Annotated in this window: 53 protein-coding genes and 2 pseudogenes (2 of these 55 cut by a window edge); 18 read left to right on the forward strand and 37 right to left on the reverse strand. The window is 59.0% G+C overall.

Annotated elements, in window-relative coordinates; all coding sequences use genetic code 11:
• The 6 genes from EXW71_RS24755 to EXW71_RS24780 all read right to left on the reverse strand — a co-directional run.
• Positions 1–313, reverse strand: partial view of a hypothetical protein gene (locus tag EXW71_RS24755; protein WP_134660494.1) — the start only. The gene continues 4,283 nt to the left of window position 1, outside the view; the window shows 313 of its 4,596 coding nt (coding positions 1–313); it begins with the start codon at positions 311–313; its stop codon lies off the left edge, out of view.
• 421 nt (positions 314–734) lie between these two features.
• On the reverse strand, positions 735–3,062 hold the full coding sequence (locus EXW71_RS24760) for an AAA family ATPase (protein ID WP_134660495.1): 2,328 nt from the start codon (positions 3,060–3,062) through the stop codon (positions 735–737).
• The gene (locus EXW71_RS24765; protein WP_134660496.1) at positions 3,037–3,711 is read right to left on the reverse strand and encodes an ABC-three component system middle component 1; all 675 of its coding nucleotides are present in this window, start codon (positions 3,709–3,711) and stop codon (positions 3,037–3,039) included. Before EXW71_RS24765 ends, EXW71_RS24760 begins: the two co-directional genes overlap by 26 nt.
• Complete coding sequence (locus EXW71_RS24770) at positions 3,704–4,927, reverse strand: ABC-three component system protein (RefSeq protein ID WP_134660497.1); 1,224 nt, start codon at positions 4,925–4,927, stop codon at positions 3,704–3,706. Before EXW71_RS24770 ends, EXW71_RS24765 begins: the two co-directional genes overlap by 8 nt.
• Positions 4,928–5,474: 547 nt before the next feature.
• Complete coding sequence (locus EXW71_RS24775) at positions 5,475–6,893, reverse strand: hypothetical protein (RefSeq protein ID WP_134660498.1); 1,419 nt, start codon at positions 6,891–6,893, stop codon at positions 5,475–5,477.
• A gap of 387 nt (positions 6,894–7,280) precedes the next feature.
• On the reverse strand, positions 7,281–8,189 hold the full coding sequence (locus tag EXW71_RS24780; RefSeq protein WP_177421606.1) for a LysR family transcriptional regulator: 909 nt from the start codon (positions 8,187–8,189) through the stop codon (positions 7,281–7,283).
• Positions 8,190–8,290: 101 nt separating this feature from the next.
• Here EXW71_RS24780 and tam point away from each other — a divergent pair, with 101 nt between their 5' ends.
• Positions 8,291–9,052, forward strand: coding sequence for a trans-aconitate 2-methyltransferase (tam, locus tag EXW71_RS24785; protein WP_134660500.1), 762 nt, complete (start codon positions 8,291–8,293; stop codon positions 9,050–9,052).
• Between the two features lie 21 nt (positions 9,053–9,073).
• Here tam and EXW71_RS24790 read toward each other — a convergent pair whose 3' ends face one another.
• Positions 9,074–9,637 (reverse strand): cysteine hydrolase family protein, encoded by a 564-nt coding sequence (locus EXW71_RS24790; protein WP_134660501.1) that lies wholly within the window; start codon positions 9,635–9,637, stop codon positions 9,074–9,076.
• A gap of 99 nt (positions 9,638–9,736) precedes the next feature.
• On the opposite strand from EXW71_RS24790, the gene EXW71_RS24795 reads away from it, so the two are divergent.
• From EXW71_RS24795 to EXW71_RS24805, 3 genes are all read left to right on the forward strand, one after another.
• Positions 9,737–10,696, forward strand: a complete 960-nt coding sequence (locus EXW71_RS24795; RefSeq protein ID WP_134660502.1) for a GlxA family transcriptional regulator — start codon at positions 9,737–9,739, stop codon at positions 10,694–10,696.
• Positions 10,697–10,867: 171 nt separating this feature from the next.
• Positions 10,868–11,977 carry a DUF3182 family protein gene (locus EXW71_RS24800; protein WP_134660503.1) on the forward strand — a complete coding sequence of 370 codons (1,110 nt, stop codon included), beginning with the start codon at positions 10,868–10,870 and terminating at the stop codon, positions 11,975–11,977.
• Positions 11,967–12,722 (forward strand): S9 family peptidase, encoded by a 756-nt coding sequence (locus EXW71_RS24805; RefSeq protein WP_123717358.1) that lies wholly within the window; start codon positions 11,967–11,969, stop codon positions 12,720–12,722. Before EXW71_RS24800 ends, EXW71_RS24805 begins: the two co-directional genes overlap by 11 nt.
• 5 nt (positions 12,723–12,727) lie before the next feature.
• Here the strand turns inward: EXW71_RS24805 and EXW71_RS24810 are convergent, their stop codons facing one another.
• The 5 genes from EXW71_RS24810 to EXW71_RS24830 form a co-directional block, all read right to left on the reverse strand.
• A complete protein-coding gene (locus EXW71_RS24810) occupies positions 12,728–13,684 on the reverse strand; it encodes a lysylphosphatidylglycerol synthase domain-containing protein (protein WP_134660504.1) in 957 nt (318 codons plus the stop codon).
• On the reverse strand, positions 13,674–14,936 hold the full coding sequence (gene clsB, locus EXW71_RS24815; protein WP_134660505.1) for a cardiolipin synthase ClsB: 1,263 nt from the start codon (positions 14,934–14,936) through the stop codon (positions 13,674–13,676). The genes EXW71_RS24810 and clsB overlap by 11 nt, the downstream gene beginning before the upstream one ends.
• Positions 14,933–15,709, reverse strand: a complete 777-nt coding sequence (locus EXW71_RS24820) for an endonuclease/exonuclease/phosphatase family protein (RefSeq protein WP_134660506.1) — start codon at positions 15,707–15,709, stop codon at positions 14,933–14,935. The genes clsB and EXW71_RS24820 overlap by 4 nt, the downstream gene beginning before the upstream one ends.
• Positions 15,706–16,632 (reverse strand): DUF72 domain-containing protein, encoded by a 927-nt coding sequence (locus EXW71_RS24825; protein WP_134660507.1) that lies wholly within the window; start codon positions 16,630–16,632, stop codon positions 15,706–15,708. Before EXW71_RS24825 ends, EXW71_RS24820 begins: the two co-directional genes overlap by 4 nt.
• Positions 16,633–16,858: 226 nt before the next feature.
• Positions 16,859–18,061 carry an MFS transporter gene (locus EXW71_RS24830; protein WP_134660508.1) on the reverse strand — a complete coding sequence of 401 codons (1,203 nt, stop codon included), beginning with the start codon at positions 18,059–18,061 and terminating at the stop codon, positions 16,859–16,861.
• A gap of 173 nt (positions 18,062–18,234) precedes the next feature.
• On the opposite strand from EXW71_RS24830, the gene EXW71_RS24835 reads away from it, so the two are divergent.
• Positions 18,235–20,346, forward strand: coding sequence for a mechanosensitive ion channel family protein (locus tag EXW71_RS24835; RefSeq protein ID WP_123717364.1), 2,112 nt, complete (start codon positions 18,235–18,237; stop codon positions 20,344–20,346).
• A 70-nt stretch (positions 20,347–20,416) separates the two neighbouring features.
• Here EXW71_RS24835 and EXW71_RS24840 read toward each other — a convergent pair whose 3' ends face one another.
• On the reverse strand, positions 20,417–24,664 hold the full coding sequence (locus tag EXW71_RS24840) for a DEAD/DEAH box helicase (RefSeq protein ID WP_134660509.1): 4,248 nt from the start codon (positions 24,662–24,664) through the stop codon (positions 20,417–20,419).
• Between the two features lie 142 nt (positions 24,665–24,806).
• Between EXW71_RS24840 and EXW71_RS24845 the strand changes: the two genes are divergently transcribed.
• Positions 24,807–25,691 (forward strand): sugar nucleotide-binding protein, encoded by an 885-nt coding sequence (locus EXW71_RS24845; protein WP_123717366.1) that lies wholly within the window; start codon positions 24,807–24,809, stop codon positions 25,689–25,691.
• 135 nt (positions 25,692–25,826) lie between these two features.
• Here EXW71_RS24845 and EXW71_RS24850 read toward each other — a convergent pair whose 3' ends face one another.
• The 5 genes from EXW71_RS24850 to EXW71_RS24870 all read right to left on the reverse strand — a co-directional run bounded on the left by EXW71_RS24850 (position 25,827) and on the right by EXW71_RS24870 (position 29,940).
• On the reverse strand, positions 25,827–26,525 hold the full coding sequence (locus EXW71_RS24850) for an OmpW family protein (RefSeq protein ID WP_123717367.1): 699 nt from the start codon (positions 26,523–26,525) through the stop codon (positions 25,827–25,829).
• Positions 26,526–26,620: 95 nt separating this feature from the next.
• Positions 26,621–27,142, reverse strand: coding sequence for a DUF3299 domain-containing protein (locus EXW71_RS24855; RefSeq protein ID WP_123717368.1), 522 nt, complete (start codon positions 27,140–27,142; stop codon positions 26,621–26,623).
• Positions 27,143–27,237: 95 nt separating this feature from the next.
• The gene (locus tag EXW71_RS24860) at positions 27,238–28,503 is read right to left on the reverse strand and encodes an ABC transporter permease (RefSeq protein ID WP_123717369.1); all 1,266 of its coding nucleotides are present in this window, start codon (positions 28,501–28,503) and stop codon (positions 27,238–27,240) included.
• Position 28,504: 1 nt separating this feature from the next.
• On the reverse strand, positions 28,505–29,215 hold the full coding sequence (locus tag EXW71_RS24865; protein ID WP_123717479.1) for an ABC transporter ATP-binding protein: 711 nt from the start codon (positions 29,213–29,215) through the stop codon (positions 28,505–28,507).
• 119 nt (positions 29,216–29,334) lie between these two features.
• Positions 29,335–29,940 carry a DUF2796 domain-containing protein gene (locus EXW71_RS24870; protein ID WP_123717370.1) on the reverse strand — a complete coding sequence of 202 codons (606 nt, stop codon included), beginning with the start codon at positions 29,938–29,940 and terminating at the stop codon, positions 29,335–29,337.
• Positions 29,941–30,070: 130 nt separating this feature from the next.
• On the opposite strand from EXW71_RS24870, the gene EXW71_RS24875 reads away from it, so the two are divergent.
• Entirely contained in the window at positions 30,071–30,412 is a 342-nt protein-coding gene (locus EXW71_RS24875) for a hypothetical protein (RefSeq protein ID WP_134660510.1), read from the forward strand.
• Here the strand turns inward: EXW71_RS24875 and trxA are convergent.
• From trxA to EXW71_RS24890, 3 genes are read right to left on the reverse strand one after another with little or no spacing between them, the layout of a single operon-like run.
• Positions 30,409–31,281: a thioredoxin gene (gene trxA / locus EXW71_RS24880; protein WP_123717372.1), complete on the reverse strand. Its 873-nt coding sequence runs from the start codon at positions 31,279–31,281 to the stop codon at positions 30,409–30,411. The genes EXW71_RS24875 and trxA overlap by 4 nt on opposite strands.
• Positions 31,282–31,313: 32 nt before the next feature.
• The gene (locus EXW71_RS24885) at positions 31,314–31,976 is read right to left on the reverse strand and encodes a methyltransferase (protein ID WP_123717373.1); all 663 of its coding nucleotides are present in this window, start codon (positions 31,974–31,976) and stop codon (positions 31,314–31,316) included.
• Positions 31,973–32,428 carry a YbaY family lipoprotein gene (locus tag EXW71_RS24890; RefSeq protein WP_123717374.1) on the reverse strand — a complete coding sequence of 152 codons (456 nt, stop codon included), beginning with the start codon at positions 32,426–32,428 and terminating at the stop codon, positions 31,973–31,975. Before EXW71_RS24890 ends, EXW71_RS24885 begins: the two co-directional genes overlap by 4 nt.
• Before the next feature lie 139 nt (positions 32,429–32,567).
• Here EXW71_RS24890 and nrdR point away from each other — a divergent pair, with 139 nt between their 5' ends.
• From nrdR to EXW71_RS24945, 11 genes are all read left to right on the forward strand, one after another.
• A complete protein-coding gene (gene nrdR / locus EXW71_RS24895) occupies positions 32,568–33,032 on the forward strand; it encodes a transcriptional regulator NrdR (protein ID WP_167659696.1) in 465 nt (154 codons plus the stop codon).
• Positions 33,029–34,165 carry a bifunctional diaminohydroxyphosphoribosylaminopyrimidine deaminase/5-amino-6-(5-phosphoribosylamino)uracil reductase RibD gene (gene ribD, locus EXW71_RS24900; protein ID WP_123717376.1) on the forward strand — a complete coding sequence of 379 codons (1,137 nt, stop codon included), beginning with the start codon at positions 33,029–33,031 and terminating at the stop codon, positions 34,163–34,165. Before nrdR ends, ribD begins: the two co-directional genes overlap by 4 nt.
• Before the next feature lie 45 nt (positions 34,166–34,210).
• Complete coding sequence (locus tag EXW71_RS24905; protein ID WP_123717377.1) at positions 34,211–34,873, forward strand: riboflavin synthase; 663 nt, start codon at positions 34,211–34,213, stop codon at positions 34,871–34,873.
• Positions 34,874–34,888: 15 nt separating this feature from the next.
• Complete coding sequence (gene ribBA, locus EXW71_RS24910; RefSeq protein WP_123717378.1) at positions 34,889–35,980, forward strand: bifunctional 3,4-dihydroxy-2-butanone-4-phosphate synthase/GTP cyclohydrolase II; 1,092 nt, start codon at positions 34,889–34,891, stop codon at positions 35,978–35,980.
• 88 nt (positions 35,981–36,068) lie between these two features.
• Positions 36,069–36,545: a 6,7-dimethyl-8-ribityllumazine synthase gene (gene ribE / locus EXW71_RS24915; RefSeq protein ID WP_034100965.1), complete on the forward strand. Its 477-nt coding sequence runs from the start codon at positions 36,069–36,071 to the stop codon at positions 36,543–36,545.
• On the forward strand, positions 36,542–37,042 hold the full coding sequence (nusB, locus tag EXW71_RS24920) for a transcription antitermination factor NusB (protein WP_123717379.1): 501 nt from the start codon (positions 36,542–36,544) through the stop codon (positions 37,040–37,042). Before ribE ends, nusB begins: the two co-directional genes overlap by 4 nt.
• A gap of 18 nt (positions 37,043–37,060) precedes the next feature.
• Positions 37,061–38,026, forward strand: a complete 966-nt coding sequence (gene thiL, locus EXW71_RS24925; protein WP_134660511.1) for a thiamine-phosphate kinase — start codon at positions 37,061–37,063, stop codon at positions 38,024–38,026.
• Between the two features lie 56 nt (positions 38,027–38,082).
• Entirely contained in the window at positions 38,083–38,808 is a 726-nt protein-coding gene (locus EXW71_RS24930) for an ABC transporter substrate-binding protein (protein WP_134660512.1), read from the forward strand.
• 129 nt (positions 38,809–38,937) lie between these two features.
• On the forward strand, positions 38,938–39,555 hold the full coding sequence (gene ribA / locus EXW71_RS24935; protein WP_123717382.1) for a GTP cyclohydrolase II: 618 nt from the start codon (positions 38,938–38,940) through the stop codon (positions 39,553–39,555).
• Positions 39,552–39,971: an MFS transporter gene (locus EXW71_RS24940; RefSeq protein WP_134660513.1), complete on the forward strand. Its 420-nt coding sequence runs from the start codon at positions 39,552–39,554 to the stop codon at positions 39,969–39,971. Before ribA ends, EXW71_RS24940 begins: the two co-directional genes overlap by 4 nt.
• On the forward strand, positions 39,968–40,762 hold the full coding sequence (locus EXW71_RS24945) for a cobalamin-binding protein (RefSeq protein WP_134660514.1): 795 nt from the start codon (positions 39,968–39,970) through the stop codon (positions 40,760–40,762). Before EXW71_RS24940 ends, EXW71_RS24945 begins: the two co-directional genes overlap by 4 nt.
• On the opposite strand, the gene EXW71_RS24950 is transcribed toward EXW71_RS24945, so the two are convergent.
• The 16 genes and pseudogenes from EXW71_RS24950 to EXW71_RS25035 form a co-directional block, all read right to left on the reverse strand.
• Positions 40,759–42,654 carry a TonB-dependent receptor domain-containing protein gene (locus EXW71_RS24950; RefSeq protein WP_134660515.1) on the reverse strand — a complete coding sequence of 632 codons (1,896 nt, stop codon included), beginning with the start codon at positions 42,652–42,654 and terminating at the stop codon, positions 40,759–40,761. The genes EXW71_RS24945 and EXW71_RS24950 overlap by 4 nt on opposite strands.
• Positions 42,655–42,790: 136 nt before the next feature.
• Positions 42,791–44,689, reverse strand: a complete 1,899-nt coding sequence (gene dxs / locus EXW71_RS24955) for a 1-deoxy-D-xylulose-5-phosphate synthase (RefSeq protein ID WP_123717386.1) — start codon at positions 44,687–44,689, stop codon at positions 42,791–42,793.
• 110 nt (positions 44,690–44,799) lie between these two features.
• A complete protein-coding gene (gene ispA / locus EXW71_RS24960; RefSeq protein WP_134660516.1) occupies positions 44,800–45,687 on the reverse strand; it encodes a (2E,6E)-farnesyl diphosphate synthase in 888 nt (295 codons plus the stop codon).
• A complete protein-coding gene (locus EXW71_RS24965; protein WP_123717388.1) occupies positions 45,684–45,926 on the reverse strand; it encodes an exodeoxyribonuclease VII small subunit in 243 nt (80 codons plus the stop codon). The genes ispA and EXW71_RS24965 overlap by 4 nt, the downstream gene beginning before the upstream one ends.
• Positions 45,927–46,004: 78 nt before the next feature.
• Positions 46,005–46,136: pseudogene (locus EXW71_RS29165) on the reverse strand (DUF4172 domain-containing protein); the annotation flags it as partial.
• 124 nt (positions 46,137–46,260) lie between these two features.
• On the reverse strand, positions 46,261–46,626 hold the full coding sequence (locus tag EXW71_RS24975) for a MerR family transcriptional regulator (protein WP_134660517.1): 366 nt from the start codon (positions 46,624–46,626) through the stop codon (positions 46,261–46,263).
• A complete protein-coding gene (locus EXW71_RS24980) occupies positions 46,565–47,209 on the reverse strand; it encodes an NAD(P)H-dependent oxidoreductase (protein WP_123717390.1) in 645 nt (214 codons plus the stop codon). The genes EXW71_RS24975 and EXW71_RS24980 overlap by 62 nt, the downstream gene beginning before the upstream one ends.
• 268 nt (positions 47,210–47,477) lie before the next feature.
• Entirely contained in the window at positions 47,478–48,110 is a 633-nt protein-coding gene (ycaC, locus tag EXW71_RS24985) for an isochorismate family cysteine hydrolase YcaC (protein ID WP_134660518.1), read from the reverse strand.
• Positions 48,111–48,325: 215 nt separating this feature from the next.
• A complete protein-coding gene (locus tag EXW71_RS24990; RefSeq protein WP_134660519.1) occupies positions 48,326–49,417 on the reverse strand; it encodes a GlxA family transcriptional regulator in 1,092 nt (363 codons plus the stop codon).
• Positions 49,414–50,823, reverse strand: a complete 1,410-nt coding sequence (gabP, locus tag EXW71_RS24995) for a GABA permease (RefSeq protein ID WP_134660520.1) — start codon at positions 50,821–50,823, stop codon at positions 49,414–49,416. The genes EXW71_RS24990 and gabP overlap by 4 nt, the downstream gene beginning before the upstream one ends.
• 706 nt (positions 50,824–51,529) lie before the next feature.
• A complete protein-coding gene (locus EXW71_RS25000) occupies positions 51,530–52,618 on the reverse strand; it encodes a macro domain-containing protein (protein ID WP_134660521.1) in 1,089 nt (362 codons plus the stop codon).
• Complete coding sequence (locus EXW71_RS25005; RefSeq protein WP_134660522.1) at positions 52,615–53,259, reverse strand: DUF4433 domain-containing protein; 645 nt, start codon at positions 53,257–53,259, stop codon at positions 52,615–52,617. The genes EXW71_RS25000 and EXW71_RS25005 overlap by 4 nt, the downstream gene beginning before the upstream one ends.
• Positions 53,260–53,838: a DarT ssDNA thymidine ADP-ribosyltransferase family protein gene (locus EXW71_RS25010; RefSeq protein WP_134660523.1), complete on the reverse strand. Its 579-nt coding sequence runs from the start codon at positions 53,836–53,838 to the stop codon at positions 53,260–53,262.
• A 168-nt stretch (positions 53,839–54,006) separates the two neighbouring features.
• Positions 54,007–54,927, reverse strand: a complete 921-nt coding sequence (locus tag EXW71_RS25020; protein WP_134660524.1) for a restriction endonuclease — start codon at positions 54,925–54,927, stop codon at positions 54,007–54,009.
• A 56-nt stretch (positions 54,928–54,983) separates the two neighbouring features.
• A pseudogene (locus tag EXW71_RS29170) lies at positions 54,984–55,187 on the reverse strand (integrase); the annotation flags it as partial.
• A 963-nt stretch (positions 55,188–56,150) separates the two neighbouring features.
• A protein-coding gene (locus EXW71_RS25035; RefSeq protein WP_134660525.1) for a site-specific integrase crosses the window boundary here: on the reverse strand, positions 56,151–57,218 show its 3' portion. 192 nt of this gene lie beyond the right edge of the window; 1,068 of the gene's 1,260 nt are visible here — the last part of the coding sequence; its start codon lies beyond the right edge, outside the window — the gene reads right to left on this strand; its stop codon occupies positions 56,151–56,153.

Here is a 57,218-nt window from a genome sequence, read left to right on the forward strand (position 1 = left end):
ATGTTGCTCCGAGTATCCAGAGATCCACTACGCCAGTGTCGTCGTTCGCAACGTCGAAAAGCTTTGTCGAAATATCGTTCTTCGAAAGGCCTTCTTTGTAACGTTTACCCTCGAAATATGTGGCCCCTCCATCGAACGCTGAATCGCCGTCTCGTCCTCGCTGAGTACCTGACTTTGCAAGACGGAAGGATTGTCCGGTGATTTCACCCAGTACGACTCCGAGTAACCCTTCAAATCCTTCTGGGCCTGAAGGATCGAGAGCTAGAAGGGCGTCCTGCAGAGCCTTCGCGTGCGTTTTATCTGCTGTGTTCATGCTGGAGTGACGGTTCCACAAGTGTTGCAGCCAATGGGAGTTAGGGGGGCGTAGCCTTGTCAGGTGAACGCTTTGCTTCACTTCTTGGCTAGGTTCCGAAGAATAAAGGTGTCGGTTGCAGAACGACAACTTTCCGGACCTCTCGCTTTTAAAAGCAACGAATGTCTCCTACTGGCCGTAAGCTGCTGCTCACTAACGAATGCTATCGGCCAAAGCAGCCAGTCAAAAGCGTCTAGGAAATCAGGGGCAATTCACCACTCCTGTCTCCAGGTCATTGAAAACCTCTGACATCATACCTTCTGAGGCTGACCATGCGCTTAGAGGCGAGCGCTATGGTCGGGATGGTAAATATTAAATCCATCTGGGCAGGTCGTGAATAGGAACTGCCTGGGACACCATCACTCCCCAGGCAAATATTGTCTTACCCTGCATCTCTAGCGAGAGCTTGCATGTTAAATGTAAGAGGAAGTAAGCCTGCCCTTGTGAATCGATATCTCATATACGAGGAGATGTCATCCTCGTGAGAGGAGACAATTAATTGTCTATCCTTGAGTTCGCAACGTAGAAGATCTGTCAAAGATGCAATGTTTACCTCGTCCAGGGATTGGGACGGGTCGTCGATCATAATTATGGGGACGCCTGAGTAGACTCTATTCAACGAGAGGAAGAAGGCGAGACTCAATGCCGATATCTGGCCAGAGCTCATAGATAACATCGCATCGTGATCTGAAGATTCAGCAGTCGCAAACCTAAGTTGATTGCCGTCTTTGCTTTCAATGAATAGCCCAAGTCCGCGCTGATAGTTCTGAATTAGTCTTCCGCTGTATACGTGGAATACCAGTTCTATTTCAGATATTGTGTGGTCGGAGTAAGCCTTTTCTACTCGTTCCAAGGTTCCGCGCAAGGATGCAACTCGCTCCTTGATTCTGCTTGTCGCTGTATTTTCCTTTCGGATAGTATCCAGTCTTTGAGTGATGCCTATCAGTGTTGCACTCTTTGCTTCGTTTGCTTTAAGTGAAATGTACTTTAGTTTTGTCTCTAGCGCGTCGCGCTCTAATACATAGAAGTCTGCCTCGTCCTTGAAAGCGGTGGATATTACAGAACTCCACTGATCTGGAACGTCTGCAATTTCTTCTTGCTTTTGAGCGCGAAATAAAGCAATCAAATCCGCTAACCGCTTCTCCTCTTCCTCAGGATCTATCGTGTACGTGTCTGGGTAGAGGATCCCTCTTTTGGTAAGCTGGTCGCCGAGATCTTGTATTCGTTGAATTATCTCTTTATGCCGACGAAGCACCTGGTGAAGATCTGGATCATAGTTCGATCTTTCGAATTTTAGATCGCTAGTTACACGCGCAGTCAAAACTAATAAAGCCTTTGCTATCGATTCGATTACCTGTACAAGTTTTTTACCGTCCTCGCTTAGGCTCTCAGATAGCTTTTGGGCTCTTTTCTCTATTGCAGAGAGTAGCTCTTCGTGCGTCTTCCAATCCTGCGAACACAGTGGGCAGGTATTGTCATTAGGATAAATTTTGAAATGCTTTTCGAGGAGTTCGTGTTTTAGCCTGCTAATTTCGGCAATAGCTGCTGCGTTCGCTGCTGAGGAAGAGTTTAATAGGTCGCGACTTTTAATCTGCTCTTCAAGGTCGGGAACCTCGTCAGGTTGCCAGCCAGGAGTTGTACGAATTTCATCAAACCCAATGCTCGCTGCACCCTTTTCCAGAGTCGACAGAGATAATGATAAAGAGTCGATATTGGATTTTGTTACGGATAGCGCGGTGAGCTCTCCTGTGGTTTTGCCAACCTGGATTAGAGCTCGTAATAGATTGTTGTTTTTGGAGATGTAGTTCTCGATTTTTTCATTGGATATTCTAATTTTGATAGCTTGCTTTAAAGGCAGTAAATCGATTATGTTGCGTATCTCTGTGACATAATTGTCGTGAATTTCTTTTGAGTATCCAGAAAATAATACTTCCTTGTCCCAGCTCGGTTGAATGTCGGCAGTGCTAAGCTTCTCGTATGCGGCACCTTCCAGCCCGTTCTCTAGCATTGCGCGGAGTGCTTGGCCTTCTCTATCAAGTCGAGACTCTTCTTCCTGGCGCTCTTTGCTGAGCCTCTGAGTTAATTTCTTTTCCAGGCGCTTGCACTTGCTAATTTCTGCAACTATAGCGCCTGATTGGATTAGGCTTTCAAGCGCCTTCTTTCGGTTATTTAGGCTGGTCGAAAAAAGATACTCATTCTGGCCTTGCTCTAGGTAGTTCAGAAAGGAGTAATTTTCTTGGAAGTTTTGTCCAAAAAGCTCGGCTATTAAATCATCGTTTTTCAGGTTTCCATCAGTAAAGTCGGATGATTCAAAGCTGTCTAACTTATAGAGTTTGAATAGCGAGAAATCGTTCGCCTTATTTTTGTCTTTTGGCCAGAGGCTTTCGCTTGGTGCATGTCTAGCGAGAATTATTTTTTCATCGTTTGACTTGAACTCAATTTTTATGTGGAGATCGTTGCCTTGGGATCGAACATTCCAGAATAAGTTGTCCTCATACTTCTTCTTCGTTCCAATCATTACTTTATCGAAAAGGCGCTCAATTCTCGCTATTTTTCCTGTCAGGAGCAGTTCGATAGCATCAAAAATACTGGTCTTCCCGAAGCCGTTTGGGCCGTCTAAAGTTAAGAGTGAAGCGGACTCTAAATTCAGAGATATATTTTTGAATGCCTTAAAGCTGGCAATCTCAATCCGGGATATTTTCCAGTTCATTTTTAATCAATTCCTTGATTAGGTCGTCTGTGGCAATGTCATCAGTATCGTGTAGATCTTGCACTTTTTTATAAAGCTCTGTTAGGTCTGATTCTGCTACTGCAGCTTCTGCCTGAAGCTTTAATGGAACGAGTTCGCGCTTTTCATGGCTCAGTATGAGGAATGGGATCTTTATGAATATTTTTGCGGCAATACTGTAAGTGGATGAGGAAAGAGGAGAATTCTTGTAAGAGTCAAATTGGCTCTTGTCTGATATGGTGCGTAGGAGGTCGGCGAACTCAAATCCAGTTAAGCAATCCTCCTCCTCTTTGGTATAGTAAAGGACGTACTTTTTGTAGTGGTACGCGTCTTCTTCAATTGCAAAAATTCTATTTTCTAGTTCTTTAAATTCTGAGAGTTTCTCTAGTCGTAGTAGGCAAATTAAGTCGCAGTTTTTCTTGAAAGCGGGGTGCTCGATGAACTCTTTAGGGGCGCCAAGAGAGGCTGCTTCGTTTAGTGATTCTGGAGGCTGCAGTTCTGTCATTTCATGTACAATCGCGAAGCGGGCTGCTTCCCCATGCAGGCGAAGAAAATAAGAAGAGTGCTCCGACTTATGAACTAAAGAGAACTCTTGTTCCATTAATGCACTGCTGATTATTCCTTTAAGCATTTAGCTTTCCTTCTGCCTCCAGTTTTGTTATCACATTGATGCTTAGTTCGCGAGTGATCTTGTTGTCTTGGTCTTTCGATTCGTATTTTGGATCTGAGCCATCATTCTCTGTAATCTTTGTCTCGACGCAGAATGAATTGAGAGCGGAAAAGGCAATCAAGTTGCGGTATTCAAAAAGGAGGGGTTGAAGCCTTCTGTTGTTTTTCATCTCCTCCCTGATCCTATCTACGCATGCGCGGCATTCGCGATCGCTTAACAATGTTAGCGCTGTCGGTAGATAGAAATTTGAGTCAGAGTCCATATAGTGCGGCAGACGCTGGAGAATGGGGGCGATACAAAAGCCCTGAATTAACTCAGAATATCTTCCGATGTCTTCGTGTTGTATCTTTGAAAAGTTTTCGGAAGGCTTCATGACCTGGCAGAGGCGTTGGAGGTCTTCTGAGTTTAAGTTGTGCAGGTGTGAGAATAGATCTTGAGCTCGAAGATACTGCTTATCATTTATTTCTGGTAGCAGGTCATCAAGTGTTTTTTCGAGGTAGTCGAAGAGGTTCTTTCTTAACTCTGTTGCAAAATATTCGACATCATTTTGAAGCCCTTCGGATAAAAGGGCAGCTAGAAGTTTGGAAGCGTGTATGCGGTTCTCGAAAGCCGCCTTGTTCTCAGAAATCCCATCGATCTGATTTATTTTATGGATTTCTATAGCCTTACTACTGATACTTTCCGAAACTAGGCTGTAATTCTGGTCGGTGAGACGTTCGCTCGGTGGAAAGCCCTTGGTGTCATTAAATATGGTTTTTATTAGCTGTTTTGTAAATTCTTCTATTTCACTGAGTCCGCAGTGCCTTTGGCCGTTATACTCATAAAATCTTACTATTTCACCGTTTCCTGGTTTGTAGTCCGACGTATCGTCTATTCTTACGGATAAGTGGAAGTACCGATTGGTTCCGGCTTTTCTATGTTCATCAATCTCTGCGGATTTTTTTAGTGCCTTGGTGTAGCTACCTCTGGTTGACCCAACCTTGGCTTTAACTTGATGGGCGCTAAGAAGTTTTCCGTCTTTATATATTGCAAAGTCATCAGTGCTGTCTAATTGCAGCTCGAAGTCTCCCTCGCCCTCAATTATCAATTTTAAAGAATGATAAAGTGCGACCTTTCCCTGATATACAAACCCACTCCATGAGGAAATTGCGCTATTTGGCTCAGTTAATTCGCTCAACGTGGAATCCCTTCGGTGGCTGCCTGATGTTGCGATGATATCATTATGGGCGTGCGTGCCAATCCCCGCTTTGGTTTTAGATCAGGAAGAGAAGCTTGGTCTTCATGACGGCGAGGACGGCGTCAGGTCAAATCTCGCGCAGCTACGGCCTAAAGCTTTCGAATGGATGTGAGCGCTCGACGAGCTCAGCCATTCGGTGGATGGTAGATACCGCCGCGGGCAGATTGGTGCTGCGGGAGAGCCCCGCCCGACGTATCAATGGCGATAACCTCACTTCGTGGGTTGCGAGCAGAGAGTGAGTGCTCCAAAGATAAGCGCTTCATGGTGATCACCAATCGTTGACGGAGCCGACGAAGTCGGCCTCTCAGCGGGCTGCTTGCCATTGCTCGGGGACTCTGTATCCCGCCCCCTGAAGGGCGTAATGGAGCCATATAGGGGGAGAGGGCTTTATGGTGAGATGGGCTAGTGGTGCGGATACGGTGTCGTGTTGCAGCTGCTACCATGCTGTTTCAAGGTTTTAATAGGTGCTCTGGTATGAAACGTCATCTTAATGGCTCGTATTGGCGGCGTTCCTGATGTCGTTCTCATGTTGCTCCAACTGCTCTTTGGCACTTGTATTGAAGACGCCGCAGGCAATCATTTCCTGCGCTTCTTTGGGTCTGCCGTAATATGAGGCTGAAATACTCTTGAGAAGGATATCTGAGTAACGGGCGTCTTCGACATAATCCCCTACATCTCCAGAGATGGTTATTGATCGAGCGCTCATGGATTTGACTGCTGAGAGTGAAAACGGGCTTTCCGGCTTCACCAGTTCATAGTTATGCCTCTGACTCAGTAACTTGGATAGCTCTCGGGCTTGCATGAGCATAAGTTCGGACACTGACTGATTATTGTTTTGTCGAGCCGCTACCAACACATTTGCCTGCATCGACCTTAGCCCCGGAAGAATGAAGTCTCGAAGCGTGAAATAGAATTGGAGCTGCTGAATTTCTGCTTCCTCTGCCGGAGATCGCAACCCCTTTAGTATTTCCGTCGAGACATCCTGATTCGCGGGTGGGCATAAGGCTCTGTGGCTGCGGATCATTCCGTCTTCAAAGGTCTGCGTCATCATCACAGTGACTAATCCTTGACGGTAATCTTCTTGCAGTAGGCCCAGCAGCTCGTTCAGCTGGTCGAACGCCTGGGCGTTGATCTTGACGCCTGCTTGTTTCACGTGCAGCTCAATAGCCTTCAGCTTTTTCTCCACAGGTACCGTGCAGAACTGCTGGAATTCATACGAAAAGGTAAACACGTTGTTATTCAACGCGCCTAGGCATCGGTCATAAATATCAATCAGCTCTTCATTGAGTGTGATGAATTCGTCGAGCCCCTTATTCGTGGCGTCGCGTTGCTGAGTTACTTTGTTCTCATAGGAAAAGTACTGATGGACGCCGATGACGCTTGTCAGCATCAGCGCAGCGGCGAGTCCAGCACGAAACGCCCAGTGCCGGCTGGATACGTTTGGCTTGAAGTGAGGATAGAAAGCGTCTTGGATGTCTTTGTGTTGACGGATAAGATTTTCGATTGAGTGCCAGCCCCATATCTCGACAGCGCAGTGATTCGTCGCTTGGCGCTGCTCGGTGATTATCAGTGCATGGTCGATCAATTTCCGGTCATGCGGCCCCGTGGTCAGCACCAAGAACAGATCGATTTCGTGGGGAAACGTTGCCGTTTCCGCCACAGCATCATCTAAGCCTTTAGGCGTTAGGGGTTTTCCATAACTACCGCTGCGTCCTTTGCATTGGATAGCGATCAGGCGACCATCATCCAGCCGGCAGTAAGCATCAACGCCGTCTTGTCTTTGGCCACCGCGGCCGTACGAATCGAAACGCTTACCGTATAGCGTGGACATCAATGCCTCACAGAGGCGTTCGAATTGCTGCCAGTCGGCAGGAATGTTGTAGCTGGCTGCGTGAGGAGCGGTCATTGAACAATTGGTCTCGTAGGTTGAGCGCGGTGTTCGGCAGTACAAAGGCTGTAGATGGCCTTTGGCCGGCGCTCAGTGAGTCTACGGCAGGTGATGGATCGCGTTCATCCCAAGTCAGTGTCAATGCTCATAGGGAGTATCGCCTACGGGCGACGGGCGACGGGCGACGCTGAAACGAGCAAAATGTAAACAACCCGCCCCGTTGCAGGGGGCTTATTTACATCTTTTCTGTTCGGAGATCGTTATGTGCGTCCAACTCCTTGATTTTCAAAGGGTATGCGACCTGTTTACGCTCTCCATGTATACAGAACCGTTCTAAGGTCTAAAGACCCGGAACAAGCAAAACCCCCGATGGCTAAACCCTCGGGGGTTTTTTATTGCCGCTGATCACGCATCCATCGACGCCGCCGTCACCACCATCTCTTTGAACCGGCGCAATACCGCCGAACCGTCACCGATTCGCGTCGCCAGATGCAACGGCGCGACTAGGCTCCGGCACTCTGTCAGCTCTCGGTAGACGATGCCGTCGCCCCGCAACCGCTGCATCGACGCCGGCACAATCGACACCCCAAGCCCCGCCGCCACCAGGCTCAATGTTGCGGTCATGCGCGGCGCTTCCTGGACCACCTGTGGGCTGAAGCCAGCCTCACGACAAGCCACCAGGATCGCGTCATATAGCCCCAACCCCACGCGACGGCGATAAAGCACAAAGGACTCGGTCGCCAAGGCCGCCAATGGCAGGGGCGATGCGGAGTCGATTGCCAAGGGGTGGTCCGTCGGCAGCGCCAGCAGCATGGGCTCCACCAGAATCGGTTCGTCCTGCAGCGACGGCGCCCCGCTGAGCGGCGAACGGATAAACGCCGCATCGAGTTTCTCGTGCACCAATGCATCCAGTAGTTCGCCGGTGCCGGCTTCCTCCAGCACGACTGAAACGCCGACAAAGGTTTCGCGAAACAGCCGCAATACGCTGGGTACAAATGGATGCAGGGCAGCAGAGCTGGTGAAACCAATGGCCAGGCGGCCACGTTCACCGCGCGCGGCACGCTGCACCACATCGGCCAACCCCTCAGCCTGGGCCAGTATTTCCCGTGCCTCGTCCAACAAGGCCAGGCCAGCAGTGGTGGGGCGCACACCACGTGGCAGGCGTTCCATCAGGCTCACACCCAGTTCGGCCTCAAGGCTTTGCAACATCCGCGTCAAGGGTGGTTGCTGCATGCCCAGGCGTTCGGCGGCTCGGGTGATATAGCCTTCTTCGGCGATGGCGACAAAGGCTTTAAGCTGGCGCAGTTCCAACATTGGGATACTTTTCAGGTATGGGAGGGCGTCAATCCTGGCATTTGTTCTCATGGCTCACAAGAATTAGGCTGTAGCCAACCTCAAGAAGAAGGAAAGCCGCGATGACCTGGTCAGCCAAGCAGTACACGATGTTCGAACAGCAGCGTACACGTCCGGTGCGTGACCTAGTTGCGGCTATTCCCAATACTGAAGTGCGCAATGCCATCGACCTGGGCTGCGGCCCCGGCAACTCTACTGAGGTCCTGGCCGAGCGCTTTCCGCATGCCCACGTGACCGGCATGGACAGCTCCGATGACATGCTGGCCGATGCGCGTAATCGGCTACCAACGCTGAACTTCGAGCGGTCGGATATCGGCGATTGGAAACCTGCGCAAACCTTTGATGTGATTTTGGCTAACGCATCCCTGCAGTGGCTGCCGGACCACGCCACGCTTTACCCGCATTTGATTCATCAACTGGCGCCCGGCGGCACGTTGGCGGTGCAGACACCGGATAACCTCGACGAACCCGCTCACCGGCTTGCTCGCGAGGTCGCTGCCGATGGCCCGTGGGCGTCGCGGATCGGCACGGTCAAACACAATGAGCGCCATACCGCGAGCTACTACTACGAGCTGCTGAGCAAACACTGCAGCACCGTCGATGTGTGGCGCACCACCTACCAGCATCCGTTGGCGGATCACGCCGCAGTGGTGGAATGGTTCAAGGCTTCAGCCCTGAGGCCCTTCCTCGCACCTTTGACTGAGGGTGAAAGGGCTGACTTCCTACAGCAATACAAGACGCGGATCACTCAGGCTTACCCAGCCCTGGGCGATGGCACCGTACTGCTGCCATTCCCGCGCCTGTTCATTATCGCGACCCGCTGACGTGGCAACGCCAAGTGGCGGTCAGGCCGCCGCCGCTTGCGCCTCCAAGTACTCATCCGCCGACAGCACGCTTGCATAACCAAATGCCAGTGAAGCCATATAGGCCCCATGCACCTGCGCCGCTGGAATCACCTGGCCATTGAACTCCAGGTCCCGCGTCGCACACGCATCATGAATCACCGTGACCTTGTACCCCAGGTCCGCCGCCGCCCGCACCACGCCGTCGATGCACATATGGCTCATGCTGCCGACCACCACCAGATCGGTGATACTGCGCTGCTCCAGCAGGGTGCGCAGGTGGGTCCCGCGAAATGCATTCACAAAATGTTTGAGTACCACGGGCTCGCTGCCCTCGTTCAACACTTTGGTATGCAGGTGGGCACCTTCAGAGCCCGGAGTGAAGAACGGTGCGTCATCGGAGGTGAACTCATGGCGCACATGAATCACCGCATCGCCTTTCTGGCGAAACGCCTGCAGCACGTGTGCGGCCTTGTCTGCGGCGGCATCCACGCCATCAAGCGGCCATTTGCCTTGAGGGAAGTAGTCGTTCTGGATATCGATTAGGATGAGCGCTTGCTTGACCATGTGTGTCGCCTCGCGAGATGGGGTTGATGGGCCCATTATCTTAACTGGCGCCCGCCCCCGGGATTGGCTGCACCGACAATAACAGGGGGAAAACTGACAATGGTGGTGGTTGAGCTCGGCGTGTTGATCTACCCAGGTGCGCAACTGGCGGCTGTGCATGGTCTGACTGACCTGTTCGGTGTGGCCAACCGCATCGCCGCCGACTATCAATCCGCGCAATTGCCACGGCTGCGGGTCAGCCACTGGCAGGTGGATGCGACAGGCACACCGATACGCGTGTTCAGCAGCCATCCCGGTCCCGATCAACCGATGATGGCCGTACTGGTACCCCCGTCGATAGGCGAGTTCACCGAAGACCAGGCGCCCCCGGCATTGCTGGAATGGATTCGTCAGCAACACGCGGCAGGTGCGGTGCTGGGCGGCGTGTGTATCGGCTCGATCATGCTGGCATGCAGTGGGTTGCTGGATGGGCGCAGTGCTACCACCCACTGGTCGTCCGCCAAATCCTTCGCGGCCCGTTACCCCGCCGTACGCCTGGAGGCGGATAAACCCATCGTCGATGATGGCGACCTGATCACGACCGCTGGCTTGATGGCCTGGTCCGAACTCGGCCTGCGCCTGGTCGATCGCCTGATGGGCCCGAGCATCGCAGCCGACACGGCACGTTTTCTGGTGATCGAGCACAGTGACAGTGCCAGCCAGTGCGGCAGCAACTTCGCGCCCATTCTCGGCCACGGTGACGCTGCCATTCTCAAGGCTCAGCACTGGCTGCAGGTCAGCGGGGCGGTGGACGTTTCCGTGGCGGCGATGGCTCAGGAGGCGGGGCTGGAAGAGCGTACGTTCCTGCGGCGTTTTCGCAGCGCCACGGGCTTGAAACCCACCGAATACTGCCAGCACCTGCGTGTGGGCAAGGCGCGGCAGATGCTGGAGTTCACCAACGCGACCGTCGACCATATCGCCTGGACCGTGGGTTATCAGGACCCCAGTGCGTTCCGCGCGCCCTTCAAGAAAATCACCGGTCTGGCACCCAGTGAATACCGCAGCCGCTTTGGCGTTTGAATCGTGCAGAACGCCCCGGCACCCACGCAACGTCGTGCAGAATGAAGCAGGCCAACTGCTATCGTTTTTTCGGCAACTGCTTGATTTAAAAACTGTCCTTCCCGAAAGAGCCTTGGCCTGATCCCTGCAACCTCCCTTGCACACACATGGCGCAATGGCCCAGGGGGACGCATGACCCTGACTCAACGCAAGAATCTGGTAGTCGCTCATTCCGTACGCGAAGGGGCGCCGTTGCATGAGGTGCAAACCAACCGCGTTTTGGCACGCTGGCTGGCGCAGGTTCTGGAGCTGCCATTCGGCGGCAGCTACGACGCCGGGTTGCATGCCGGCCAAGCGCTGTATCTTTTGCCTACGCAGACCCTGGTCGGACAGGCGCAGGCCCGCGCGCTCAACGTCCAAGGCCCGCAGGATTTGTGGGGCGGCTACGTCGACCACGATTTCATCTGCACCAAAGCCATCACTCACGGTGTGCTCGGCCCGCAAGCCAAGGTTCCCGAAGGTTGGTCGGCACAGTTCTGCGAACGTGTGCGAACGGTCGTGCTGGATGGCTTGAGCGTCTTCGCCCTGGAAGATGCCCGAACCGCGGCCACGCGCTTGCTGTACAGCGGGCCTATTCGCATGAAACCGGTGCACGCCTGCGCGGGCCGTGGCCAGGAAGTTATCCACAGCGTGGATGAGTTCGACGCGGTGCTGGCACGACCTGACGCCGCGCAACGCTTCAACGACGGTGTGGTGCTGGAGCAGGACCTGCGCGACGTGGTCACCCATAGCGTCGGCCAGAGCTTTATCGGCGGTCACGTGTTGAGCTACTGCGGCGAGCAATACCTGACAAAAGACGGGCAGGGGGAAGACGTGTACGGCGGCTCCAACCTGCTGGTGGTGCCCGGAGACTACGACGACTTGCTGCAGTTGGAACTGTCCGCCGATGTGCGCGAAGCCATCGAGCAAGCCAGGGTATTCGACGCGGCTGCCGATGAAGCATACCCAAGTTTTTATGCATCACGGCGCAACTACGATATCGCCCAGGGCCTGGACAACGACGGCCAGCGTCGCAGCGGTGTGCTCGAACAATCCTGGCGCATGGGCGGGGCCAGCAGCGCAGAAGTGGCAGCCCTGCAGACGTTTATCAACAGCCCTGGCCTGCGTGCTGTCCGTGTGTCCTCGGTGGAAACCTACGAGGACTTAATGCTGCCCGCCGGTGCCATCGAGGTGTATCGCGGCCCGGCGCAAACCAGCGAATTTCTTCTCAAGTACGTAACGGTTGAAGCTTATGACGGCTAGAAGCGAAAGCATTGTGATCGAGATTGACGACGAACAGATGAGCGGCACGTTCCTGAGCCCCAAGTCCAAAGTGCCGGGGGTGCTGTTTGTGCACGGCTGGGGCGGCAGCCAGGAGCGGGACCTTGAACGGGCCAAAGGCATTGCCGGCCTGGGGTGCGTGTGCCTGACGTTCGATCTGCGCGGCCACGCCGGTACTGGCATCCCCCTGGCCCGCGTTACCCGCGAGGACAACCTGCGCGACCTGCTGGCGGCCTACGACCGGCTACTGTCGCACCCGGCCATCGATACCTCGGCGGTGGCCGTGGTGGGCACCAGCTACGGCGGGTACCTCGCGGCGATACTCACCTCTTTGCGGCCCGTGCGTTGGCTGGCGCTGCGCGTGCCTGCGCTGTACCGCGACCAGGAATGGCTCAAGCCCAAACGCGAACTGGATAAGGCCGACTTGATGGACTACCGCAGTACCCTGGTTCACGCCGAAACCAATCGCGCCCTGCACGCCTGTTCGGTGTTTACCGGAGATGTGCTGATTGTCGAATCGGAAACCGATGACCATGTCCCCCATGCCACGATCATGAGCTACCGCGCGGCGTGTCAGCACACCCATTCCCTGACGCATCGCATCATCGACGGTGCCGACCATTCCCTCAGCGATCCGGTGTCCCAGCAGGCCTACACCTCCATTCTGGTGGACTGGGTGACCGAGATGGTGGTGGGCGAACGGTTGAGCATCATCCAGTCCCGCTGAAGCGTTCACGCGGGTGTTTTCTTGACCCTGAGCGCTTTGGCCTTGGCTTCCACGCCGAGGTACATCATCAGTGCGATCAGCAGCGGCACAATGAAATAGATGGCCCGATAGGCAATCAACCCGGCCAGCAAGCTGCCCCGTGACGCCTCGTGCTGCAACAGCGCGATAAACACTGCCTCCAGTACACCCAGGCCGGCCGGTATATGAGTGAGCACCCCGGCAATTGCACTGATCAGCAGCACGCCCAGTACCAGTGGATAGTCAAGTTTGGCCGGCAGCAAGGTGAAGATCACTGCGGCCATCAGCGACCAGTTCAACGCCCCCAGCATCAGTTGCAAGCACGCCATGCGCAAGGACGGCAGGTTGATTTCCATGCCGCGGATCGTCCAGGCACGCTTTTTTGAATACTGGCAGGCCGCCAGATAACCGATGCTGACCAGCACCAACACCGCACCAATGCCCTGCAATGCACTGCTGCTGACTTTCCAGCCGGGCGGCATCGTCACCAGACCGCTGCTGAAGATCACCCCGGCGATCGCCATGTAGCCGAACCAATTGGTCGCCAGGCTCAGCCCGAGGATCTTGGCGATATTGTGGGTGCTCACCCCCAGGCGCGAATACAGCCGATAGCGCATGGCGATGCCGCCGACCCACGCACTCAGGTTGAGGTTGAAGGCGTAGCTGATGATCCCCACCGGCAGGATCTGCTTCCACCCCAGGGGTTGGCGGATATAGGTGCGGCCGATCAGGTCGAAGCTGGCGTAGACCAGGAAACTGCACAGCGTCAGCGCGCTCGCGATGACCAATGTGCGCACCTTGAAGTCGCTCAGGGTCTGTATCACTTCGTTCCAATCGATACGCCGCGCGAGCAGGGTGAACAGAACGATCAGCAACAGGAAGAAGGCGATGGTCAGCGGTTTTTTCCAGCGCTTGAACCGTGAGCCTTGGGTATCAGGTGTCATGGTGCTGGACCTCAAAAGGCTTGAGTCGGGGTTTGTGCGCCGGCAACCATCCCGTTAGCACGGGAAAATGGCGCATTACATGGAAGACCAGGAAACCGACGGTCAATCGCCAAAGCCACAGGCGCTGCTTGCGGTTCTCCGGCATGGTCCGGCAATGGTTCTTGGCCAGGGTTTCCAGGCGTTCATACAGGTGCTGATTGAAGGCTCGGTCGCGAATCAACACGTTGGCCTCCAGGTTCAACGACAGGCTCAAGGGGTCCAGGTTGCTCGAACCCACGGTGCTCCAATCGTCATCCACCAGCGCCACCTTGCCGTGCAGCGGGCGCTCGCAGTACTCATGAATGACCACGCCGTCCTTGAGCAGGTAACCATAGAGCGTGCGCGCCGCCAGCTTGGCCAACAGCACATCGGGCTGGCCCTGCATGATCAATTCCACTCGCACGCCCCGGCGCGCGGCGTTGCGGATTTCCCGCAGCAAGCGATAGCCGGGGAAAAAGTACGCGTTGGCGATCACCACGCGTTTTTGTGCCTGGCTCAAGGCGTGGATGTAGGCTTCTTCGATGTCATCACGGTGATGCACGTTATCGCGGTAAATCAGGCGCACCTGGCCGTCACCTTTTTCGGTGTGCCATGGGGAAGGCCTCTGCTGGCGCCGCCGCCAGCCGCGTCGCGTGCGTACCTGGCGGCCACTCTGCGCGAGCGCAAAATGATGCAGGTCCGCTACCACCGGACCGGTCACTTGCAACGCATAATCCTGCTTGGCCTCGGGGCCATAATCACCCAGGTGATCGGCGGAGAAATTGATCCCGCCGATGAACGCGACTTCGGCGTCCACCACCACAATCTTGCGGTGCAAGCGGCGAAACCAATTGGTGCGAATGCCCAGCGTCTTGGCGGCCGGGTCGAACATCTGCACCGCCACGCCCGCTTCGGCCAGTTCCCTCAGAAAAGCCGGGCTCAACTCGCCGCAACCAAACCCATCCAGGCTGACCACCACCTTCACTCCACGTTGCGCGGCCTCGATCAGCACCGCCTTGAGCTCAAGGCCCACTTTGTCTTCGAAGAGGATGAAGGTCTCCAGCAGGATCTCCCGCCGCGCCTTACGCAATGCATCGAAGACCTGTGGAAAGTACGTCTCGCCGTTCTCCAGCAACTCGACCCGGTTGCCGCCCTGCCAGCCGTAATCGAGGTCACGGGCCTTGGCTTCGTCCGGCGGCTGATCAGTGGAAATATGCTCTACGGCAACGGTCATAGTTCGATCTCCACCGACAGCGGCACATGGTCCGACAGATGGGACCATGGCCGTGTGGCCAGGACCCGAGGGTTATGCACCTTCACATTACGCACGTAAATCCGGTCCAGTGGCAGCAACGGAAGGCGTGCAGGGAACGTGCGCGCGGGTTTGCCCAGGTTTTGGTTGAATACTTCCTGCAGGCCGCTCAGGCTCAGGTCGGCCTTTTGGCGCCAGTCGTTGAAATCGCCGGCAACCACCAGCGGCGCGGTGGCCGGGATCTCGCTGATGCGCTGTTCCAGCAAGCGCAATTGCTGCTGGCGATGTACTTCACGCAACCCTAAATGAATGCAGATGGCGTGCACCTCCTGGCCGGTGCCCGGCAGCCGCAACACGCAATGCAGCAGGCCACGGTTTTCATGCCCACTCTGGGAGATATCGAGGTTGTCGTAGCGCACGATCTGGAATTTCGACAGCAGCGCATTGCCGTGATCGCCGTGGGGGTAGACCGCATTGCGCCCATAGGCGAACTGCGGCCAGATGCTGTCGGCGAGAAACTCGTACTGCGGCATGTTCGGCCAGTCGCTGTATCGCTGCGGGTGGCGTTCGTGAGTGCCGTGGATTTCCTGCAGGAACACAATGTCAGCGCCCACACTGCGCACCGCCTCACGCAGTTCGGGCAGGATGAAGCGTCGATTCAGCGCGGTGAAGCCCTTGTGGATATTCACCGTCAGCACTGTGAAGTGCGTGATGGCAGCGGTGGGAGGGGCGGGGATCAATTCCGGATGCGTCATGGCAACACCCCCGGCTCCGGCAATACGCCGGGCGTTGTGGCCAGGTGCTTGTCCAGGCCGAAACGTTGCAGCAATTGGCGCGCATCGAAGGGCGCGCGCACCTTGATGTCATTGTCGAAAAAGCAGAATACATCGCGCTGCTTGCAGGCGCGGGGCTTGTGTTGCGGGGCGACCAGATGCGCATCCGCCGGTTGCTTGCCATGCGCCCAGCACTCGATGCGATCACCCCAACGCTTGAGTGCTTCGGCGCTGTAGCCGCTGGCATACAGCTGCTTATCGCCGTGCAGGCGCAGGTAAAGAAAGTTGGCGGTGACGTCTTCGATATACGGCCACTTGCCGGCGGTGTCTGCAACCACCAGCGCCACGCCGTGTTTGGCCAGCATTTGCACGAACTCCGGTACCGCAAAACTTTTATGGCGAATCTCCACCGCATGGCGTAACGCGCGTTTGCCATGGGCCTGCATGCTCGCCTTGCCGTTCAGCCGCGACTCATGCTGGTGGGCGAGGGCGGCGGCTTGTTGAGTGTCGGTGGGTAATTCGGCGAGAAAAGCTTCGAACAGGGGCGGGTCGAATTTAAAGCTGGGCGGGAATTGCCAAAGGATCGGCCCGAGCTTTTCTTTCAGTTCCAGCACGCCTGAGGCGAAGAAATTAGCCATCGGCTTATGCACCTCGCGCAGGCGCAGGATATGGGTGATATAGCGGGGTGCCTTGACGCTGAACTGGAAATCTTCAGGCGTCTGGGCGTACCACTCGGCATAGCGCTTGGGCGTTTGCAGCGCGTAGAACGAGCCATTGATTTCGATGCTGTTGACGGCGCGTGACGCAAACTGCAACTCACGTTTCTGGGTCAGCCCCTCGGGGTAGAAATCCCCGCGCCAGGGCTTGTAGCGCCAGCCGGAAATGCCGATATGTATCGCCGTCATGGTTGCTCCCGTGAATGATCGGTCGGTTGACCTCTGTTCTGGGATGACTGGAATAGTCGACGGAAAGTTTCTGCGTTTCTACAGACGGCATGTAGGACGGCACATGAAACGACATGTGCCAAACCTGTGGGCTCGCTCGCGAATGGGCCGGTTCAGCCGTGAATCTATTGGCTGATGCCCAACGCTTGCGAGCAAGCCCGTTCCCAGAGGGTATGTGGCGACTGACTCAGTGTCCGACTGCCACAGGGTTCGATGACTCGGCATACACCGGCCCCAACCGATCAAGTCGGCCACTCCATGCCGTCAGTGCCAAAGCCACCAGGACCACCAGCCCACCGATCCAGGCCGTGTGGATCAGCCCCATATGCGCCACGATCAAACCACCGCCCCAGGCGCCGCCGGCGATACCCAGGTTAAACGCGGCGATATTCAGTCCCGAAGCCACATCCACGGCTTGCGGGGTGTGATGCTCAGCCTGGCGCACCACATACACTTGCAGGCCAGGCACGTTACCGAAGGCGACCGCGCCCCACACCAGTACGGTGGCCAGGGCCAGCCATGGGCTCGCTGCGGTGAACGTCAGCATGAACAATACCGCTGCGAGCAGGGCGAAGATGATTTTCAGTGCGCTGATGGGGCCACGCTTGTCGGCGAGCTTGCCGCCCCAGATATTCCCGGCGGCTACCGAAACCCCGTACACCAGCAGCACCAGGCTAACGGTGCTGGCGCTGAAGCCGGAGATATCCTGAAGGATCGGCGCCAGGAAGGTAAACGCGATAAATGAGCCGCCGTAGCCGACGGCGGTCATGGCATACACCAGCAGCAAGCGCGGCTGCTTGAGCACTTGCAACTGTTGCAGCAACGACGCGGGTTTGCTGTGGCTGATGTTTTTCGGCACGTAGAGCAAGCTGCCGATAAATGCGATCACGCCCAGGGCCGAGACGGCCAGGAAGGTTTCACGCCAGCCGAAGTGCTGGCCGATGAACGTGCCCAGCGGCACGCCGGTGACCAGGGCGACGGTCAAGCCGGTAAACATGATGGCAATTGCGCTGGCAGCTTTTTCCTTGGGCACAAGGCTGGTGGCGATGGTCGAGCCAATCGAGAAAAACACGCCATGGGCCAGGCCGGTGACAATCCGCGCGAGTACCAGGGACTCATAACTCGGCGCCTGCCAGGCCAGCAGGTTGCCGAGGGTAAACAGCACCATCAACGACAGCAGCAGCCATTTGCGCGGCACTTTGCCGGTGAGCGCCGTGAGCACTGGCGCGCCGATGGCCACGCCCAGGGCGTAGAGGCTGACCAAGAGGCCGGCGGACGGCAAGTCGACACCGAGGTCGTCGCCGATGGTGGGTAACAGGCCAACGATGACGAACTCGGTCGTCCCGATGGCGAAAGCGCTGAGGGTCAGCGCGAGCAAGGCAATGGGCATGGCTGCAACTCCGGTGGGTTGATTCAGGAGCGCAGTGTCTGAGTTTGGCTTGTGCGGAAAAAGCCAGGTATTGGCATTTGATATTTGTCTTGGACGCAAAAGTAAGACGAGGGGGAACGATCGGGGCGTAAACCCGTCAGTTCCTTACAGACCTTGCTGAAGGAGCCGCTGTTTTGCTGAATCTCAAGACTGCATTACTGCTCGGTGCGCTGCTGCTGTTTGGCAACGGCGTACTGCAAGCTGCTACGACGGTGCCGGCTCCAGCGTCTGCTGCACCGGCCAAGCCCGAGTTATTGGTCGAGGGTGGCTTGCTCGGCGCCATCAGTTCCAGCATTGACGATGTGCAGGACAAACTCGACCTCAATGAAAACCTCATCGACGCCTGGCGCCTTCGCGCCGACCGTGCGGCGGACGAGGTCGGGCGGCTGGTGGACCAGACCGCCGAGCGCTCGCCGTGGCGCGTGGCCGGGGATTTCCTGCTGCTGTCGGGGGTATGGGGTGGTGCCTTTGCGGTCTTGATGCTGCTGGGACGATTGGCCGTAAAGCGTCTGAGTCGACAGCGCTTCATTGGGACACGTGGGCGCCTGCAAGCGGTGTTGGGGTACGTGATGCCCTACACCCTGCCTGCATTGATTTGCCTGCCACTGACGCTTTATGTCAGCCACTTTTTACCCTCGTCGGTGGGGCGAGCGCTGGCACTGTGTTTCGCCTACGCCACCAGCAGCGGCATTTTTTCCACGTCGATGTTGTTGTGCGTCATCGTCATGTTCAACGTCGGTCACAAGCGTACGGCCGTGCAGATTATTCGTAGTTACTGCCCGAGGCCGTTGTTTCTGATCGGCTTCCTTGCCGCCCTCAGCGACGCACTGACCAGCCCGCAAATCGCGCGACAACTGGGTGGCAATATCACCAGCAGCATTGCCGTGTTCACCGGGCTGTTTGCGGCGGTGATTTTTGGCGTACTGGTGGTGCGTCTGCGCCGTCCGGTGGCCCATTTGATTCGCAACCGGCCATTGGCCCAGCGCCTGAAACACCCGGCATTGCAGCAATCGCTGCGGGTGTTTTCCGGGCTGTGGTACTGGCCGATCCTGTTGATGGTGCTGGTCTCGGCGATCAACCTGATCGGCGCTGGCGACGATAATCAGAAAGCCCTGCGTTGTGCGTTGTTCACGACGATTTTGCTGATTGGCACCGTGTTCCTCAGTACAGTGCTGCAACACCTGTTCAAGTCCCGCAGCCAAGTGGCGATCCAGCGCAGCAGCGCCTACAAGGAACGCTTCCTCAGCCTGTTACACGCGATCCTGCGTATTGTCATGGCGATCGCTTTTATCGAAATTCTCGGGCGCATCTGGGGCGTATCGTTGTTTGAATTTGCCCAGCGCAACTCGGTAGGCCGGGCGATCAGTGACTCCCTGAGCAGCATCGGCCTGATCCTGCTGATGACCTGGCTCTTCTGGGTGGTGCTCGACACGGCCATTCAGGAAGCTCTGAAGCCGCCGGTGAATAAGCGCTCCAGCCGCCAGCCAAGCACGCGGGTCAAAACCATCCTGCCGCTGCTGCGTAATGCGGTGAAAATCATCCTGGTGGTGATCTGTGCGATCACCACCATGGCCAATCTGGGTATCAACGTCGCGCCGTTGTTGGCGGGTGCCGGTGTGGTCGGCCTGGCCATCGGCTTTGGCTCCCAGCAGTTGGTGCAGGATGTGATCACGGGCCTGTTCATCATCATCGAAGACACTCTGTCTATTGGCGATTGGGTCGTGCTTGACTCCGGCCACGCCGGCACGGTCGAGGGCCTGACCATTCGTACCCTGCGTCTGCGCGACGGCAAAGGTTTTGTGCACTCGGTGCCATTCGGGCAGATCAAGGCGGTCACCAACCAGTCGCGGCAATTCGCCTATGCGTTCTTCTCGGTGCAGTTCACCTACGATACCGATGTGGATAAAGCCGTGGAGCTGATCCGCGAGGCCGGGCAATCGATCCGTGATGACGCGTTCCTCCAATACAACCTGCAAGGGCCGCTGGAGGTATTCGGCGTCGACAAGATGGACCTCAATGGCGTGGTGCTCACCGCGCAGTTCCGCACGGTGTCGGGCGGGCAATATGCTGTCAGCCGCGCGTTCAATCAGCGCCTGAAAAAGCTTGTGGATAACTGTGCGCAGGTGCACTTCGCGCAAACTTACCCACAGCAGGTTTTCTTGCCCAAGCGCAGCGCCCAGGTGGACGAGCCGGATGAAGAGGTACCGGCGTCGTTGGTGCTGACCGAGCAGCCGCGCCCTCAATGAGGGCGCTTGAAACGCATTTCCAGGTGTGGGAGGGCGCTGGCTCCCGATGAGGTCTTCGACGCCCCCGACGTCAGTGCCTGATCAACTTCTCCTGCACCGCTTGCTGATCGCTGTCCACCAGCAGTTGCGGCTTGCCGCTCACCATTACGGCGGCCGGCAACCCGTCCCGGTACACGATCCGATTGCCGCTCACTGCCGGCACCTTGCTGCCCGGCAACAGCGTGCCCACCAGGTTCAACGGGTCGGCGCCACACACCACCACCAAGCTGCCGTCGTGAGGCCTGCGCCGTACTTCGCGCAGTAACGGGATCGCCTCCGGCAACGCAAATTGTTCTCCCGCCAGGCCACTGACAAACCGCCCGCCACGAATTTCCCCGCGCGCTTCGAGCCGATGAAAGGTGCGCAGCAACTCTCGCCAGCTCGGCAGCCACTCCGCCTCGCGCTCCAGCAAGCGCCAGAACACCACGCCATAACGGCGCAGCAGGGTCATCGCCACGTGTTCCAGCGTCTCGGCCGAATGCGCACCAGGGGCCGTTGGCGGTCGGCGCACCAAGGCCCATCGCCCGGCGTCGTCCATTCCGCCGACAAATGCACCCCGCCCACGCCGGCTGCTGCGTGCCTGGTGTTTGCTGGCGGGCGTGGTCAGCGCACGCAGCCCGGCAAAGCTGTCGGCATTCACCAACCCGGCGCCCACCAGTTCCTGCAACGCGGTTTCCAATTCACTGCGCAGCAGATGGGCTTCGTGCACCAGCTCATCGAAAAACAACGCGCCATGATCACGCAGGGCCTGAAGGACTTTCTGCGCCTTGAGCGACAGCGTGGTGCTGTCGGTGAGGTCGGTCAGCCCACTCCACAATGGCACCTGGCTGCGTGGCAACAGCACCACCGGTGTGCTGCGCAATGCACTGGCGCTGGCCTTGTTACTCAAACGCATCCACACCAGCTTGCCGCTGCGGCACAGTTCGTCGAGCCAGGTGGAGGCGTAGTCCTTGAGCCGCGCACTGAGCAAGTCACTGTCCCAGGCGGATGCGGCTGCGCTATAACCTTCGAACTGGGCCATGATCTGCGGCAGCATGGCGCTGCCCTGGCCGCGCGTGGCGTTGGACAAGTGCTGCCAATCGAACAGGAAGCGCATGAAATCCTGCAGCGCCACCGGTTCGATTTCACGGCGCAGGCGCTTGACGGTGTAGCGATGAATGCGCGCGAGCAAATGCCGTTCGCACCATTGCTCTGCGTCGGCGCCGGGGCTGAAGCGACCGCGCAGCACATAACCTTCCTGCTCCAGACGCGCGAGTGGCTGGGTGACATCAGCCATCGGCAGTATCAGGGGCGCGGCGATTTCGATCAGGCTCAGCGGGCCGAACCCTGCGAGGCGTGCGCGCAGCACTTCAACCACCGCATCGTCATAGCTCCATGGTTCATCGAAGCCCGGCATAAGCGGCAAGTTGCCGGGATAGATCGTCTGCAAACAACTCAAGCGCTCCACGGCCACCCACAAGCCGTTGGGCAATTGACAGGCGCGCCCGCCCTTGGCCAAGGCGTGCAGCCACTCGGCCCATTGCGGCGTGACTTCGCCGGCGGCGATACACGCCAGGCTCATCAACGCTTCATGCATTTCGTCCAGGCCGTTGGGCGCCGGCCAGGCCTCTTCACGCACGCCGGCAATGGCGTCAGCGTCCAGCGCGCCGAGGTCGTCGGTGCTCTGCGGGTCGCTCCAGCGCCGGTTGAGCACGGCCTGGGTGCGGCGTTCTTCCAGCGGGGCGTCGTCGAGAAAGGTGTAGGGGCGGGCACTGAGGATTTCGGCGGCCATGGGCGAGGGGGCAGGCAGGTCGCGGCTGACCAGGCGCACTTCGCCGCGCTCCATACGCCGCAGCAGGGCCAGCCAGGCGTCGCTGTCCATGACCTCGTGCAGGCAGTCGTCGAGGGTTTGTTCCACCAGCGGGTGGTCGGGTACTTCGCGCTCCCCGGCCAGGTTTTCCAGGCAGGCGATCTGGTCGGGGAACACGCTGGCGATCAGGTCTTCGCTTTTCATGCGCTGGATCTGCGGCGCCACCTTGCGCCCACCGGCAAACCGCGGCAATGCCAGGGCCACGCCTGCGTTCCAGCGCCAGCGCACGCCGAACAATGGCGCGTCCAGCACGGCCTGGATCAGGATGTGCTCGGCGCTGTGACTGTTCAGATAGCGCCACACTTCATCCAGCTCAAAGCTGTGACTGGTGGACAGCGACAGCACGATGGCATTTTCACTGGCAGCCGCCTGCAATTCGAAATTGAACGTGCGGCAAAACCGCTTGCGCAAGGCCAGGCCCCAGGCGCGGTTGAGGCGGCTGCCGAAGGGCGTATGGATGATCAGCTGGGTGCCGCCGGACTCATCGAAAAACCGCTCCATGATCAGCGTGTCCTGAGACGGCAGGGCGCTCAGGGCCAGGCGCGCACGGGCCAGGTAGTCGAGGATCTGCTCGGCGCTGGCGTGGTTCAGGCCGAGCGTGTGGGTGAGCCACTCCAGCGCGGGTTGCAAGTCACCCGGGCTGGCACCGAGCACAGCGTCCAACTGCCCCTGGAGACGCGCCACCGCCGCCGACAGCTCGTTGCTGCGCCCTGGCGCCTCGCCGAGCCAGAACGGAATGGTCGGTGGCTGCCCGTGGGCGTCCTCGACCCGCACCTTGCCGCTTTCTACGCGCAAAATCCGGTACGACGTATTGCCGAGCTGGAAGATATCCCCGGCGATGCTTTCCACCGCGAAGTCTTCGTTGACGCTGCCGATATTCAGGCTCTGGGGTTCGAGCAATACGCTGTAGTCGGCGTTGTCGGGGATGGTGCCGCCGCTGGTGACGGCCGTCAGCCTGGCGCCCCGGCGGCCGCGCAGGGTGCGGGTCACTGCGTCGCGGTGCAGGTAGGCGCTGCGGATGCCTTGGCGGCCGTTGTAGCCGTCGCTGAGCATATGCAGCAGCGCCTGGTAGTGGCGCTCATCCAGCTCGGCGTAAGGAGCGGCGCGACGCACCAGCTCGAGCAACGCCAGTTCGGGCCATTCCTGGGCGCTGACTTCGGCAATCAGCTGCTGGGCCAGCACGTCCAGTGGCGCGACGGGGATCTGCAGCGTATCCAACTCGCCCCGACGCACACAGTCGAGCAGCGCGGCGCATTCGATCAGGTCGTCGCGGGTAGTGGCAAACAGGCGGCCCTTGGGCGTGCCGCCGACCTGATGCCCGGAGCGTCCCACCCGTTGCAGAAAACCGTTGATCGAACCGGGTGAGCCGATCTGGCACACCAGGTCCACGTCGCCGATATCAATCCCCAGTTCCAGCGATGCAGTGGCAATCAGCACTTGCAGCTCGCCGGCCTTGAGCCGTTGCTCGGCGTCCAGGCGCATCTCCTTGGCCAGGCTGCCATGGTGGGCGGCCACGGCCGTTTTGCCCAGGCGCTCGCTCAGATGCCGCGCGAGGCGTTCGGCCAGGCGTCGAGTGTTGACGAATATCAGTGTGGTGCGGTGTTCGCGCGCCAGTGTGGCGAGGCGGTCGTAGACCAATTCCCAAACGTCGTTGGCCATCACCGCTGAGAGCGGCACGGGCGGCACTTCAATATCCAAGTCACGAGGCCGGGCATGGCCGATATCGACGATGGCGCATTCGCGCGCCGTGCCCACCAGAAAGCGCGAGACCGCCTCGATAGGTTTTTGCGTGGCCGACAGGCCGATACGCGTCAACGCCTGGGTGCACAGCCCTTGCAGGCGTTCCAGGCTTAACGCCAGATGACTGCCGCGCTTGCTGGCGGCGATGGCGTGGATTTCGTCGACGATCACCGTGCGGGTATTGCCCAGCATATGCCGGCCGGAGTCCGAGCCGAGCAGCACATAGAGCGATTCCGGCGTGGTCACCAGGATATGCGGCGCACGCTTGCGCATCAGCGCACGGTCTTTTTGCGGGGTATCGCCAGTGCGCACGGCGGTGCGGATCACCAACGGCGGCAAGCCCAGGCGCTGCAACTGTTCGGTGATGCCCGCCAACGGGTTTTGCAGGTTGATCTGGATATCGTTGGACAGCGCCTTGAGCGGCGACACATACACCACCAGCGTCTCATCCGGCAGTTGCCCGTCGTTAGCCAGGCCCTGATGGACGAGGTCATCCAACACCGCCAGGAACGCGGTCAGCGTCTTGCCGGAGCCCGTGGGCGCGGCAATCAGGGTCGAGCGGCGCTGTTGGATCAGCGGCCATGCCTGGGCCTGGGCGCTGGTCACCGACGGGAAGGTGCTGCGGAACCAGGCGCTGACGGCAGGGTGGAAACCGTCCAGGACCTTGTCCGTGGATTCAGGAAGGTTCATGCATTCAGTTATGGCGTCGGCCCCGACAACTTGCAACCCCACACTTTTATCCGTGACGGTTGCGCGACAAACCCGCAAAATGCAACGATCCTTACAAATATCCAAAAACCTTCGTTCCATACAGACCGGGCCTGCTCAATCTATGCGAATGCGCCTTATGTTACTGGGCGGCGGGAATGCCCTCGGGCAGGCGCTGATTCGCCTCGGTGCAGAGGAAGACATCGGTTTCCTCGCACCCAAACCGCCCCAAGACGGCTGGGATGCCGCGAGCCTTACCCAATTGCTCGACGACACCCGTCCCGATGCGTTGATCAACCTCGCCTACTATTTCGACTGGTTCCAGGCCGAGGCGGTCAGCGAAAGCCGTTTGGCCGCGCAGGAGTTCGCTATCGAACGCCTGGCTGAACTGTGTCAGCACCACGGCATTACGTTGCTGCAACCGTCCAGCTACCGCGTATTCGATGGCTCCCGCGCCACCGCCTACAGCGAAAAAGACGAACCGGTGCCCTTGGGCCTGCGCGGCCAGGCGTTGTGGCGTATTGAACAGAGTGTGCGCGCCACCTGCCCGCAACATGTGCTGCTGCGTTTTGGCTGGCTGCTGGATGACAGCATGGATGGCACCTTGGGACGCTTTCTGGCCCGTGCGGAAAAACCGGATGAGTTGTTGATGGCGGACGACCGTCGCGGTAACCCGACGCCGGTGGATGATGCCGCCCGGGTGATCATTTCCGTGCTCAAGCAGCTCGATTGCGCGGCGCCGCTGTGGGGGACCTATCACTACGCCGGCCAAGAGGCGACCACACCATTGGCCCTGGGCCAGGCGATCCTCACCGAAGCGCGCAACTATCATCCGCTGGCTATCGAATCACCCACCGCCCAGGCCCACGCCGCACGGCCGGATGCAAGCGATGAACCGCAGCATGCGGTGCTGGCCTGCAAGAAAATCCTGCACACCTTCGGCATCAAGCCACGGGCGTGGCGTGCGGGGCTGCCGGCTTTGCTGGACCGGTATTACCGCCACAGCTGACATAACGCAAAAGCAGATGTGAGAGGGGGCTTGCTCCCGATTGCGGAGTACCAGTCACTGATTCACTGACTGATTCACCGTAATCGGGAGCAAGCCCCCTCTCACTTGGGTTATGCGCTGTTGCTTACACCGGGATCAGAATTTGTAGCCGATACCCACCATGTAAACCATCGGGTCCACGTCCACATTCACTTTGGCGCGGGTGCCCTGGCCCAACGCGTTGTTGTCCACGGTCGCCTTGGTGCTGATGTCGATGTAGCGCGCCTGGGCGTTGATCATCCACTTGTCGTTGATCATGTAGTCGGCACCGATTTGCGCGGCCCAGCCCCAGGAGTTGTCTGCCTTGAAGTTGCTGAAACCGGCTTGTTGCGCACGGCTGCCGACGTGCTCGTCATAGATCCAGGTGTAGTTGATACCGGCGCCCACGTAGGGTTGGAACGCCGACTTGCTGTCCAGCGGGTAGTACACGACGCTCAGGGTTGGCGGCAGGTGTTTCAAGGTGCCGAGCTTGCCGTTGGCGGCGCCCAGGGCGGTGTTCTTGATCTTCACGTCATGCTCGAATGGCGTGGCGGCCAGCAGTTCGATACCGACGTGATTGGTCAGCATGTAGGCGAAGTTCAAGCCCAACTGGGTGTCGCTGCTCATGGTCGCCTTGCCGCCCAGGTTGGTGCCCGCCAATGGGCCCTGGTCGACCTTCACGTGGCCGCTGTCAGCTTTCGGGTTCACGGTGATAGCACCGGCACGAACCAGAATGTCGCCAGCTTCGTGAGCGTGGACGGCAGGGGCGGCGAGGGCGAGCGCGAAGAGGGACGCGCCGAGCAGAGACTTGTTCATGGGAGCTCCAAAAGGACGTTTAAAAGTTGTACGTCCAATGGTAAAGATCGTTCCGTTCGATCTTTTGACTCAGCTCAATGAATGGGCAATCAGCGCTAGTCCGGCAGTTCGTAGACGTAAATCTTCTCGGCATCCATCTGGTAACCGGCATCCGCCAACTCGCTGGTAGAGGGTTTGACCTGCATTGAGCCCTCGATCCAATACGGCTGGTACAGCTCATCGAGCTTCACGCCGACTTCGCTTTTTACATGCACGATCTGGTTCGACGGCGGCGGCGGCACGTGAATACACGCGCCGAAATACGGCACCAGCAGAAACTCGGTGGTGCGGCCTTCTTCGCTGACTTCCAGCGGCACGATATAACCCGGCAAGCGGATGTGCTGGCCGTCCAGGCTTTGCACCACCGGCGCGTTGGGCAGCTCCTGCTTGGCCGCAGGCGCCGCCTCGACCGACAAGGCATCGGCCATGTTCGACAGGTCGTGCAACGGTTTCATGTTAGGGATTTCCGGTGGCGCATCCGCTGGGATCATCTCTTGCCACGACAGATCCTTGGGCTGGTCGGCGGACCAGACCGGCACGCTCACCAGCAGCAACAGCGCAAACAGGGCACGACGCATGTGATTCCTCAGTAGGTAGCTATCAGCTGCAAGCTTCAAGTAAAAGCCGAAGCGCTTCCCGCTTGAAGCTTAAAGCTTAAAGCTTGCAGCTGCTCTTAAACCCTAATCGACAGGCCATCGGCCAGTGATTGTCGATAGGCACGCCACGCGGGCACGCTGCCCATCAACAACGCTGCGCACAAGATACCGGCGAGCAGTGTCCATTCATATTCGCTCGGCCACGACATCGGCAAGTCCAGACCATAGTTGGCCTGCAAATACCCGCGCGATGCGGCGATGCATACGTACAGCAAACCCACGCCCACCACCACGCCGGACAACGCCAGGGCGAAGGCTTCGAAGATCAGCAGCGTCGCGATATGCCAAGGCCGTGCGCCCACCGACCGCAATATCGCCATTTCGCGGCGACGTTCGTTGAGGCTGGTGAGGATCGCTGTGAGCATGCCGATCAGACCGGTCAGCACTACAAATAACGAAATCACGAACAGCGCCTTTTCGGCGGTGCCCATCATGCTCCACAACTCTTGCAGGGCCACGCCCGGCAGGATCGCCAGCATCGGCTCACCACGGAAATCGTTGATTTCCCGTTGCAGGGCGAAGGTGGAAATCTTGTTGTTCAGGCCGAGCATGAAGGCCGTGATGGCCTGTGGAGTGAGGTCCATATTGCGCGCCTGCTCGGCACTGATGCGGCCTTTGCCCTGGGCCGGTACGCCGTTGTGCCAGTCGATATGGATCGCTTCCATACCGCCGAGGCTGATGTGCAGCGTGCGGTCCACCGGCGTGCCGGTGCGCTTGAGAATGCCGACCACAGTGAACGGCTTGTCATCGTGTTTCACCAGGCTGACGACCGCCACGCCATGGGCCAGCACCAGCTTGTCGCCGAGTTTGTAATGCAGGGCGTCGGCCACTTCGGCGCCCAGTACCACTTCGAACGGGTCGGTGGCGAAGGCGCGGCCGCTGGCCAGTTCGAGGTTCTGTTTGCGGCCGTACTGGTAATGCTCGAAGTAGGACGCGTTGGTGCCCATCACGCGGTAGCCGCGGTGGGAGTCGCCGAGGGAAATCGGGATCGCCCACTTCACTTGCGGGCTGGCGGCGAAGTGCTCGTAGCTGTCCCAGCGGATGTTGTTGGTGGCATTGCCGATGCGGAACACCGAGTACAGCAGCAGGTTGACCGAGCCGGAGCGGGCGCCGACGATCAAGTCGGTACCGCTGATGGTGCTGGCGAAACTGTTGCGCGCTTCAGTGCGCACCCGCTCCACGGCCAGCAGCAGGCACACCGACAGGGCGATGGCGAAAGCGGTGAGGATCGCGGTAAAGCGGCGGTTAGCCAGGCTGGCCATGGCTAGACGGAACAAATACATCTCAAACCTCTGCGGGCGTGGCGGCGCGATTGAGTTCGGCCAGCGACAGGTTGCGGTCGAACAGCGGTGCCAGGCTCTGGTCATGGCTGACGAACAACAGGCTGGCGCCGGCTTCGCGGCATTCGGCGAACAACAACTGGATGAACGCTTCGCGAGCGTCGTAGTCCAGGGCCGAGGTGGGTTCGTCGGCGATTACCAGTTCCGGCTGGCCAATCAGCGCACGGGCGGCGGCCACCCGTTGCTGCTGGCCGATGGACAGCGAGTCGGCGCGGCGCTCCAGCAGGTCTGGGGCGTTGAGCCCCAAATGCGCCAGCAAAGTGGCGGCGGCCTGATCGACGCTGCCGTGACGCTGGATCGCCCGTTGCGCGCGCAGCTTGGAAAAGTGGCAGGGCAGTTCGACGTTCTCGCGCACCGACAGAAACGGCAGCAGGTTGAACTGCTGGAAGATATAACCGGTGTGATCGACGCGGAAACGGTCGCGGGCACCGGCCGACAGTTCGGTGAGTTCCTGGCCGAGCAGGCGAATGCTGCCGCGGCTGGGTTTCTGCACGCCGCCCAGCAGCCCGAGCAGGGTGGTTTTGCCGCTGCCGCTCGGGCCTTTGAGGAACAGGGTTTCTCCTGCTTCCAGGCGGAACGCAGGGATGTCCAGCAACTGTGGGTGGCCGGGCCAGTTGAAGCCCAGGTCAGACAGTTCGATTAACGCTTGAGTCATGGTTGCAGTTCACGCATTGGGCTTTCTGTAGAAGCGAGCTTGCTCGCGAAAGACGTTAACGATAACGCGGCATTCCGGTGAACGCGGCGCGCTTGAGTTTTTCGTGAGCAAGCTGGTTCCTACAACTTCAGGGTGGCTGCGGTGGCCGTCGCTTCAACACCTTGCTGGCCGCTCGGACCGATCAGTTGTACCTGGATTTTCTGGGTGGCGGGGAAGGTCTTGAACACTTGCGTCAGGTCGAAATTGCTCAGGGCCGTCGGCGTGGCGCACGTGAATTGGTAGTGCGCATGGATCTCGCTGTGGTCGTGATGATGCTCGTGGGCGGCGGCGCCTTTGCCGTCGGTGGCGTGGTCGTCATCGTCGTCGTCATGGTCGGCTTCAGGCTTGTCGCCGAACAGCGGGCTGTTGAGCTCCTGGGTGCTGATCACGCAGCCGGCGGCTTTGGGCAGGTTGAACAGGGCCAGCGGATTTTCCAGCTGTTTGCGCGCGGCGGCGACCTTGGCCTTGTCGGCGGCGGTGCTGGCCTGGTGTTCGAAGCCCACGAGGTTCATCGCCGGGCTGTCGAACTCCACTTCCAGCGCCTGGCCGTCGAGCACGGCGTTTAGGCGACCGACCCCGTGTTCATGGGCGCCCAGGCTGCCGTGTTCATGTTCGTGATCGTCATGAGCGTGGGCGACAGCCAATGGCAGCAGGGCAAACGGCAAAGCGAGCAGCAGACGGCGCATGAGAGGGCTCCAGAACATGAAAGTTTTGTTATGTGATCTTATAACAATGTTGCGAGAGTTTGACCGCCTGCTTGGCGTTGCGCAAGCCGCGTGGGAGCATGCCCGTCAGAAAAGTGCAGGAGTAAGGACGATGTTGCGAATTCGTGGAACTGTCGGCGACCTGCCGGTGGATTTGACCCTGGAGCTGGACGACGGCGACTGGGCCCGGCTGGGCGCGCAGTTGCAGGCGGCTCCGGTGCCGACTGCGCCAACCGTTGCGCCGGTCAAACAGACCGATGACCTGTGGCAGAAAGCCCAGGACCTGTTACGCAAGGCCGGGCAACTCAGCGGGTTGGAGTTACTGGATCAACTGGAAGGTCTGGCCGGCGATGCTGCGTCCGGCAAGCGCCTGTTGGTGCGCTTGCGACACAGTGCCAATGTGAAAGTCGCCAGCGGCGGGGACACGCCGCTGTACCGTTGGGTCGAGGCTTAATACAGCGCGGCGAACAACTTGCGACGGTATACGGTTACCAGCGGATGCTCATTGCCGAGCAATTCGAACACCTGCAGCAGGGTCTTGTGCGGCAAACCCTCGCTGTAGCTGCGATTGCGGATAAACAGCTTCAGCAAGCCTTCCAGCGCCGCGTCGTATTGCTGGCGCGCCAGTTGTTGAATCGCCAGTTGATAGGCCGCTTCATCGTCCTGCGGGTTTTGCGCCAGGCGGCTTTTCAGTTCGGCCGCGTCCGGCAGGTCGGCAGCCTGGCGCAGGAACGTGATCTGTGCCTTCGCCCCGGCGAGTGCGGCCTTGTGCTCATCGCCCTTCACGGCATCCAGCACGGCCTGGGCTTCGCCCAATTCGCCACGTTCGGCCAGGCAGCGCGCGTACAGGATCAGCGCGGCGGCGTTGGTGTTGTCTTCGCCCAACAGTGCGACCAGCACCGCTTCGGCCTCGCTGATACGCCCTTCGGCAAACAGCGCCTGAGCCTGTTCCAGAGGATCGGCCGCGGCCGGTGGTGGCATCTGTACATGTGGCTCCAGCATCGCCCGCACCGCCGACTCCGGCTGTGCACCGGCAAATCCGTCCACCGGTTGGCCATCCTTGAACAACACCACGGTTGGCAGGCTGCGAATGCCAAAACGCGCGACGATATCCTGCTCGGCCTCGCAGTCGACCTTGGCCAGCAGCAACTCGCCCTGATAACTCTCGGCAATCTGCGCCAACAGCGGCATCAGCGCTTTGCACGGCGCACACCACTCGGCCCAGAAATCCACCAGCACGGGCTTGTGGAACGAGTTCTCGATCACCGCCTGGTCGAAGGTGGCGGTGGTGGCATCGAAGATGTACGGCGTGGGCTCACTCATGGGGCGTCTCGAATAAAGCGGGAATGGGGCAACTATAAGGGCTGGCGCCGCGAATGGTACAGGCTCACCTTGCGAAACTCCCAAGGTTCGGCCAGGTCTGGCAACGTCAGCGCATCAAGGATCTCCAACCGCCGATAATCCGGGTGTTGAAAGTCCTTCACCCGCGAATCCGCCACCAGCGCTTCGCGGCCGCGGGTCAGAAACTGGTCCAGCAGCGGCAGGTTGGCACGGTCGTAGAGCACGTCGGCCACCAGGATCAGGTCGAAGCGGTCGGCTTCGGCGAAAAAGTCTGCCGAATAACCCAGTGCCACACCGTTGAGTTCGGCGTTGGCCCGGCAGGCGGCCAACGCCAGTGGGTCAAGGTCGCAGGCCACCACCTCCAGCGCGCCCGCTTTGACGGCGGCAATCCCGGCCACGCCGGAGCCGGCGCCAAAATCCAGTACGCGCTTGCCGGCGACCCATTCGGGGTAGGCCGCCAGGTAACGCGCCAACGCCAGACCGCTGGCCCAGCAGAAACTCCAGTAGGGCGGCTCATGCAGGATGCGCCGGGTTTCCTCCTGGCTGAATTCGCGGTCCATGTTGTCCGCGTCCAGCAACCACAGCGACAGCTCGGTGCCCGGCAGCGGGCAGGGCACCAGTTGCGCGTCGCCGATCAATTCGCTCAGGGCGCGCTGCAGGTGCAGCGGTGGCGTCATGGTGCCTTGACGAGTTGCAGGGGGCCGGTGGTCTGGGTGATCGCCTGGGTGATACGCACCGCGGGCAGGTGCAGGATCAACTGGCCGGACTGGCTGGCGCGGCCGCGTAATTCAACCCGCGCACCGACCGGGAAGGCCTCGGGGTTGAAGCGCAGACGGAAGGCCAGCGGCTTGCCGTTGGCGTTCAACACGCTGCTGGCGAGCAGTTGCTGCGGGCGGTTGCGCTCATCGATCACCAGCAATGCCAGTTCGACCTCGGCGTTGGCCGGCACGCCGTTGAGGACGCCGCTGATTTCCCGTTGATAAGCCGGCAAGGGGCCGAGGTCTTCAATACCGGGCACTTTTTTCTCTTGTGCCGGTGTGGGTTGAGGCGCGGCCGGCTTGGGGGCTTCGCTGCTGCAGGCGACCAGAAAACTGAACAGGGCGAGTAAAACCAGTGGTCGTAGCTGCATGTACGGCTCCAGAAAGGACAAAATCCGTGGTTTGAAAATCAACAAACATAATAGCCCGCCTATATACCGTAAAGGCTATGGCTTGTCTTGCCACGGGGATGCGCTACCATGGCCCTCCCTTTTTTTGTTGCCTGCCACCATGCACTGTCCCTTCTGCGGTGCCAACGACACCAAGGTCATTGACTCGCGTCTGGTCGCCGAGGGCGATCAAGTGCGTCGCCGGCGCGAATGCCTGGCCTGCGGTGAACGTTTCACCACCTTCGAAACCGCCGAACTGGTATTGCCCCGTCTGATCAAGTCCGACGGCAGCCGCCAGCCTTTCGACGAAGACAAACTTCGCGCCGGTATGCAGCGCGCCCTGGAAAAACGCCCGGTGAGTGTCGAGCGGCTGGAGGCGGCGCTGGTGCATATCAAGCACAAGCTGCGCGCGACCGGCGAGCGCGAGGTCAAGAGCCTGGTGGTTGGAGAACTGGTGATGGGCGAGCTGCAAAAGCTCGATGAAGTCGCCTATATCCGTTTCGCCTCGGTGTATCGACGCTTCCAGGACCTCAATGAGTTCCGCGAAGAGATCGACCGCCTGGCCCGTGAGCCGGTTAAACAATGACGACACCTTCCGCTGAGCAGGCCGTGCTCGACGCCCATTACATGGCGCGTGCGCTCGAACTGGCGCGCAAGGGCCTCTACACCACGCACCCTAACCCGCGTGTGGGTTGCGTGATCGTGCGTGATGGGCAGGTTGTCGGCGAAGGCTGGCATGAGCGCGCCGGCGAGCCCCACGCCGAGCCCAACGCCCTGCGCGCCGCCGGTGACAAGGCGCGTGGCGCCACGGTGTATGTGACCCTCGAACCCTGCAGCCATCATGGGCGTACACCGCCGTGCGCGGATGCCTTGGTGAGCGCAGGTGTAGCCCGTGTCGTTGCAGCGATGCAGGACCCCAACCCGGAAGTGGCCGGGCGTGGCATGCAGCGCTTGGCTCAGGCCGGCATCGAGGTCCATGGCGGTGTCCTCGAGGCGCAGGCGCGAGCATTGAACCCGGGGTTCCTCAAACGCATGGAACACGGCCTGCCATTTGTGCGGGTCAAGCTGGCGATGAGCCTGGATGGCCGTACCGCCATGGCCAGCGGCGAAAGCCAATGGATCACCGGCCCGGCTGCCCGCGCCGCCGTGCAACGCCTGCGTGCCGAAGCCAGTGTAGTGCTGACCGGCGCCGACACTGTATTGGCCGATGGTGCGCGCCTGACCGTGCGTGCCGCCGAGCTGGGCCTGGATGAGGCCACCACCGCCTTGGCCATGTCGCGCCCGCCATTGCGCGTGCTGATCGACGGCCGCCTGCGCGTGCCGCTCGATGCGCCGTTCTTCAAGGCCGGGCCAGCGTTGGTCATCACCTGTGTCACGCCGGAGAATCAGTTCCCTCGTGGCCCTGAGTGCCTGGTGGTACCGGGAGTTGCTGGCCAGGTCGACCTGCGCTCGGCGCTGGTTGCCCTGGCCGCCCGTGGCGTCAACGAGGTGTTGGTAGAAGCCGGCCCAAGCCTGGCAGGCGCTTTTGCCCAGCAGGGCCTGGTCGACGAGTACGTGATTTTCGTCGCCGGCAAGTTTCTCGGTTCCGCTGCCCGGCCTTTGTTGGACTGGCCGCTTGAGAAACTGGCGGATGCCCCCCAACTCAAGATCACTGAAATGCGCGCTGTGGGCGACGACTGGCGAGTCACTGCCATTCCTTTGCCAGTAGCGAGCGTATAATTTTCGGCCTGCGCCAGGCGCAGCCCCGTTTTCCAGGAGAAGGCCATGTTCACCGGCATCATCGAATCCATCGGCAGCATCCGCGCCATGACCCCAAAAGGCGGCGATGTGCGCCTGCTGGTTGAAACCGGCAAGCTCGATCTCGGCGACGTCAAGCTGGGCGACAGCATCGCCGTCAACGGCGTGTGCCTGACCGTCATCGAGTTGCCGGGCAACGGCTTTGCCGCTGATGTCAGCCGGGAAACCCTGGACTGCACCGCGATGAATGACCTCAAGGCGGGCAGCCCGGTCAACCTGGAAAAAGCCCTGACCCCCACCACCCGCCTGGGCGGTCACTTGGTCAGCGGCCATGTCGACGGCGTTGGCGAAGTGGTGGCGCGCAGCGAAAACGCACGTGCCGTGGAATTCCGCATCCGTGCCCCCAAAGAGCTGGCCAAGTACATCGCCCACAAAGGCTCGATCACCGTCGACGGCACCAGCCTGACCGTGAATGCGGTGAATGGCGCCGAGTTTGAACTGACCATCATTCCCCACACCCTCAGCGAAACCATCATGGCCTCCTACCAGCCGGGTCGCCGGGTGAACCTGGAAGTGGACTTGCTTGCCCGTTACCTGGAGCGCCTGCTGTTGGGCGATAAGGCCGCAGAGCCTGCGTCCGGGAACATCACTGAAAGTTTTCTGGCCGCTAACGGCTACCTGAAATCCTGACCAAGGGGGTGCCGCGTGGCGCTCAATAGCATCGAAGAACTGGTTGAAGACATCCGCCAAGGCAAGATGGTCATCCTGATGGATGACGAAGACCGCGAAAACGAAGGCGACATCATCATGGCCGCCGAGGCCTGCCAGGCCGAGCACATCAACTTCATGGCCAAGCACGCCCGCGGGCTGATCTGCATGCCCATGAGCCGCGAGCGCTGCGAGTTGCTCAAGCTGCCGTTGATGGCGCCGCGCAATGGGTCGGGTTTCGGCACCAAGTTCACGGTTTCCATTGAGGCCACCACTGGCGTCACCACCGGCATCTCCGCCGCTGACCGCGCGCGCACCGTACAAGCCGCTGCCGCCAAGGACGCCAAGGCTGAGGACATCGTCAGCCCGGGCCACATTTTCCCGTTGATGGCCCAGCCGGGCGGTACTCTGGCGCGTGCCGGCCACACCGAAGCCGCCTGCGACCTGGCGCGCATGGCCGGTTTTGAGCCGAGCGGGGTGATCTGCGAGGTGATGAACGACGACGGCACCATGGCCCGTCGTGCTGAACTGGAAACCTTTGCCGCTGAACACAACATCAAGATCGGCACTATTGCCGACCTGATCCACTACCGCATGATCCACGAACGTACCGTTCAGCGGATTGCCGAGCAGCCGTTGGACAGCGAACTGGGCCAATTCAATTTGGTGACCTACCGTGATTCAGTGGAAGGCGACGTGCACATGGCCCTGACCCTGGGCAACATCTGCGCGGAAGAACCGACCCTGGTGCGGGTGCACAACATGGACCCGCTGCGTGACCTGCTGATGGTCAAGCAACCGGGTCGCTGGAGCCTGCGGGCCGCCATGGCTGCGGTTTCCGAGGCAGGCAGTGGTGTGGTGCTGTTGCTCGGTCACCCGCTGGATGGCGACGTGCTGCTGGCGCATATCCGCGAAACCGCCGACCACGCGCCGGTGAAAAAACCGACCACCTACAGCATTGTCGGTGCCGGTTCGCAGATCCTGCGTGACCTCGGTGTGCGCAAAATGCGCCTGATGAGCGCACCGATGAAATTTAATGCGATATCCGGTTTCGACCTGGAAGTTGTAGAATACGTGCCCTCCGAATAAAGGCCGGCGATTCCTGCCCCTTGTTCGCGGTTAAATCATCACTAAGGGGCGCCTTTTTCGCGTCCCGGCTCTTTAAGAGATTTGTCGAATGACCCTGAAGACCATCGAAGGTACCTTCATCGCCCCCAAAGGCCGCTATGCCCTGGTGGTTGGCCGCTTCAACAGCTTCGTGGTTGAAAGCCTGGTAAGTGGCGCTGTGGACGCCCTGGTTCGCCACGGTGTGAGCGAAAGCGACATCACCATCATCCGTGCCCCTGGCGCCTTCGAGATTCCACTGGTTGCGCAAAAAGTCGCGCAACAGGCCGAATACGCGGCGATCATCGCCCTGGGCGCGGTCATTCGTGGCGGTACCCCGCATTTCGAATACGTGGCTGGCGAATGCACCAAGGGCCTGGCCCAGGTGTCCATGGAGTTCGGCGTACCGGTTGCCTTCGGCGTACTGACCGTTGATTCCATTGAACAAGCCATCGAGCGTTCCGGCACCAAGGCCGGTAACAAAGGCGCCGAGGCTGCCCTGTCCGCCCTGGAAATGGTCAGCCTGCTGTCGCAGTTGGAGGCCAAGTGATTTCCGACGAGAGCGATCGTTTCAACCCACGCGACCCACGCCCAGCGGACGCCGGCAAGCCATCGAAGAACGAGAAGCGCCGCGCTGCTCGTCAATTGGCGACCCAGGCGCTGTATCAGCGTCAACTGGCGGGCGCTTCGTTGAACGAAATCGAAGCGCAGTTTCGCGTCGACAACGATTTCACCTTTGCCGATCTGCCGTACTTCCACGACATTCTGCACGGTGTGCATGCCCACCTGACCGAGATCGATACGGCCCTGGCGCCTTGCCTGGACCTGACCCTCGAAGAGCTGGACCCGGTTGAGCTGTGCGTGATGCGGCTGTCGGCCTGGGAACTGATCTATCGTGTCGACGTACCGTACCGCGTGGTGATCAACGAAGGTATCGAACTGGCGAAAGTCTACGGTTCGACCGACGGCCACAAGTTCGTCAACGGCGTGCTCGACAAACTGGCCCCGCGCCTGCGTGAAGCCGAAGTGAAGGAACATAAGCGCTGATTTGCGCTTGAGTCCCTGATGGGTGAGTTCGAGCTGATCCGCAATTACTTCGCCGCCGCGCCTTGTGCGCAAGGTGGCGAAGGCGTTGCCCTGGGGATCGGCGACGACTGCGCCTTGCTGGCGCTCCCGCCCGGGGAGCAGTTGGCAATCTCTACGGATACATTGGTGGCCGGCGTGCACTTTGCCGACCCCTGCGATCCCTTCCTGCTCGGCCAGCGTTCACTGGCCGTGGCGGTAAGCGACCTGGCCGCCATGGGCGCCAACCCTCTTGCGTTTACGCTTGCCCTGACGACTCCGACGGTCGATGCCGATTGGCTGCAACGCTATGCCCAGGGTTTGAACGCCATGGCGCAACATTGCGGTGTGAGGCTGGTCGGTGGCGACACCACCCGTGGCCCGCTGAGCCTGACCCTGACGGTATTGGGGCGTGTGCCGGCTGGGCAGGCGTTGACGCGCAGCGGGGCGCGGCCGGGTGACCTGCTGTGTGTCGGAGGGGCGTTGGGTAATGCGGCCGGGGCCTTGCCGCTGGTGCTCGGCCAGCGCAGTGCGCAGGCCGCCATTGCCGATCCGTTGCTTGCGCATTACTGGTCGCCACAACCGCAACTGGCCTTGGGGTTGGCGCTGCGGGGCAGGGCCACGTCTGCGATGGATATCTCCGATGGGCTGTTGGCTGATTGCGGGCATATTGCCAAGGCGTCGTCTGTCGGCCTGTTGGTCGAGCGTCAGCAGCTGCCACTGTCCGCGGCCCTGCTGGCATTTGTCGGCGATGACGAGGCGCGTGTGGCCGCCCTGAGCGGCGGTGACGACTACGTACTGGTGTTCACCTTGCCGCCAGCCGAGTTGGCACCGCTGCTGGCCGACGGCTGGCCGATTCATGTGATCGGCCGGGTCGAGGCGGGGCAGGGCGTGACGCTGCTCGATGCGAACGGGCAGGACATCACTCCGGCCGTTCGTGGTTATCAGCATTTTCGCGAGACGCCGTGAACTGGCTACCTGCACTACCCTCTATACGGTTCACACTGTGTCGGAGACCTTTCACCATGCCTATGCGTCATTGGCTGCTGATAGCGCTGTGTACCGTCGCGCCGCTGGTGCAGGCGGATGAGGCGTCGCCTCCAGGCAAAGTCATGCTGGCCAGCGAGGAGTGGAACGACTACACCAACCCGGATGGCACAGGGCTGGCCTGGGACGTGTTGCGAAAGATCTTCGAGCCGGCAGGCATCACCTTAGAAAGCCGCAGCGTGCCTTATACCCGCTCGGTCGGCCTGGCCCAGCGCGGCGAAGTGGATGGCTGGGTCGGTTCTTACCGCAACGAAGCCGAGGGCGTGCTGTACCCCCACTGGAACTTCGACTCCGACCACATCTACGCACTGGGGCTGGCCACTGCGCCGACACCGAGCATCGCAACGCTGGGCAACTACCGTCTGGCCTGGGTGCGCGGCTACAAGTACGAGGAGTACTTGCCCAATGTGCGTCGCTTCAACCCGGTCGAGCGGCGCAGCGGCATCCTGCCGATGCTGCAACACGGGCGCGCCGATTTTTACATCGATGCGCTGTCCGAAGCCAAATACGTCCTCGCTCAGGCCGATGACCCCGCGCAGTTCAAACTCACGCACATCGCCGAGCTGCCGTTGTACATAGGCTTTGCCGATAACGAGCGTGGCCGTGCGTTGATGGCGGTGTATGACCGGCGCATGGCTGCTCTGGTCAAAAGTGGCGAACTGAAGCCGATTTTCGAGCAGTGGAAACAGCCGTATCCGTTCTGACCTGCATAGAACCAGGACGAAGGCCAATCGAACCTATTGATCTTTATCAGCGATAATTCAGCTTAAGCGTCTGTAGGAACCTGCTGTTACAATGACAGCCTCTGTGAAATCTGAAATCAGGAGCACACGGTGCCCGTCGTTTTCGTCGCCGCTTCCAAGCTGCCTACCCCTTTTGCCACCTTCACCATGAACGGCTTTCTCGAAGAGGCCACCGGCCGCGAGCACGTTGTGCTCAGCCTGGGTGACATCGCCGATGGCGCGCCGGTGCTGGGCCGTGTGCATTCTGAGTGCCTGACCGGTGACGCGCTGTTCAGCCAGCGTTGCGACTGTGGTTCGCAGTTGGAAGCCGCATTGCGAGCCATCGCCCGTGAAGGCCGTGGTGTGTTGCTGTACCTGCGCCAGGAAGGCCGTGGTATTGGCCTGATGAACAAGATCCGCGCCTATGAGCTGCAGGACGGCGGGGCCGACACCGTCGAAGCCAACGAGCGCCTGGGTTTTGCCGCCGATCAGCGTGACTACGGCATCTGCCTGCCGATGCTGGAACATCTGGGTGTGAAATCCCTGCGCCTGATGACCAACAACCCGCGCAAGGTCAAGGCCTTGACCGAGATGGGCATCACCGTGGCCGAGCGCGTGCCGCTGCACACTGGGCACAACCCGCACAACAAGCTCTACCTGGCGACCAAGGCGAGCAAACTCGACCACATGATGGGCAACGAGCACCAGGGCGAGGTCGACCGCGCGTGACCCGTGGCCAGGTGAAACGGCGACTGTCCTTCAACTGGTGGCAGTACCTGGCCCTGGCGTTGCTGCCCTTGTTCATGATCAGCCTGCTGTTCGGTCAGGCCGAACCGATGCTGTCGATATTGGCCATGCCGTTTTTTATCGCCGGAGTGGCCTCGATGTTTCTGAGCCTGCGTTACTTCAACGGCTATAAACATGCCCTGATCGCCACCTCTAAAGCCCTCGACACCCAAAATGAACCGGCTGCCTGGATCACCCTCGCGGCCCGTCGACGCACGGCGTTGCTGGTGGCTGCCTTGCCGGCCTGGATCGGTGCGCTGGCGGTATTCGTTGGCCTGGAAGCGGTGCCCTTGTGCTTACTGGCACTGTCGACCCTGGTGTTGTTCTACCTTTACCGCATCCCGCGTCAGCTGGGATGAGGCGCTACTGGCTGGCGGTGCTGCTGCTGGCATTCAGTGTTCAGGGGATGGCCGTTGAACGTGTGGTCAGCCTGGCGCCGTCCCTCTCTGAAATGGTGGTGGAACTGGGTGCCGCCGACCTGCTGGTGGGCGTGCTCGACGGCGGCGAAAGGCCCGCTGCATTGGCCAAGGTGCCCTCGGTCGGGCGTTACGGCCAATTGGACATGGAGCGCCTGCTCAGTCTCAAACCCGACCTGATCCTGCTGTGGCCCGGCAGCGTCGGCCCAGCCCAGCGCGAGCAGTTGCAGCGCCTGAACATTCCGGTGTACGTCGCCGAGCCCCACAGCCTTGAACAACTCACCACGCAGGTTCAGGCGATCGCCGAGCAATTGGGCCGCCCTGATACGGGTCGACAGTTGGCCGCGCAATTGCGCCAACGTCTCGCCGAACTGCGCCGGCGCTATCAGCGTACCGAACCGCTGCGGGTGTTCTACCAGGTGTGGAACCAGCCGCTGTATACCGTCGGCGGTGGGCAGATCATCAGCGATGCGCTGAGTGTGTGCGGTGCACGCAATGTCTTCGACGACCTCAAGCTGCCCGCGCCGCAAGTCAGTATCGAGTCGGTATTGCAGCGTAATCCCGAGGTGATCCTGGCGGGGGATCAGCCTCAGTTGGACGCGTGGAAGGCATGGCCCCAAGTCGCCGCGGTGGCGCAGGGGCGTTTATTGCTGGTGCCGGACAAGGGCCTTGAACGGCCCAGCGGGCAGATGCTGGAGGCGGTGGCGCGATTGTGTGAGGTGATTGCCCGTTAGAGTTCCGGTGTCCAGGTCACGCCAAACATCAGTGCCCGACCTTCTTCCCGATAGCCATATTGCTGGCCTTGATACTGATACAACGCGCGGCTGTAGCGTTTATCCAGCAGGTTATCGACCTTCACGTTCAGCGCGACTTCATGGTTCACGGCCCAGCTGGCGCGTAACCCGAGCAATCCATAACCGGCCAACGGGTGTTGGTTCTGCGGGTCGTCGTAGCTGCTGCTGACGGCTTGCCAACTGGCGCCGACGCCGAGTCGGTCGAATTGCCGATCCAGGTCCAGGCTCACGGTGCGTCGGGCGCGACGCACCAAGGTGCGCCCGGAGTCGCGGTCGCGTGGGTCAATCATCGCCAGCCCCAGGCTGCCTTGCCAGCCGAACAGCTCTTGCCGGAGCGTGGCTTCGAAGCCGTTGATGCGCGCCGAGCTGACGTTTTGCGGGCCTGCGCTGCCGAATACGATGGCGTCCCGAATATCGGTGCGGTACAGCGAAGCCTCCAGGCGGAGGGTGTCGCTGAGCTGGCTGCGCCATTGCACTTCGTAGCTTTTCGAGGTTTCGGGTTTCAGATCCGGGTTGCTGTTTTTAAAACCGTATTCGTCCGGGTAGTACAGGTCATTGAACGTCGGGGCACGAAAACCTTCGCTGTAGCTCAGCAGCAGATCGTTGTCCGGGTTGATGGGCAGGGTCAAGGCGCCGCTCCAGCTGTTGTGAGCGCCGAACTGTTGGTTCTGGTCGCGTCGCAGGCCCAGCTCTGTGGAAAAGTATCGGGCTTGAAAGCGGTGCTGGATAAACGCCGCGCGGTTCCAGCGGCTGTCTTCGGCGAACGCGGTGCTGCTGTTGACCTGGTCTTCGTACCAGTCGGCGCCCAGGATAAGACTGTTCTGATCATTGAGGGTCAGATCGTTCTGCCAGTTCAGCGAGTTGCGGTAGGTGTTGAACATACTGCGTTCATCGCTGAGTTTATCCAGGGATTTTTCGCGGTTTTCGCTGTGGCCCAGTTCTACGCGCGATTTCCAGATGTCGTTGATATGAGCGTCGATAAAGCTGCTGACGTTACTGACGGTGAAGTCGGTGTAGGGTTTCTGTTGGAAGCTCTGGTAGGTGGCCGAGTCGTAGCGGCCAAAGGGGTTGTCGAATTCGCTTTTGCCACGGTTATCCAGCACGTTTATGCCGGCATCGACATCATCGGTGAACGCGTGGCTCAGGCTGAAACTGATGGCTTGGTTGCGATAGGCATCATGGTCGCCATCGCTGGGGTACGACGTGTAGGTGCGATTGATCCCGGCGGTGTCATCCAGGCTGGCACCGAGGTTGAAGCGGGTTTGCTGGTCGCCCCCGGACAATCCCAGGCTGCGCTCCCATGTCTGGTGGCTGCCGAAGCCCACATGCATGCGCGGTTGCACACCGGACGCCGTATTGCGCCGTGTGAAGATCTGAATCACCCCGCCGATGGCATCGCTGCCGTAGATCGCCGAGCGTGAACCCCGTAGCACCTCTATACGTTCGATCTGCTCGATGTTGAGGTATTGCAGGTTGCTGGTGCCGGTGGTGGAGCTGCTGATGCGCTGGCCGTCCACCAGCACCAGGCTCTGGGCGGTGGAGGTTCCACGAATATAAACGTTGGTCGCGCTGCCACGACCACCACTTTGTGCCACTTGCACGCCTGGCACACGGCTCAGCAAGTCGCTCACGCTGGTGGGCTGCAGGCGGTCGATATCGTCGCGAGTGAAGACGGTGTTGGTGGCGCTGCTGTCGCTGCGCGCCTGGACCTGGCGGTTGGCGCTGATGACGACATCGGGGAGTTTCAGGGCGTTGTCGCGCTCGAAGGTGTCGGCGAGCAGGTCGGTAGCGGGGAGCAGTAACAGCGGCAGGGCAAAGCGCAGGCGGTTCATGGGCTTTCCGTAGCATTGGAATTTGGCATAAATCAAATGGAAGAGGGCCCGCTCCCGATTGCAGTGGATCAGCCTCACCATCCATGGCTGATCCACCGCTATCGGGAGCAAGCCCCCTTCCACATTTGGCTTCGACTTACAGGTTCAGTAGCGCCATGCGCTCGCGCACCGCTGCCTCAATGCCGGCCTCATCCAGCCCGCATTCAGCCAGCATCTGCGCCGGTTTGGCATGTTCGACGTAAACATCCGGCAAGCCCAGGTGCAGCACCGACTTGAGCACGTTCTCCCGCGCCAGGAACTCACTGACCGCCGCGCCCGCGCCACCCATGATGGCGTTCTCTTCGATGGTCACCAACAGCTCATGGCTACCGGCAACTTCGCGCACGAGCGCTTCGTCGAGCGGCTTGACGAAACGCATGTCGACCACGGTGGCGTCGATCTTCTCGGCCACTTTCAAGGCTTCGGCCAGTTGCACGCCAAACACCAGGAATGCAGTTTTGCTACCTTGGCGGCGAACGATGCCTTTGCCGATTTCGATAGGCTCCAGGTCCTTCTCGATCACTGCATTCGGGCCGGTCCCACGTGGATAACGCACGGCGGCCGGGCCGTTGTACAGGTGGCCTGTGCTGAGCATTTTGCGCAGTTCGTTCTCGTCGCTCGGTGTCATCACCAGCATGCCGGGGATGCAACGCAGGTACGACAGATCGAAACTGCCGGCGTGGGTAGGGCCGTCTTCGCCCACCAGGCCGGCGCGATCAATGGCGAACAAGACGTCGAGATTCTGCACGGCCACATCGTGAACAAGCTGGTCATAAGCGCGCTGCAGGAACGTCGAGTAAATCGCCACCACCGGCTTGGCGCCTTCACAGGCCATGCCGGCGGCGAACGTGACCGCGTGCTGTTCGGCAATCGCCACGTCGAAGTAGCGCAACGGGAAACGCTCGCTGAACGCCACCAGGTCGGAGCCTTCCTTCATCGCCGGGGTTATGCCTACCAGGCGCGGGTCGGCGGCGGCCATGTCGCACAGCCATTCGCCAAACACCCCGGAATACTTCGGCCCGCTGGCTTTTTTCGGCGCGGCGGCGGGGGCGTCCAGCGGTTCCAGCTTGGTGATCGCGTGGTAGCCGATCGGGTCGACTTCCGCCGGGGCGAAGCCTTTGCCCTTCTTGGTGACGATATGCAGGAACTGCGGGCCCTTGAGGTCACGCATATTGCGCAACGTGGCGATCAGGGTCGGCAGGTCGTGGCCGTCGATGGGGCCGATGTAGTTCCAGCCCAGCTCTTCGAACAGGGTGCCGGGCACCAGCATGCCCTTGGCATACTCTTCAGTGCGGCGGGCAATTTCCCACGCGCCGGGCAGACGCGAGAGCACCTTCTTGCTGCCTTCACGCATGCTGGCGTAAGTACGGCTGGAAAGGATTTTGGCCAGGTAATTGGACAGGCCACCGACATTGCGCGAGATCGACATGTCGTTGTCGTTGAGGATCACCAGCATGTTGGCGTCCACTTCCGGCGCGTGGTTCAGCGCCTCGAAGGCCATGCCGGCGGTCAGCGCGCCGTCACCAATCACCGCAATCGCCTTGCGATCGCTGTTTTGCAGACGGGCGGCAATCGCCATGCCCAGCGCCGCACTGATAGAGGTGCTGGAGTGGCCGACGCCAAAGGTGTCGTACTCGCTCTCGGCGCGACGCGGGAAGGCGGCCAGGCCGTCTTTCTGGCGCAGGGTGCCCATGCGCTCGCGACGACCGGTCAGGATTTTATGTGGATACGCCTGGTGGCCCACGTCCCACACCAGCCGGTCATCCGGCGTGTCGAACACGTAATGCAGGGCGATGGTCAGCTCGATCACGCCCAGCCCGGCACCGAAATGCCCACCGGTCTGGCCGACCGTGTAGAGCAATTCCAGGCGCAACTCATCGGCCAGGGTTTCCAGCTCGGCTTCACCCAGTCGACGCAGGCCGTCCGGCGTGGCAGCACGGTCGAGCAGGGGCGTGGACGGGCGCTTGCGGGGAATCTCTTGAAACGTCGTGGGCATCAGGCGAATCGTTATAGGTATAAAAGAGGCGGCAGTTTACCTCAAGCATCGCAAACTGCCCACGCGGAGCGCCGAACTTGGCTGATATGCGGCGTGAATGGCCGCACTTATCAGTGGCGACGTTCGACGATATACCGCGCCAGGTTGCGCAGTGGCTCGGCTGCCGCGTCGAAAGGTCGCAGGGCATCCAGGGCCTGGTCGCGCAGTTCCAGGGCGTAGACCTTGGCGGCGTCAAGGCCGAGCAGCGACGGATAGGTCGGTTTGTCCCGTGCGATATCGGCACCTTGGCGTTTGCCCAGGGTGGCGGTGTCACTCTCCACGTCGAGAATGTCGTCCTGCACCTGGAATGCCAGGCCGATGGCTTGGGAGTAGGTCTGCAGAGCCGCCAATTGCGCAGCTTGCGCGCGGCCACTGGCCAGGGCACCCAGGTGCACGGCGGCTTCGATCAGTGCGCCGGTCTTGTGGCGATGCATATGTTCCAGGGCTTGCTGGCCCAGTTTGAGGCTGACGGAGCCCATGTCGATGGCTTGCCCGCCCACCATGCCGGCCGGGCCCGCGGCATGGGCCAGTGCGGTCACCATGCGCAGGCGGATCTCGGCACTCACGCTGCTCAAGCGCGGGTCCAGCAAGGCGCTGAACGCCAGGCTCTGCAGGCCGTCACCGGCCAGAATCGCATAAGCCTCGTCAAAGGCTTTATGGGTCGTCGGCTGGCCGCGACGCAGGTCGTCGTCGTCCATGGCCGGCAAATCGTCATGCACCAGGGAGTAGGCGTGAATCAGTTCTACCGAACACGCCGCGCCATTGGCCTGCTCGGCCGGCGCACCCAGCGCTTCACAGGCCGCATAGGCCAGCAAGGGGCGCACACGCTTGCCGCCATTCATCACGCTGTAGCGCATGGCTGCATAAAGGCGGTCCATTTCTGGGCTTGGCGCAACGAACAACGGTTCCAGCGCCGCATTGACCCGGGCTTGGCTACTGGCCTGATACGCGTCGATCATTGCGGCTCTTCCGCATCGAAAGGTTCCTCGGCCAACTCCCCGTCACGTTCCAGCAGCACCTGCACCTTCTGCTCCGCCTGCGCCAACGCGCTCTGGCAGTCGCGAGTCAGGCCGATGCCTTGCTCAAACGCCGTCAACGAGTCTTCCAGCGACAACTCGCCGTTCTCCAGACGCTCGACCAGGGTTTGCAGGTCGGCGAGGGATTGTTCGAAATCGAGTGCAACTTTTTTGCGGGCCATGGCGGCTATTCCGGTAGACGGTAAACCGGCGCGACACTAGCAGACATGGGGGACTGGGGCAAATGAGGAGGGGGTGTTTCAGTTGCCCCGACCGTTGATTTGATAGCGCGTGCTACGGCCCCCACCGGCTAATCGCACCAGGCAGTTTTTATCCAGCAAGTCCGCCAGGTGTCGCGTTGCCGTGGCCTTGGATACCTTCGCTACGGCTGCCAGATCCAGTGTGGATGGTCCATCGAGGAAATACCTGAGGCGTGAGCCGAATAGGGTGCTTATTCGGCTCATTTAGTGAGCCGATTGTGCATCCTAATCGGCTCACGCCTCAGGCGGGCATTGCCTACGACTGAGTGCATCGCTCTTGTGCGTTCTTCAATTGGCTTTCGAATTCAAGCAAGCCTGCCTGCATCTTTTGCAGCGTAATGATCTGCACCGCCAGCTCGTGCTTCTTGTTGGCGATGGCCTGGTCCGCCCGTTCCCAAGGCAATGTGTCACCTTGATGCCCGTGCAGGATTTCCTGCAATTCCTTGAGCTTGAACCCCAGCTGTTGCGCGCACTTGATAAACATCAGCAGCTCGACGCTCTGCTCCGAATAAACCCGATACTGGCCCTGCCGCTGCGGTGCCGGCAGCAGCCCAATTGCCTCATAGTGACGAATCGCCTTGATGGTGGTGCCCGACCTTTGCGCGGCTTTGCCGATGTACATGAAAATTCCCTTTTTCAAATAGTGCGAGGACCTGTTTCAACCACTTGGCCCGCTGCGTCAGTGTAGAGCCCAGCACTGGCCCGAACAGTAACGTCTTGACCGGCTTGATGCCACACAACCCCAGCGTGGTCTTGCGCATCTGATGGATGCCCGGCATGTGATAGAACCAGCGGTAGTACCACGGTGGTGTATCCAGGGTCACCAACAGGTGTGCGGTCCGGCCTCGCAGCAGCTTGTCGGGGAAAGCCTTGCCTGCCCGGTACTTGAAGGCAAAACCGGACAGGAAAACGCGGTCAATGAAGCCCTTCATCAAGGCGGGGATGCCGCCCCACCAGATCGGGAAGACAAACGTCAGATGGTTGGCCCAGAGGATGTCGGATTGCGCGCTGAGCAGGTCGGGTTCCAGCGGTTGGCTCTGGCTGTAGCCGTGATGCAGGACCGGGTCGAAAGCCAGGTCGCCCAAGCGCAGGACGCGTATTTGATGACCGGCGGCTTTTGCGCCGTGGATGTAGGTGTCAGCCAGGGCCGAACAGAAACTGGTGGAGGATGGGTGGCCGAGGATGACGAGGATGCGTTGGGACACGGTGGGGTGAATCCTGAAAGGGGGTTTCAGGGTAGGGGGTGCCGTATAGGGGAGAGTCAAGGACCACGGCTAACGCCATGTTTGTTGTCGACCCAATGGCGAATGGTCTCGGCAATACGCTGGTGCTACATATTGAAAACCGCCTGCGGGAGCGCAGCGGCTCAATTTGCCCAGCATTGAACAGATTGAGCGAGAGTTGGCCCGGTCGAACCGGGCAAGTAAAGAAAGCCTGCTTTTCAGGGCAGGCTTGTCGTCACACTCGGTCGGCTTACTTCTGATGGGCCGTCAGCGCCGCGTACCCATTCATCAAGTTGCGATAGTTAGGAATACGTTGGGACAACAGGTTCCCCAGCCCTTCGATATCGTTGCGCCAGTCGCGGTGCAGCTCACACGCCACCGAGAACCAGTTCATCATCTGTGCCCCGGCTTGGGTCATCCGGTTCCATGCCGCCTGTTGCACCGTGGTGTTGAATGTTCCCGACGCATCGGTGACCACAAACACATCAAACCCTTCCGCCAGCGCCGACAACGTCGGGAACGCCACGCATACATCCGTCACTACACCGGCAATGATGATCTGCTTGCGGCCGGTCGCCTTGATCGCCTTGACGAAGTCTTCGTTGTCCCACGCGTTAATCTGACCAGGGCGAGCGATGTACGGCGCGTCCGGGAACATTTCCTTCAGCTCCGGCACCAGTGGGCCGTTGGGGCCTTGCTCGAAGCTGGTGGTGAGAATGGTCGGCAGGTTGAAGAACTTGGCCAGGTTCGCCAGGGCGAGCACGTTGTTTTTGAATTCGTTGGGGGAGAAGTCCTGCACCAGGGAGATCAGGCCGGTCTGGTGGTCGACCAGCAGAACCACGGCGTCGTCTTTGTTGAGGCGGTTGTAGGTTGGAGTGCTCATGGTTGAATCCTTTTTTTGTTTAGGTTGGTTGGGCGTTGCGTTCAACATGGGCACAGGTTAATGGGTCAGTGGCGGGGGATAAATCGGGCGGCGCGTGTCTTACTGTCAACTGGGGCGTGACAATTGATGGAGAGGATTTGTGCAGCGCGGCGATCACGGGTTGATCGGTGATGCGCGCATTACCGAGACCATCGCCGATGCAGTCGTGCGGGCAGTCAGTTCCTTGCCCTGAGGCGGATACTGGCAAATGTCGATTCTCCCCTGGCTTGCTCCAGGGCACTCGTCGGCATCGGCATCGGCATCGGCGTCGGCGCTGCCTGAATCATCGGTTTCAAAACGATGGGTCGCTCATCGGCCTTCACCAGGCGCTCGTCACTGGGAGGCACGCCAAAGTACTCCCGGTAACATTTGGAGAAGTGCGGCGTGGACACAAACCCACAGAGCAAAGCCAACTCCACCAGTGAGATTGGGGGTTGCTTGAGTAATTGCCGTGCGCGGATCAACCGCAACCGCAGGTAATAACGTGAGGGTGAACAGTGCAGGTACTTCTGGAACATCCGCTCAAGCTGCCGGCGAGACAGGGACACATACGCCGCCAGTTGATCCAGGTCGATCGGATCTTCCAGGTTCGCCTCCATCAGCGTGACGACTTCCTGCAACTTCGGCTGCTGAGTGCCCAGCATATGTTTGAGCGGCACACGCTGATGGTCTCGTTCATTGCGCATGCGTTCGTACACAAACATGTCAGAGATCGCCGCCGACAGCTCGTGCCCATGATCACGACCAATCAAGTACAGCATCATATCCATCGGCGCGGTGCCGCCTGAACTGGTCAGGCGGTTCCGGTCGAGGGTGAACACGCTGGCGCTGAGGGTCACCCGTGGAAAGGCTTCCTGCATGGCCGCCAGCCATTCCCAATGCACGCTGCATTCGAACCCGTCGAGCAACCCCGCCCGGGCCAATACCCAGCTACCTGTACAAATACCGCCCAGACGCTTGGAATGTCGCGCCTGGGCGCGTAGCCACTTCACCAGCTCGCCGGTCACCGTGTTTTGAATGCTCGTACCGCCGCACACCAGTACGATATCGGCGGGCGGCGCGCTGCCTATCGAGCAGTCGGGCGTGATGGGCATGCCATCGCTGGCCCATACGGGATTACCGTCGCAACTGACGGTGTGCCAACGATAGAGCTCCTGGCCCGACAGCTGGTTGGCCATGCGTAGCGGCTCAACGGCAGACGCCAATGAGATCAAGGTGAACTGATCCAGCAGCACAAACGCCAGGCAGGTCACCGGCTGTGCTTTCATGGACCCGAGGCCACCGTCACCGGCTTGCCCAGACGCTCGGGTTGCCGCGCCGTGATCACGCCTACCAGTGAAATCAGCAATGCCAGGACGATTGTCGAAGACACCTCGAAGCGATGTTCGGGCGTCAGCAGCATCACCGCCAATGCGCAACAGATGAAGCCGATGACCACCCAGGTCAGCCAGGGAAACAGCCACATCTTGAACGTCAGCGTGACATTGCGGCGCTGCAGGACCTTGCGCATGCGCAGTTGCGACACGGCAATCACCAGGTACACCAGCAAGGCAATGGCCCCCGAACTGGCCAGCAGAAACTGGAACAGACCGGCCGGCATGAAGTAACTGAGCAGCGTCACGCCGGCCCCCAGTACCGTACTGGCGATCACGGCAGCCCTGGGCACACTCGCGGCGGATGTTTTTTTCATCAATGCGGGCGCATCCCCTCGCTTGCCGAGGGAATACAGCATGCGCGAGGCAATGTAGATGGACGAGTTCATGCAACTGGCCACGGCAATCAACACCACCATGTCCACCAGTAGCTTGGCGTGCGGAATGTTCATCAGCTCAAGGGCGCGCTGATAAGAGCCCACCGAGGCCAACAGGGGATCATTCCAGGGCACCACGGAAATCACCACGAAGATCGACAGCACGTAAAACACGCCAATGCGCCACATCACCGAACGCGTGGCGCGGGCGATATTCTGCGCCGGGTTGCTGGACTCGGCGGCCGCGATGGTGACCGCTTCCGTCCCGATGAAACTGAACATGATGGTAATGAAGGCTCCGACCACCGCAGGCAAGCCGTTAGGTGCGAAACCGCCATGTTCTTCCATCAGCCGACTCAAACCGCTGGCCTCGCGCTCGGGAATCCAGCCCATCAGCACCGCGCCTCCCAGGCCGATAAAACCGATGATCGCCACGACCTTGGCCATGGCAAACCAGAACTCGAATTCGCCGTACTTGGAGACGCTGAACAAATTGGTGACCACCAACAAAAAAATCGACAACAAGGCGAACAGCCAAGCGTCGATCTGCGGGAACCACTGGTTCAGGATATGCCCGGCGGCCAGGGCCTCGATGGGAATCACCAGCACCCAGAACCACCAGTACAGCCAGCCGATCGTGAACCCGGCCCAGCGGCCGATGGCCTGGTCGGCGTACGTCGAGAATGAACCGGTGTCCGGATTGGCCACCGCCATCTCGCCCAGCATACGCATGACCAGCACCACCAACAGGCCGGAAAACAGATACGCCAGCATCACCGCCGGACCCGCCGCCGCAATGGCGTGCCCGGAGCCCACAAACAACCCCGCGCCGATAATGCCTGCGATGGAGAGCATGGTGACATGACGCGGCTTGAAACCCTGCGCCAACTGGCCGTTGGAATCTTTTGAATTCAGGCAATTCATCGTTGTTTTTATTCTCTGTGATCGACGTTGGGACGTACTGACCATTAAGTCAGGCGATCATCATTTTTTAATGATGAGTCACCATACGTGGCATGCCGGCCGCAAAAATAGCCTCATAACGGCGCGCAAGTGCTTGATATCGACATTGGAGGCACTGGCTCGCCAGCTCAAGACTTGTCAGGAAGTCCGTAGTCAGCGCGTTAAATGCCACACCGTGCACACAGTGGCTGGACAGTCCCGGATGTCTGATGGTCGACCAAAATGGCCGCCGAAAATTACTGAGCCGGTAGGTGGAATTTCCCTGGCGCCCTTTTTGCCCCACTCCAGGGCCGGATCAGATCAAATTGAGGCCATCGGATAGCGGAATGTCTGGAGGTCCCGGAATAGCTGAGCTATCAGGAAGACTCCTGGATGGAGACGGATTATTTCAGGCATTAAAAAGCCGGCTTGTGGTTAGCTTTTTATTGATATAGGTATTTGAAAATTAATAAGTTAGCATTTTTATAGGGTCCTCAGTTCCCCCACTTGTTCCCCCACTTTTTGTGATTTTAGCCTGATTTTTTTCGGCAAAAGACCGGCTTTTTTAGTAGGTATTGGTCCGTATTTTTTCCCGCTTTTGCATCGAGCTGTCATCGGAAAAAATCGAGCAGCTTAAACAAGGCCCTTAGGGCAGGCTGTTTCAGCCTGCACAAAAAGCTGACCTCCCCTAGCAGGTAGCCATCTCAGGCTTGAAACTACTGGTGGTAAGGCGTTTGAGCGCAATATCAAGCGCTTGATCGTCGAACAGCTTGCTTTTGCGAGAGGCCGCACCGGCTCCACCATCCCACTGGCTCAATGCTTCGCGCACGGCAGGAACGGTCGGAGAAACCCCTCCCTGGCTCAGCAACCAATCAACCGTTGCCAATAACTCCATTCCAAAGGGGGACTCAAAGCCATCGATCAGCTCGACGGTGCGCTCCAGCGCTAGGGAATACTCCTTGGCTTCTGTTTTGAGATAGGTTTGCAGAAAGGCTTTACGTTCTTCGTCAAACCAGATCACATCACTGATCCCTGCATCACTGATGCGTTTGTCGCAATGCAGATAGCTACCATCAAGATTATTGAGCAGATGCTCCAATCGATTGGCATACGGACCGTATTTATGAGCGACAAACTTAAGGTTCAGAGGATTCTCGGTGCCCGGCAGCTTTTCAATTGCGCGTTCCAGGAACCAGGCCAGCTTCTGTATCTCAAGCAGGCTGCATTCCATGCCTAAAACCCAATAGCGTCGAACCAATTCGGCAATGAGCGCGCGAGCAGGCGTGAGCTTTTCCACTCCGCTACGTTTGGCGACATTCAGATACTGGCTGGAAGGTTCGAACACTAAGACATCTACATCTAGATCACTCAACACAGCAATAATCTGTTCGCGGACTTCAGGCCATTTCAAGCCACCGTTACCGGCGCCCAGCGGTGGGACGGCCACAGACTTGACCTGATTTTCAATCAGAAAACGGCGCAGATCATGCAGGCCTTCCGTCACCCAGGCCATCTGCGAAGGTGATCGCCAGTGACGTTTGGTAGGGAAGTTTACGATCCAGCGAGGGCCTTCCAGTTCGTTGACTGCAGTTACGTGAACTCTGCCTGTCTCCACTTCGCCAGCCTTGCAGGCAGCTGAGTACAGACGGTAATTTTCCGCGAAGCGCTCTTTGAACATCAGCGCGATACCTTTACCCATCACGCCAACGGTATTCACCGTATTGACGAGGGCTTCGGTCTTGGCTTCCAGAAGGTTACCTTGAGTAAATTTTATCATTGGAAATACCATCCTGGACGCGCATGAACAGGCAACGTCAGACCTCTAGCAGCCACGTCCTGCTCTATGCATTCTTTCATTGCATCGGTGTAGCACATGATGCCAAGGAGTCCTGTAATCGGTAGGTGATGGTGAATCAGCGCTTCGGCCTGATAACGCTCCATCTTTCGAGGGTCATCAGGATCACGTTTGAAGTCGCGCCGCTGAAGGATAGACCAGTCGATCTCGCGGAGATTCGCCAGATCGCTGTAGTAGTCTGTCCAATCCGGGTAGGCATGTGCGTTTGTGAAGACGAACGGTAGGCCAAGCTGTTCGACACGGTGCAGGCTGGAGACCAGAATCACTATCTCGTCATTGCTGCGCTGCTGAACGCTCCACCCGGAGTGAATATTTTTCATCATCACAGAGAAGGGCGTGAAATAAAAGGGTACGTAGTCGGCCAAAAAACCCTCTGGCGCGATGGGCACACGGCGGGATCGGCGCTTGTCGATCAAATCGAGGTTACCGATATTCACGTACTGGGGTGCCAGCACCTTTGAATTTGCGCAGTGGAGCCCATTGTCCAGAATCCACGGCAGGTTATCGCGATGGACGATCCGCCAAATCAGAGCCTTCTCTGGATTCAGACTGCTGTAGTTCATTTATAAGAACATTCCGGAATTCACACTGATGGGGACCTTGAGTTTGGCCACGCGCATTTTATCCACACAAAGCTCCTCTACCCCATTGGTTGGGACATAAATTCTGGAAAAATCTTTGGGAAGCACCACAGAGGGGGAGAGGCATTCAGCCATGCAAACGCTTTTGCACTCTGAGTCCTGATAGTCCCGGGTATTCATCAGATCCCAATCTATGGTTTCAAAACCTTCGTTATAGTCGAGTAACTCGATCGCATCATTGGCGAGAGGATGACGAGGGATGATCTTCCAATGGTTTTGCCTGGCAAATGATCTGTAAACCGAAATCAGTACGAATTTAGATTTGGGTCTACTGAGTTGCACTCTCCCATCAAATGGATTTGCAGCAAACCAGTGAAAAGGTACATAGCGATCAAGATTAAGGGCTTGGCGCTTTTTGAGTATTTCACTATCTGCGACGTCGGTGAAATTAATAAGGCTAGCTCGAGGCTTCAGGCCGTCCTTGAAAATTCCATCCAGATTTTCAACGGAGGTTAGGTGGTATACAAAAAATTGATCCTTGATGCTTCTGACGTCCGACATTGTGGTCTCCTTGACCTACGCATCTATCTAAATGGCCTTCAGTCCTAGCTGTTCCCCAATCCTCATTCCGTGGGTTTAGTAGGGCATGCGTCATAATTCTAGTGTGCCATCATCAGAGCCCTCAAGCGATATATGGACATTGGCCTGTTTGCCTGAAAAACCTACAACTCACTCCTCATCAAAGTAATCACGATCCAGCGCCGGCAACCGCAGCAGTCGTGAAGTAACGCCCACCTCATGATCCATCATCAGATGCACCAACCGGGTGCCATTTACTAGCACAATGCCCTCCACCGACTTAGCGAAGTCAATCGCATGAGCAGTGAAGCCAGAGGTCGTGATGAACACCCCGCGTTTGGCTTTTTGTCCGGCTAGTGCACCGTAGAAAGCCTGCAGCTCAGGGCGGCCCACCGTGTTCTGCCAGCGCTTGGCTTGAACGTAAACCTTCTCCAACCCCAGCTTGTCGTGCGAGATGATGCCATCGATGCCGGCATCCCCAGAGCCGCCGACACGCTGCAGGTCATTGCGACTGGCGCCGTATCCCAGGCGATGAAGCACATCCAGCACTATCACTTCGAAGCGGTTGGGGCTGACCTGTAACAAGTTATCCAAAAGGTCGACAGCTGTAGCATCGCGCAATTCCTGGAGTGCCTGCTCGAGCCGGTCATCCGGGCTAGCGGTGGCAGAGGTGATGTCAGGTTCAACAGGCCTTTCGTCATCAAGCGGGGCGGCGTCGGGGGCAACTTTCAGCTTCACATTCATGTAGCCAATGGCTAAATGCTCCACTTCATCGGTCGGTATAGGGGCTGGATGGTCCTTGGCGTAGGCCACACCCGCGTCAGTCAATTTCCAATACCCACGTTTGGCGCTGCTGGAAAAGCCGGCACGCTTGAGCCGATCGTGTGCCCAGCCCGCTCTGTTTTTATAAGTGGCCTGCCCACTGGCGATCAGTTCTTCACGTTGCTCCGCGGACAAATGCAACATTTTTGCTGCCGCTTCATGGGCATCCCGGGCGGGTGCACCGTCGGGTTTGGTGGCGAGAAAACGCAGGATGGGTTCGATGAACTGATCGTAAGTTGGAACGGACATGGACGCTTCCCTGTGATGGCTACATTTTGTGCGGATCGGCGGGCGAGTATAAATTAACGGTCAATCTGCCGCGCATCGTTAAAACCCGGCCCATCGTCCGACCGACACCACCGCACAAACGCTTGCCAACGATCACTGTGCGCCTTGACTGTGCCGTAATGCCCGCCGCCGAACATGTCTTTCAATGCCTGCGGTCCGGCGTAACTCAATTGCCGACCATAGCCAAAATTCCGTCTATCCCGTCTACCTACCAATGCCATGATCAAACTCCTCTCGAAGCCAAGCAGTTGAAGCCTTTCCCCACGTCATCCCGCCAAGAATGTTGAGTGTTATCAGGGATCAAGCCCCTGCGGCCTGTGAGGGTTGTCCACTAACGCGGGACTGACGGCTCTTTACGATCGGGAGCTTGGGCACCTCATGATCTGGCCTCCTGGACACTTCCAAAGAAGTGGGCGGGTGGAGGCTGCGCCGGTTGACGAGACCGGCACCGCGAGATCCTGAGACGGGTGAAGGCAGTGAAGCAATGACCGGGGCGTGCCTGACTGTCAGTCAGGTGCAGTCCATTCCGTAGGCTGCGGCACCACCATCTGCATCGCTGTTGCTGGTGACTTTTCGGTGTTTGTCACGCCGATTGTCACGAGGGGGAATGCCGCAATGCCTTGTACGAGAAGGGCTGCAGCAGCGGTAGGAGCGCCCGTCTCTTTCCAGAAGAAAGAGACGGGCGCAGGTTGGCGCAAGGAAATGGCCAAGCGGATAGGTTGCTGCAGGGCAGCTACGAAGGGGTGTGAGTTGCCGCAGTGGGCACTCTGGTAAAAGTAGGCATCCATCACATCGCTGTGACCGTGCAAGCCGCCGGACGCTAATCGCACTTGGGGAGAACCACCACGGTGTGGCGTAGCCTTGAAGGTTCGGGCTACCTGGGTTGCTGTCAACGACAGCTCCTTGCCCGATCTTTTCTACGCCTGTGGATAATTTGGGTCAAGGATCGAATTCTCGGGATTTCTGCGGCTGTGGATTAAATTATCCACCGGTGGAAATTTGTGGTTTTCCACAGACGATTGTGTGGGCTTTAGATTTTTTAAGTGAGGTCCATTCAAGCAGGGAAGCTACGCATCCCTGCTTGAATGGACCCGGGCTTTAAAGTCGGTAACCAGAGAACTCGTGGCCCTACACCGATGTTGGTTGCGCCGAAGTTGCGGAAATGTCGCCTTGATACGTGGGCCTCAAGGTTCGAAGCATTTAGAGGTCGCCGCCTCATCATTCCCCCGAGGATTCGCGATTTCAGGTGTGGATGTAGCGTAGATCGCCCATGCGTTCATCAGCTCCCGTCGCTTATCAAAAAAGTCTGATCGAGAGTACGCGCTTTCCGTTTCCCCGCGCTCGTCATGGGCCAGCGCGAGCTCGCAGATCTCTCTCGGGAAAGGAGTCTTTTCACCTGCCCAATCCCGAAAGGTTGAGCGGAAACCGTGACGAGTGATGTGCTCATAACCCAGTGTATGTAGCAGATTGCGAATGCCATTAGCGTGCATCACGCCGCTTTGGCCGTGGCCGGGGAAAACGTAGGGACTTCTGATGTTGATTTTCGGAAGTCCCTTCAGAAGTGAAACCACTTCTGGGGCCAAAGGAATCGCGAACGCTTGCCGTGTTTTCATGCGCTCATCAGGCAGAGACCACCGACCCGACTCCAAGTCAAATTCATCCCAGCGTGCGAATCGGACCATATGCGAGCGAGCGCCAGTAAGGATCAGTAACTGAGCCGCGGCAGCAACGTGGCTGGGGTCCTTGCGTAAGGCTTCCATGAGCTTCGGCAGGTCCTGCCATTTCAGCGCAGGATGATGCTGGCGTTTGCGAGCTTTCTTTTTCTCATGCCGGCTGAGCAGGTTTTCCAGATGGCCGCGCCAGCGTGCCGGATTCTCTCCAGTCCTGAGCCCTTGGGCTCTGGCGGCATCCAGGATTTGTTCGATTTGCCCACGTACTTCGTCAGCCGTCCGAGTCTTGGTCGACCAGAGTGGCTGCAAGGCTTTGATCAGATGCTTGGTCTCGATCTGGTCAGCTGAAAGCTTCCCTATCGAGGGGAATGCATAGAGCTCGAGTTTCCTCATCCAGCCCTTGCGCCATTTCTCCGACCAGCTCGAGCCGTGGGCATCTCGATAGTCGCTGGCCAATTTCTCGAAGGTAATCAGCTGTGCCTGTTCTCGGCGTTCAGCTTCACGCTGAGCGGCTTGTTCAATCTGTCGTTTTGCTAGAGGGTCTGTGCCGTTGAGGATCTGGCCTTTGTGTTCATACGCGGC

The sequence above is a fragment of the Pseudomonas sp. BCA17 genome, from assembly GCF_004519405.1.
In the GTDB taxonomy this organism is placed as follows: domain Bacteria; phylum Pseudomonadota; class Gammaproteobacteria; order Pseudomonadales; family Pseudomonadaceae; genus Aquipseudomonas.

Bases quoted from the DNA above. Each gene is read 5' to 3' on its own strand.
- EXW71_RS24885 (WP_123717373.1), bottom strand. From the start codon at position 31,976: ATGACGCCACCGCTGCACCTGCAGCGCGCCCTGAGCGAATTGATCGGC.
- EXW71_RS24795 (WP_134660502.1), top strand. From the start codon at position 9,737: ATGGTGGTGGTTGAGCTCGGCGTGTTGATCTACCCAGGTGCGCAACTG.
- EXW71_RS24825 (WP_134660507.1), bottom strand. From the start codon at position 16,632: ATGACGGCGATACATATCGGCATTTCCGGCTGGCGCTACAAGCCCTGG.
- EXW71_RS24760 (WP_134660495.1), bottom strand. From the start codon at position 3,062: ATGAACTGGAAAATATCCCGGATTGAGATTGCCAGCTTTAAGGCATTC.
- EXW71_RS24965 (WP_123717388.1), bottom strand. From the start codon at position 45,926: ATGGCCCGCAAAAAAGTTGCACTCGATTTCGAACAATCCCTCGCCGAC.
- trxA (WP_123717372.1), bottom strand. From the start codon at position 31,281: ATGAGTGAGCCCACGCCGTACATCTTCGATGCCACCACCGCCACCTTC.
- ispA (WP_134660516.1), bottom strand. From the start codon at position 45,687: ATGATCGACGCGTATCAGGCCAGTAGCCAAGCCCGGGTCAATGCGGCG.
- tam (WP_134660500.1), top strand. From the start codon at position 8,291: ATGACCTGGTCAGCCAAGCAGTACACGATGTTCGAACAGCAGCGTACA.
- EXW71_RS25000 (WP_134660521.1), bottom strand. From the start codon at position 52,618: ATGATAAAATTTACTCAAGGTAACCTTCTGGAAGCCAAGACCGAAGCC.
- nrdR (WP_167659696.1), top strand. From the start codon at position 32,568: ATGCACTGTCCCTTCTGCGGTGCCAACGACACCAAGGTCATTGACTCG.
- EXW71_RS25020 (WP_134660524.1), bottom strand. From the start codon at position 54,927: ATGTCCGTTCCAACTTACGATCAGTTCATCGAACCCATCCTGCGTTTT.
- EXW71_RS24840 (WP_134660509.1), bottom strand. From the start codon at position 24,664: ATGAACCTTCCTGAATCCACGGACAAGGTCCTGGACGGTTTCCACCCT.
- dxs (WP_123717386.1), bottom strand. From the start codon at position 44,689: ATGCCCACGACGTTTCAAGAGATTCCCCGCAAGCGCCCGTCCACGCCC.
- EXW71_RS24860 (WP_123717369.1), bottom strand. From the start codon at position 28,503: ATGTATTTGTTCCGTCTAGCCATGGCCAGCCTGGCTAACCGCCGCTTT.
- gabP (WP_134660520.1), bottom strand. From the start codon at position 50,823: ATGAATTGCCTGAATTCAAAAGATTCCAACGGCCAGTTGGCGCAGGGT.
- EXW71_RS24865 (WP_123717479.1), bottom strand. From the start codon at position 29,215: ATGACTCAAGCGTTAATCGAACTGTCTGACCTGGGCTTCAACTGGCCC.
- EXW71_RS24765 (WP_134660496.1), bottom strand. From the start codon at position 3,711: ATGCTTAAAGGAATAATCAGCAGTGCATTAATGGAACAAGAGTTCTCT.
- EXW71_RS24870 (WP_123717370.1), bottom strand. From the start codon at position 29,940: ATGCGCCGTCTGCTGCTCGCTTTGCCGTTTGCCCTGCTGCCATTGGCT.
- EXW71_RS24990 (WP_134660519.1), bottom strand. From the start codon at position 49,417: ATGAAAGCACAGCCGGTGACCTGCCTGGCGTTTGTGCTGCTGGATCAG.
- ribD (WP_123717376.1), top strand. From the start codon at position 33,029: ATGACGACACCTTCCGCTGAGCAGGCCGTGCTCGACGCCCATTACATG.
- EXW71_RS24775 (WP_134660498.1), bottom strand. From the start codon at position 6,893: ATGACCGCTCCTCACGCAGCCAGCTACAACATTCCTGCCGACTGGCAG.
- EXW71_RS24810 (WP_134660504.1), bottom strand. From the start codon at position 13,684: ATGACACCTGATACCCAAGGCTCACGGTTCAAGCGCTGGAAAAAACCG.
- EXW71_RS24945 (WP_134660514.1), top strand. From the start codon at position 39,968: ATGAGGCGCTACTGGCTGGCGGTGCTGCTGCTGGCATTCAGTGTTCAG.
- EXW71_RS24830 (WP_134660508.1), bottom strand. From the start codon at position 18,061: ATGCCCATTGCCTTGCTCGCGCTGACCCTCAGCGCTTTCGCCATCGGG.
- EXW71_RS24905 (WP_123717377.1), top strand. From the start codon at position 34,211: ATGTTCACCGGCATCATCGAATCCATCGGCAGCATCCGCGCCATGACC.
- thiL (WP_134660511.1), top strand. From the start codon at position 37,061: ATGGGTGAGTTCGAGCTGATCCGCAATTACTTCGCCGCCGCGCCTTGT.
- EXW71_RS24805 (WP_123717358.1), top strand. From the start codon at position 11,967: ATGACGGCTAGAAGCGAAAGCATTGTGATCGAGATTGACGACGAACAG.
- EXW71_RS24855 (WP_123717368.1), bottom strand. From the start codon at position 27,142: ATGCGTCGTGCCCTGTTTGCGCTGTTGCTGCTGGTGAGCGTGCCGGTC.
- EXW71_RS24950 (WP_134660515.1), bottom strand. From the start codon at position 42,654: ATGAACCGCCTGCGCTTTGCCCTGCCGCTGTTACTGCTCCCCGCTACC.
- EXW71_RS25010 (WP_134660523.1), bottom strand. From the start codon at position 53,838: ATGTCGGACGTCAGAAGCATCAAGGATCAATTTTTTGTATACCACCTA.
- EXW71_RS24890 (WP_123717374.1), bottom strand. From the start codon at position 32,428: ATGCAGCTACGACCACTGGTTTTACTCGCCCTGTTCAGTTTTCTGGTC.
- EXW71_RS24975 (WP_134660517.1), bottom strand. From the start codon at position 46,626: ATGTACATCGGCAAAGCCGCGCAAAGGTCGGGCACCACCATCAAGGCG.
- clsB (WP_134660505.1), bottom strand. From the start codon at position 14,936: ATGACCGTTGCCGTAGAGCATATTTCCACTGATCAGCCGCCGGACGAA.
- EXW71_RS24845 (WP_123717366.1), top strand. From the start codon at position 24,807: ATGCGAATGCGCCTTATGTTACTGGGCGGCGGGAATGCCCTCGGGCAG.
- EXW71_RS24850 (WP_123717367.1), bottom strand. From the start codon at position 26,525: ATGAACAAGTCTCTGCTCGGCGCGTCCCTCTTCGCGCTCGCCCTCGCC.
- EXW71_RS25005 (WP_134660522.1), bottom strand. From the start codon at position 53,259: ATGAACTACAGCAGTCTGAATCCAGAGAAGGCTCTGATTTGGCGGATC.
- EXW71_RS24790 (WP_134660501.1), bottom strand. From the start codon at position 9,637: ATGGTCAAGCAAGCGCTCATCCTAATCGATATCCAGAACGACTACTTC.
- EXW71_RS24780 (WP_177421606.1), bottom strand. From the start codon at position 8,189: ATGTTGGAACTGCGCCAGCTTAAAGCCTTTGTCGCCATCGCCGAAGAA.
- EXW71_RS24930 (WP_134660512.1), top strand. From the start codon at position 38,083: ATGCCTATGCGTCATTGGCTGCTGATAGCGCTGTGTACCGTCGCGCCG.
- ribE (WP_034100965.1), top strand. From the start codon at position 36,069: ATGACCCTGAAGACCATCGAAGGTACCTTCATCGCCCCCAAAGGCCGC.
- ycaC (WP_134660518.1), bottom strand. From the start codon at position 48,110: ATGAGCACTCCAACCTACAACCGCCTCAACAAAGACGACGCCGTGGTT.
- EXW71_RS24875 (WP_134660510.1), top strand. From the start codon at position 30,071: ATGTTGCGAATTCGTGGAACTGTCGGCGACCTGCCGGTGGATTTGACC.
- EXW71_RS24820 (WP_134660506.1), bottom strand. From the start codon at position 15,709: ATGACGCATCCGGAATTGATCCCCGCCCCTCCCACCGCTGCCATCACG.
- EXW71_RS24800 (WP_134660503.1), top strand. From the start codon at position 10,868: ATGACCCTGACTCAACGCAAGAATCTGGTAGTCGCTCATTCCGTACGC.